This is a genomic window from Yersinia nurmii, assembly GCF_001112925.1.
Classification (GTDB): domain Bacteria; phylum Pseudomonadota; class Gammaproteobacteria; order Enterobacterales; family Enterobacteriaceae; genus Yersinia; species Yersinia nurmii.
Map to the genome: position 1 here is coordinate 1 of NZ_CPYD01000005.1, position 57,671 is coordinate 57,671.

Here is a 57,671-nt window from a genome sequence, read left to right on the forward strand (position 1 = left end):
GCGTCTGGACTCTTCATCAAACTCGTTCGATTATTCGAGCTGAAAGCTCTCACCCCTACGGGGCCGTCGCAAGCGACGTTCAAAGCCGATGAAACGAAATACCTCGCTAACTCAGATATCGTGCAAAAATCTTTATTACCTCTGGGTATCATTTTGCTGCTTATTCTCTCAACAACTTCCCACGGCATAGTCTGATAAAAAGGAATTGCAGATAAACCATCGCCGATTCTGTCTGATTCCTAAATGGGTCGTACTCGATAAAAGAAAGCTATCGGGCTAGTGAACATATGAGGGAGAGTAGTGGAATGACTCAAATAGGAAAAACTTATACTGACAGGTTAAATTTATTCGACCTTTAGATATTGATAATAACTATCTTTCAACATCTTTGACGTCAGTGGGGAGGAATTAATATAACCGACACACGATGCTTATCATTTACTTCCTAATAAAAATTATAAGCCGATGAAAACCTGCACTAATTACATTATAGAATCAGTGGCTTAATGTATAAAGACATAATTTCACGCTTTACAATAAACACAACAAGGAAATCATCCACGTCATTATCATACAAATAAAAAATGCCACTAATACAACGAATTGTCATAAAAACCTCAGCTATAAATCACTGTAGGAATTTTCCCACATAAATTGGTTCGCTTATCCTATGTCCAGCTAGATATATTTTCTATATCATTCACTCATCAAGTAATAGACGCAGGGAAATAATCACTGCCGAATTACTTTTAATAAAAGGCACGTGGAAACCTGACGAGTATAACCGAATAACATTCGTAAACATAGTCACTAGCCCACTTCACATATATAAAGTTAAACACTCATTCTTATCTAAATAAGAATGAATGCTAGCCGCATATTTAATTATTGTATTGGAGTTTTAAATGAATAAGATTACTTTGGCTATCGCGTTATTCTCTGCATCCACAACCGTAGCAATGGCGGCGAGTAATAATACAATTACATTCCAAGGGGAAGTCACAGCGCAAACCTGTTCAGTGACAGTCAACGGACTTGACGCAAACCCAATGGTTTTGCTGCCAACGGTATCAAGTACAGATTTAGATGCTTCTGGTAAAACAGCAGGTAAGACAACCTTTACTCTAGGTGTTGCCGGTTGTGCTTCAGAGGTTACTGATATTGACATCAAAACTGTGTTTGTCGGTAGCCAAGTCACTACCGCGGGTAACCTAAAGAATACAGGCACCGCAACCAACGTTGAACTTCAATTACTGAAAGACTCAACTACAACAACCGGTATCGATCTAAATAGCGGTGTAGCACAAGATGGCATCGTGTTAAAAGCGGGTGATACATCAGCAGAACATGATTTTGCCGTTCAATACTACGCAACAGGAAAAACCACCCCAGGCTCAGTCATTGCCTCTGTCCAATATGCGGTTTCTTACCTGTAAAAATATCAGCATGACCGTATAGGATATACTTTAATTAATTGGTGCGGCAGGTACGCTGCAAGTAAGTAAAATCTCCCGAGGAACTTAGGAATAGGTTACTCGGGTGTATGTATGCAGCATATCTCTGACCACACTCGGCGACCAGGGATATAGTTATTTCGACCGCATTTAGAGGATATCCTCATGGCAATTAATATACCTAGCTACCGTTATCTGTTTATCACTCTTTTACTTTTTATAGGCATGTCTTTTGCCCAGGCTAGCGTAGTCATGAACGGTAGCCGGATAATTTATTCGGCAGGGGAAAAAGAGCACAGCGTACAATTAACCAATAATGATAGTTTCCCTAATGCCATTCAGGTTTGGCTAGACAGCGGCGATGCCCAGTCAACACCAGACACAGGTAAGGCTCCTTTTATCGTTACCCCACCATTCTTTCGCATTGAAGCTAATGCAGGACAAACATTACGCTTGAAATATACGGGCAGTGGTCTGCCGACAGACAGAGAGTCGGTGTTCTACCTGAACTTTTTACAGGTGCCCCCCGTCAATAAAGCCGAAAAAAACAACAAAATGTTAGTGCTGATGCGTAATCGCATTAAAGTATTTTATCGGCCAGAAAATATTGCAGGCCGCGTGGATCAGGTACCCAGCGCACTTACTTTTAGCCTTCGCCAACGTGGCAAGGATGTCGTTGTCACAGGAAAGAATCCCACTGGTTTCTATGCCACTATTGCCAGCGCGGAAGTCGTTGGAGGTGGGAAAAAACTTAAAATGAAATCAGAAATGATTGCGCCTATGTCTCAAGCTGAGTGGGTTATTCCGAATTCATCGGCCCCCTCAAATGCTACCGTAAATTTTCTACTCGTGAATGATTTCGGTGGGCAAGATACAGGCAGTTATAAAATTTAGTAGCACCTTTCCGGCGAAGGAATATTTATGGGGTTTGTACGTGTCAGTCTAAAAAAGAAGTTCTCCGGCCGTCAAAAAGCATTAACTTTGTGTATTTCTTTAATCTTATATACTGATGCTTCTTTAGCTCAGGAAGAGCCGCAAGGCCTAGAGTTTGACGAATCTCTTTTTCTAGGGACAAAATTCGCTTCAGGGTTGAATCAACTGAATAAAGAGAATGCCATAACCGCCGGAAATTACGATGCTGTAGATATTCTGATTAATAACAGGCCATTTAAACGTACTACCGTTAAATTTATTAAGGATGCTGATTCGTCAGAGGTCTACCCTTGCCTGAATGATGAACTCTTAACTGCCGCTGGCGTTGAACTCACCGCTAAAGGCGATCCCCTTTCCCAACAATCCAACGCACCTGAAATAGAATCACCCCCTGCGGATTCTGCGATTCCGCTGGCAGAACAATGTGTTCCGCTGGCCGAGCGAGTCAAAGGCGCGTCATTTCACTTTGATCAGGCAAAACTGCGATTAGAGCTATCAATTCCACAAGCCCTATTAAAAAAACGGCCTCGGGGTTATATCGAGCGGAGCGAATGGGAAGAAGGTGAAAATCTCGCATTCGTTAATTACAGCTCCAACTTTTATCGCAGTGATACAAAATCCCAACAGCAAAATAGCACTTCTGATTATGCTTTTATGGGATTAAAAAGCGGGCTTAATTTAGGATTGTGGCAAATACGCCAGCAATCCAACCTGCGCTATTCCAATAACAGCAACGGTAGCGATAGCCAATGGAATAACATTCGTACTTATTTACAACGCCCTATTCCCCAATTGGATAGTCAATTAACGCTGGGTGAAACTTTCACTGACAGTACGTTATTCGGCACCATGTCATTTCGTGGAGCAAAAATAGCCACCGATCAACGCATGTGGCCGGAATCAATGCGCGGCTTTGCTCCAGAAGTCCGTGGGGTTGCCAGTACCAATGCGCGAGTCATTATTCGCCAGAATGGCCGTGAAATTTATGAAACCAACGTCGCCCCCGGCCCGTTTGTTATTAATGACTTATACAGCACCACCAGCCAGGGCGATCTCAACGTTGAGATCATAGAAGCTAACGGTAGCCGTTCAACATTTACTGTGCCATTCAGCGCCGTACCTGATTCAATGCGCCCTGGCATAAGCCGTTATAGTGCAGTCGCCGGGGAATCACGCGACTTTACCAACATTGATAACTATTTCGCTGATTTTACTTATGAACGCGGCCTCACAAATCAGCTAACGGGTAACTCCGGTCTTCGTTTAGCGAAAGACTATACCGCGCTGCTGGCCGGAGGAGTCATTGGCACTTCAGTCGGCGCTTTCGGCCTCAATACTACCTACTCTCACGCTAAGGTCGAAAACGACCAAACCCAGAATGGCTGGCGTATGCAGGCAACTTATAGCCAGACATTCAGCGAAACCGGAACGACCTTTTCATTGGCGGGATACCGCTATTCAACCAAAGGTTATCGCGATTTAAACGATGTGTTTGGCGTTCGTTCCGTGCAAAAGAATGGTGGAATATGGGATTCATCAACCTATAAACAACGCAGTCAGTTTACCACCACAGTCAATCAGAATATGGGGCGTTTTGGTCAGCTTTATGCCTCTGCCTCAACCAGCGATTATTATAATGATACGCAGAGGGATACCCAGTTACAGCTGGGTTATTCAAATAACTATAGAGATATCAGCTATAACCTAGCTATTAGCCGGCAGCGTAGCGTTTATACCTCGACGCTGTATGGTTGGGAAACCGAAGAGAGTAATAATACGACGACGACACGCTATGGCAATACCGAGAACATCGCGACATTAACGCTGTCTATTCCGCTAAATATAGGCAGCAGAAGCCAATATCTATCGATGTCTGCCAACCGCAATCCGAAAAGCGGCAATAGCTACCAAACATCGCTATCAGGCACTGTCGGTGAGCGGAATTCCTTTAACTATTCGGTTAATGCTGGCTATGACGATAACAAAATCGGCAATAACTCAAATAGTTGGGGAGCTAATGTGCAACAACAATTCCCTAATGCGACCGTCAACGGCAGCTATTCGCGCGGCAATAATTACACCCAATATGGTGCCGGTGCGCGCGGTGCTGCCGTTATTCATGGCAAAGGCGTAACATTTGGGCCTTATTTGGGTGAAACATTCGGTTTAATTGAAGCGGATGGCGCCCAAGGGGCAAGAGTTCGCAACGCGCAAGGTTCCCGGATTGATAACAATGGCTTTGCTCTGGTGCCGGCGTTAACGCCTTATAATTACAATACGATAGGTTTAGATACCAAAGGCATTAATCGTAATACCGAACTGAAAGAAAATCAGGGTCGCGTGGTTCCTTACGCCGGTGCCGCAGTGAAAGTTAAATTCGAGACACTGACCGGCTATGCGATATTAATTCAGACTCAAACCGCCGAGGGTGAAGGGTTACCGCTGGGTGCCGACGTGTATAACAGTCAAGATGAAATTGTCGGTATGGTGGGTCAGGGAAACCAGATCTATGTCCGTGTGAAAGACAAAAAAGGTTTGCTGCATGTCCGCTGGGGTGAAAACAGCGGTGAGCAATGTGAGTTACCTTATACTTTCGATGATCAGGATACCGAGCAAGATATTATCCATATAACAGGCAGTTGCCGCCGTTAACAATTATGAGAAAAATAATGTTAAGACCAACGAAGCAGTTAATACCTTGCGAAGTATCACGGCCAATGTCCACTGCCTGTTATCGTCGCCCGCGCATTCTGGCTGGTGTAATAATACTGATCGGGCTAAGCAGTAGTTCTGCCTGGTCAGCCTGCTCTAAAATTACCTCGCAAAATCAGCTAGGTGCCGGTGATGGGACGGCGGGATCCTGGGCGGGCTCTCTGGACAACAATAACGGTTCGCTGGGTTTGCCGGGTATAATTGACCTCAGTACCAATGCGAATTTCCAGCCGGATGGCACATTATTAGCAGCAGCAACATCAAACTTTACCACTTTTGCCCTGAATACTGGCTATGATCCCGAACGAGTACTATTCCGCTGTGATGCAGCCGACGTTGATCAGATCTTCGAAATGTATGCCACAAACGGTGATAACGATTATGCGGGTAAAAATGAGGACGGCACCATTGCTGGCAACGTTCCCTCTGGCTTTGCCACCTATGTACGTAACGTTGTTATCCGAATTACCAATTTATCAACTGGAGAGTATTATTCTAGATTATGGAAAGGCCGTCGCCTGACCGACCTTGATACGGACAGCAGCGGTCGCATTCTGGTTAAAGCGAAGAACTTCAGCAATATCTATACCGAACTGTTTCGCATTGATTATGCCCGAAGTGGCACCAATAACTCGGCCTCTTATACCTATGCCTACACTCAGCCCAACGCCTATATTGCCTTTAAAGGGCCGGGTATCAATGGGCCAATTGAAGGCACCGATTCAGTATCAAACTGGCCCGGCTGGTATGGAACCTGGCCTGCGTCAATCGGCCTGTACAATTATGTTACCTTCCGCCGAACGACGATTTGTGCGGTGACCAATTTTACTCCAACGGTGATATTACCCAGAATTTCTGTGGCAGAGCTGAATAGCGGCGGCACCAGTTCGGCGGAGTTTAACGTGGATTTCCAATGCCAGACTGGCATCACCTCTGGAGTGACTTCTGGCGCAGTTGCGATGGGTTTTTTGGTTCCCGCAGCAAACGCAGCACAAGCTCAAGCATTGGGATTAATGAATGGCAGTGGTGGGATCAGCCATTTGGTATCAGATAATTATGGTGCATCCGGAACGGCCAGCGGCGTCGGTATTCGTATTTATCGCAACAACAACCCAATTAATCTGCTATCTAAAAACGTGACATTAACCGGTAATAGCGGTGGCTGGTATGGCATCTTCGACGGCGCGCAGCAAACCACCGGCAGTGTCACCGGCGGAAATAGCTACACTGAAAACTTTCGGGCTGAGTTAGGCAAGATCAGCGGGCAAACTGTTACTCCTGGAGCGGTGAATGCACATGCACAAGTGGTTATCCGTGTTCAATAATATGCCATTCAAACACCTAACTAGCGGTATCACCAGCTTACTTTTGCTACTAATCGTGGCTCCTAGCACACCCGCAGTGGCCAGCGTGATAGCAGAGAGAACGCGCGTGATCTTTAGTGAAGGTCATACTGAAGAGTCACTGCAATTGGTTAACAGCAATAGCTATCCGGTGGCGGTGCAGGTCTGGGTGGATAATGGCGATTTAATGGCAACGCCGGAGAAAGCTATTTCTCCCGTATTAGTGCTTCCGCCGCTGTTTCGTCTACAACCTCAGGCGCAGCGCAGCCTGCGACTCATTTTATCTGGCGTCAGTAAGTTGCCAACAGATAGAGAGTCCGCATTTTGGCTCAATGTTTATGAAATTCCGCCCAAAACTGTCACTAAAGTCGATAACGAGTCTTTCGTGACATTGGCCTTACGTATGCAATACAAAGTATTTTATCGCCCTAAGAATATACCTGCGCCGGGAGACACGCTGAGTAAAGCATTAACCTTCACTTTAGAGCGCGACGGCGATACCGCAGTGGTCAAAGTTGATAATCCGACGCCTTATTATGCGTCGTTAGCGTCCCTGACATTAGGCTCAGCGGAAAGCCTGCCGGATATGGTTTCCCCATTTTCAACGCTCAATTTTCCTCTCAACCGCGCTCCGGCGGCTGGCAGTACTCGCCTGACTTTTGCCTTGATTGATGATTTAGGAAACAGTAAGGGTTTTAGCGCCAATCTAAAATAAAGTGTTTTTCTGTTGCAAAAGCGCGGTTGGGTTCTTTCCCTCCGCCATTTGCCTCTCTCCCCGCACCGCAATACCACACAGACTCATTCCGTAAGACCTTTGTATATCAGAGCGACCCAATTGTTCTATTTATAGAACGTAAAGAGCTATTTTTGCGTCTACACCGTTTTTTGTGGTGAATATATAGTAATTAAGTGAAACAGTTTTACTGAAACCTAACTGATTCGGTCGCACCTAAACCCAACAAAGGAGAATACGATATCTATCCCAGCTAATTTCAACGGTCAACATGTCAACGATTTCGTGATGCTGTGGATCGATCACCAAAGCGGCCTCTTCCAGACCGTAGCCGATATGCCAATGCCGGAACTATGCGCTCGGGTCGCTGGCGACGCTGTGCAACATGCCGGTGATTACCACGGCTTCCGTTCCACAAGGTCCGAATGGCCCGTTGATTCCAGAAACTCATGCACATGCGCCGCACGCCCAATACGTGGCACGTTAAGGTGAAATCAATGCCTGGAACAACGAGGATTTTGTTAAAGCGGTAAAAGCAACCGGACGCCTCCCCTGATTATCGCAGGCACTAGTACCCGTGTTTGTATGGCTTTCCCGTCCATTAGCGCCGTTGCCAAAGGGTATAGAGTGTTCGCAGTCATCAGTGCATCAGACACTTACAGCAAGATGGCGCAGGAAATTACGCTTGCCCGAATCGTTCCGGCAGGCGTAGTACCAATGGATACCGCCGCCGTTGACGCAGAGCTTCAGAGAACCTGGAATCGCGCGGACGCCGAAGTATGGGCGGAGGTTTATACTCAAATATTCCCAGCCTATCAATTGCTGATTGAAAGCTATAGCAAAGCTCAGGAAGTGATGAAAAATAACGAGAAACTGGATTCTCAGCGTTAATCTATAAGTCATCCTGAGGTAATCCAATGATCTGCGCGGCTTCAGTCTCCACTAGCATAGCGCTACACTTGGTGTAGTAAGCCTGCCCCAATTCGGTAACAGCAAAAATACGGGTTGAACGTAGGATAAACCACACGCCCAAACGTTCCTCTAGCATACCAATGCGCCTGCTAAGTTTGGATTTGGGCATATCCAGAGCGCGAACAGCCTGAGAAAATCCACCGTGCTCCACGACCTGGACGTAGTAATACGGGTCATCAAGATCTTGACGTAGAGAAAAGGCGTTGAGAATACAATGTATTGAAGAAAAAATAACGCATAGCACACATACTGATATTTGATTTATTGGTTCTGTTAAAGAATGCTGCGCACCTGTTTCCCCCCTATTTCCTATGCCTCTATTCCTTATTTATTGGGAAAAGAATATAGGTGGAGCACAGCATTCTAGTTAGGTCATCAGGAAGATTGGGGTTTCGATTTATCCTCTACTTCACCCGTGTGCTTTCCTTCATCGGTTCCTTTCCAGCCATGGCGCTGGATGAGGGAAAGATGAGCGCGTTCTTCGGCAAGGCTTTCCGTCAGCATTTCGCTGGTTCGCTTATATACCGCAGCGCGGGACTGGGTATCGCTCTCCCCTTCCGCCATTTCCTGTACCATCTGGAGATTAAATCTGCGGAACAGATCCGCGCGCTCTCGCGCTTCATAACGGCCTAGGCCGAGTTTCTCCAACGCCAGGCGCCCGATTTTCAATGCACCTTCAAAGGTTTCACGCTCCGGTTGAGCAACGCCCGCGTGTTTAAGCTGAATGTAATGCTCTACGTCCCGCGCTCTGGCGATGATTGGCAAGTTTGGAAAATGCTCTTTCGCCATTTCCGTGAGCTGCATACTGGTTGCCGGATCGTCTATGGCATTGATCAACACTTCCGCTTTGGCCGCCCCCGCTGATTCCAGCAAATCCATACGTGTCGCATCCCCATAAAACACTTTCATCCCGAATTTCCGCAAGGTTTCGATATGCTCAGGATCGTGATCGAGTACCACGACCTTCACGCCGCTGGAAAGCAGCAAACGGCCGGCTATCTGCCCGAAACGACCAAATCCGGCAATAATGACTCGCGTCTGTTCTTCATCAATTTCATCGGCTTCGCGCTCCGGCCCGTGGTCAGATTTCTCCATTCGCGCCAACAGCACCAGCAAAATCGGCGTAATCGCCATTGAAAGCGCCACGGCCAGAGTCAGGGATTTCACCCAGTCTGGCTCTAGCACATTCGCCATTTGCGCCGCACCGAAAACAACAAAGGCAAATTCACTCCCCTGTCCCAAAAATACGGCGAACCAATAGCGCTGCTTACGAGGTACATTAAGCGGACGCGCAATGAACCACAGAACCGTCGTTTTGATGATCAGGAAGCCCGCCAGCAAAACAATAATTCGCAGCGGATTATCGATCAGCGTGCCAAAGTCGATCGACATCCCGACACCGATAAAAAATAACCCCAATAACAAACCTTTAAAGGGTTCAATATCACTCTCAAGCGCGTGTCGATACTCAGAGCTCGCCAGCAACACCCCGGCGAGAAAAGCGCCCATCGCCATAGATAGTCCGACTTCTTCCAGTAAGAGACCAAAGCCAAATACCAAAAATAGCGCTACGGCACTGAAAACCTCGCGTAAACCAGAGCGAGCAACAAAACGCAGGGCCGGACGCGTAACATAGCGCCCCAACAGAATGACTAACGTCAGCGTTCCGGCCACTTTCAGAGCAGAAAACGCGAAAGCGGTCAGAGTGGTGGATGATTCACTGGCAGCTAAAAGTGGGATCATCGCAACCAGAGGAATCGCCGCTATATCCTGAAATAACAATACGGAGAAAGCGCTGCGCCCCATCTGCGAAGCCATTAAATTTCGTTCATTCATTGCCTGTATCGCAATTGCCGTTGAGGAGAGCGCCAACGTTAACCCAATTAAACACGCAATTTGCCAACGCAGACCCAGCAACATGCAGAATAACCCGATAAGTGCGCCGCAGGCCGCCATCTGTAATGCTCCACCGCCAAACACGGATGCGCGCAAATTCCACAGTCGCTGCGGATCGAGTTCCAGACCAATAATAAACAGCATCAATACCACGCCTATTTCGGCAAAATGGAGAATACTGTCAACATCAGTAACCAGCCGTAATCCCCACGGCCCAATAATACATCCGGCGATCAGATAGCCTAATACCGAGCCCAATCCGAAACGCACCGCAATCGGTACGATCAACGCCGCTGCACCAAGATAAATCAGTGCCTGTATGAGCATATGGCTATCCATAAAACGTCTCCTTCCATTCCATCAGACGGTGTTTGTAATGACGCGCCTGAGCCTGAAGCGTTTCATCATCACAAATAAAAGTATTGTGCATGGCGAAAGGCGGTAACCATTTCAGACCGCAATACAGTGCCGTAGCCTGAAACGGCTGAGCAAGCGCCTCAAAGCCGGGATGACTCCCCATGTCAAAATGGTTTTCGCCACCGCCGGTAGTGACCGCCCACAACAAATTTTTTCCACGTAACGCCGTACCACCGTGACCATAAGCCCAGCCATGAGCCAAGACTTTGTCCATCCATAGCTTAAGCAGTGGCGGCATGCTGTACCACTGCATCGGATGCTGCCAGATAATGAGATCGGCACGAGATAAAGCGGCCTGTTCGGCGGCAACATCAATATTGAAATCGGGATAGAGTTGATAAAGAGAGCGAATTTCTACACCTTCGAGAGTCCCTGCCTGCTCTATCATGCGTTTGTTCGCATGAGAATGCTGCGGATAAGGATGAGCATATATAATTAAAATCATGTCTTTTCCAAAAAATATTAACGCACTTAATTATTACTATTAAGATAGCCTGTTTTACCAAAACGCTTTATTCGATATTAATATCCATTTATATCAAACAATTACATTATTGACTTTACCCTTTATCAACAATGGCATAACTGCGAGACTCCTAGCTTATAAGTGCTCACGTAATCAATTATAGGTATATGCCGTCTTGAATCCCTTCCCTTAGCAAGTGAATCTCTGTGATATAGCATTCTTTAGCGATACATCCTTAGCCTGTTGCACATTTCCTGCGTTCTATCAGGAGACCTGAACGCCTCTTGTTTAGCGAGGCTTAACAGTTAATCTCTACTCAATAGACCCGGTGCATTAATATGAAGCAGGAATGTTAATTGCCCAATTTATTAGTTAGTAAATTAAACCAATATTAAACAGTAAAGCTAATTCTTACTCATAACAATCACAAGAAAATTGGGAAAATGAGAAAAATCTGATGAAAACAAATAGGGATGTACAACGAAAATGCAAAGATAAATTTTCTAACTAACTGGTTTAATGATGAAAATCAATTTTAAAAAAAAGAAAACTATAATACCCAAGACTACAATAACAAAAGAACAGAAAAAACTACCAATCACACGTTTTGTTACTTCGTTCAAAAAATAAAGCTCAAGTATAATTTAGCATGTTAATTAATCACCTCATGAATTATCATTCTTATCTAATAAATAACTCACTCATATGGAGAATGATGATAATGAAGGTCTTGTTTATCGATGGAGCACAAAAGTCATTGCATTATGATAATAAGAAGATCGTACTGACAGAAAAGGAATTTTTGATGCTACAGTTCCTGCTCAATCGCAGGAAAAGTAATAGTATTCCTATAAATGAAATCGTCACTCACGTTTGGAAAGGTAGAGAGAGTATTATCGGTAAAGGTAACGTCTCGCAGCTGGCCTACCGTTTAAGGAGTAAACTATCAACCATAGGTGAGGTCATTCAGATATCTATCTCAATGAACAATGGCGGAAATTGCAAAGTCCAACGAAACATCGTAACAATTATTGCAAGTAATAATGGGATCATGTGCTTCCTGGTCAAATGTCTACTGAACATTAAGGAAAACAACTCAATATAATTAGGATTAGCCTTAATATAAGCAAACCAGAAACTCTGACAGCATAATAAAATAGAATATAATCCGAAATAATTCAGCATCACAAACTGGATAAAATTAAAGAATCGTAAATAACTTGAACAGAGCAGAAGCAACAATTTATTATTTATAAAAAATTAAATCATTGAGTATCAATCGATAATGAAAAAAAACAGCACTCAACTTATCCAAACGGATCGAGTAAACACAGCAAATTAATTACCTCACCCTCTATGGACTTAATTATTACTTAGTTCATACGAGAGATGAAATTAACTACCATAGTTGCGAGTTAAGATGATTAATTACACTGTTTTTTATGATAATACAGAGCGAATAGGTATTATCAGCTAGCCATTAACACTGGCAAATGAATGGAGATAACCATATGTCACTAAAGTCCCCGGCAGAAACACAGATTATTACATGGATAATTATCGGCATTTTTTCTGCCTGGGGAGGTTTAGTACGATACCTAATGGACAGACAAAACACTCGCAGTAAATGGAGTTGGATGGGTGTCATCAGCCAAATAACGATATCAAGCTTCACCGGTTTATTAGGCGGATTATTAAGTTTTGAAAGCGGCGCCAGCCATTACATGACATTCATATTTTCTGGTTTATTCGGCACAATGGGCAGCACGGCTTTGAGCTACTTATGGCGCCGTTTCTCTCATTCGTCAGGGAGGTAACATGGCTTATTTTATACGGAACCATACCAACCGACAGAACTAACCCATAGTGAGTCCCCAATACGTCTAAGTTGTTACTCGGTATTTTAACTTTCACAAAGAGCTACTCATGACATTTTTACTCCCAACGATATACAACATCGTAATAGTATTGTTCGTCTTGCTCATCAGCGTACTTCTGGTTCGCTATCAGCAGAGAACTTGTAACCAGGCTCAACGGGATAATCAACAGCTAAAAGCGCAGAATGATTTATTGAATGCCCGGTTATTACAGCTGAAAAGCCAGGCTGAAGATTTAGCCTCGGATATAACCAGACAAACGCAATATAAAACACAAGCGGAAAAGAAAAATGCACTGTTACGGGAACAATCACATGCTATTCGGATGAAAACCCCCTAAGCTGCTCGGATTATCCTAACACAGCTATTCGGCTAACATGCGCTCCCACAGAGTCAGAATCACTCTCCGATAAAAATTATCCCGCATAATCTCTAAGAGAGAGCCACCTGTATGATATTGAACGCAGGAAGATTATCCAGACTAAAATCGCCCCAACATTTAACCAAGTTCCAAGTAGTCTTCATTAATGAATGAGGTATACTTTCAGAAACACACCTCTGTTACTGACTTTATTCAACGTCATTAACCGCTTCTCCTCCTTTCCTTGTATTGTCCCTGCCGCAGTCTGAAAACAGCACCATAAATTTAGCTCATCGAATCAAGACACTGTTATTTAACCAATTAAATAAATTATAAGTTAATAAATATGAGAAAATAAGCACCGCATTGAAAATATAAAAGAAAATAAACATCGCCGTCATCACTTAGCAAACAAAATACGAATGGGTTAATTAAGATAAAAAAAGAGAAGTAACGATATCATCAATTATAACCCGGTATTGATTTCTTAATCAGTGAATTATTGAATAGTCTTTTCATACCAACAAATCGGTTGGTATAAAAAAGGATAAAAAATATGAACAAGGTAACCATCACGATTAATACAGAATCAAATACAGTTGAAGTAGAAAACCCAACTGAAATTTATAAAACTGAAACAGCGGCTCTAATCTCCGCCCCCTTCAGAGCAAGGGTCGCAGCCGAGGTTGCTCCAAACTCCAGCACTGAGGTCTTCTATCAAAGCACGCCCATTATTCCAGAAAGCCGCAGGAATATAATTATCACTAATGATGGCGCAGCAAACCTTATTACTGCCGAGTATTATTGGTCGCATAGTTTTACGAGCCAATGGTTCCTTTATACATCCGTTGAGGTGAGTGTCGGTGAATCTAAGTTACTACAGTCGCCATCGAACTCACTATATTACAGCAAAGTGGTATTGGTAAATAAAACCAGCCGAAAAGCGTACGTTACTGCGGAGGAGAAATAAAACCAGCGTTGAATAGACGGATTGTACATCTTCTATCGCAGGAAAATAAAAACAGCCTAAAGAATCTCATCTCCACGTAAGTGAAGAACCAGAGTTTTACAACAAAATCTGAATTTCGGTTCAAACCGGAGTGAGACTCTTTATGGCTAAAAAATAAGATTTGAATACTCAATCTGATTTTCATAAGTCATTAAATAAAAGGTAAGTTAAATGAATAACCTTACAGAGTATAACAATACCGCTAGTCTGATTCCTTACCATGTTTATGCTACCTCGGCCTACGAGTTTGACTGGGATTCTTCAGCTATCCTCAAGCAAGCGATAATTAAAGGTATCTCTTTCATTCCTTACGTTGGAGATTATCTGTCCTCAATTATCGATTTCTTCTGGAAAGATCAAGAGCGCGATATTTGGCAGGAAATTCTGAGCCGGGTGCAACAGCTTATTGAGGAAAATGTCCTTAAAGCGATTCAGGGTATCTTATTGGGCGATATCGCAGAGCTTAAAGGCAAGATTGCATCCGTCATCTCCGCGCTACAGGATCATCCCGGGACGCCAGAAGCGAAAAGCTTATATATGAGTGTCTCTGTGCATTTAGACAGCGTACAGCGCAAGTTCACTACCTTTGATCACAAAACCAATTACCATATTCTTTCCATGTATTCGACGACTGCTCTGATGCAAATCATGTACTGGACTATGGGTATCGAGCGTAAAGATGAGATTGGATTAAACAACAATGAGGTTGGGCAACTTCAGCGAAACATTGATCAGCTGGTAAAGCATGTTGAAGATTATATCCAGGGTATTTACGATGCAGAGCTAGATATTCAATACAACGACTCTTCCCCCAATACAGTGGCAAATAATGTCATGTACGCCCACGGTTATTGCAGAGTACATGGTCTGGAATATACAGAGATCATTCAAAACGTTCAAAAAAATGGCAGTAACACGGAAGGTCTGTATTTAAAAACGCTGTGTTACTCCACCTTCTTTGGCTGGCCAACCAGTCAGGCTCGAATTTTAGCGTTAAAAGATGAAATTAATATGCCGGAACCATTCAAACCAAGCCTAGTGAATAGTCGCATAAACCAGATTAAATCGCTAAAAGGCTATATCCAGCGAATTGGCGGAGCTTTGCGAGTCGGCGGATTCGAAATTATCTTTGCAAACGGTAATAGATACCAACAGGGTACGGTTACCGGTGAATCCAGCTCAATTGAGCTTAATGGAAGTCTGATTAATACTCTGGAAACTTGGGGGAATGGAGCTATCGATGAGGCTAAGTTTACCTTAAGCGATGGACGAACCTTTACTGTCGGACAGCGCTATTCAACTAACTACCGAAAATTCGCCCTTGATGGTCACTATATTTCTGGCATTTTTGTTTCCAGCGATCGAAAAGAACTGGCCGGTCAGGCCGCGAACATTTGTGTTTCCTATCACCAAAAACAATAAATTCATGAATATAGAGATTACTTTGTCTCTATTTAATACTAATAATAAAAAGGAAATAAAAAATGAATAAAATACCTCTGGCTTTATTTTTATCTGTTTTTTGCATTTCATCCTATGCAAAAAATGATGTGAGTTCAATCTCAAGAACCAGTATTCCACCTGAAAAGAACATGCAGAAATCACTCAATAAGAGTGAAACTTACACATATATAAAGTGCGCCTACCGGAAAAACAAAGATAAAGAATTTGACGCCACCTCATCCTGGGAATGGGGCCGTGCAGGTAATTCATCCAATGATTATGCAACCGTTAGTGGCCATTGGTATTCCAGCGCTATTTTAGCCAATATGTTTTATACGAAATCAACCCATCAGGAAATCAAAGACGTTTGTATTAATACATTAAATAAGAAAGATATTAGCTTTACCGACCTTATCCCTTATGCGTCAGATTATACTTTGTCTTATTACTATTCATTCTGGAATGAAGGAGACAAAATTCCGACAATTGATATTGGTAAAACTAAACTAGACAGAATGGTTGTCTTTGGTGACAGTCTATCAGATACGATCAATGTCTATAATGGATCCTACGGAACTGTGCCTAACAGTAATACTTGGTATTTAGGGCACTTCTCAAATGGATTGGTTTGGCATGAGTATCTGAGCAAGAAACACATTAAAGTCCCTAGCTACACTTGGGCAACAGGTAACGCGGAGAGCGGCAGCGGTCTTCTATTCTCAGGATTTGGGCAACAGCTGGACTCCTTTGAGTCCTATATAAAAAAATCTGATGGGTATAATATCGGTAAAACTCTTTTTCTGGCTTTATTTGGTGGCAATGATTTCATTACAGGTAGCAAGTCACCTGATGACATCATTAATAACTATAAAAATGATTTAGTCCGACTGAAGAATCTAGGCGCGAAGCAGATTGCGGTATTCAGTTTACCCGATTTTTCTACTGTCCCTGCGGTTAAAGGCTGGAGTCAATCTGAAAAAGATAAGTTGAAAAATAAATCTATCGAGTTCAACGCTAAGCTAAACACATTAATAAACTCACTGAAATCGACATATCCTGATGTTAAATGGATTATGCCAAATCTAAATGCGGCATTTGAAAATATCATCAAAAACCCTGAAAAATTTGGCTATGTTAACTCGAAAGACACCTGCTTAAATTTAAGAGACTCAAGTCTCGATTATATTGCCGGTGCTTCACCACGAGCCGAATGTAAGAATAGCAATGGCGCTTTTGTTTTCTGGGATAATATGCACCCGACCACGAAAACACATGAAAATATCAGTGACATTTTGGCGAATGAAATCAAACTGGCGCTGTAATGCCTTAGTCTGTATCCGATAATCGTCATGCAAAGTACGCGTATATCTACGGCTGTAGGTATACGCTTTTTTACAGCCATTATTTCTCGCCGCTGTTCTTTCTCATCGTTACTGTTTCCCATTGCGATTTTTTCTCTGCGACTTTTTAACCGTCATTTGCTTTTATTAGCCTTGCTAATATTTCGCTCTCTCAATGCAAAGACGCAGCGCAATCTGCCTTGGATCTTATCCACTCAACGAGCAATCTATTAGATCAAAAGTTGGGGTTATTTCACAATGCACATCGGTCGGCCAGAAATCGGTTCGCGGTGAATTTGTGCGTCAATTTGAAAGGTTTCCGCCAATAACTCCGGCGTCACCTCCTCCTCCGGTGCACCCTGAGCAATAACGTTACCTTGTCTCATCATCATCATCAAATTGTCGCAATAGCGGCTAGCCTGACTCAGGTCGTGCAATACTGCGACTAGGGTTTTCCCCTGTTGATTTTGCCGGCGGAGCAACGCCATTAGTTCTACCTGATGATTAATATCGAGATAAGTGGTTGGCTCATCGAGCAATAACAGCGGCGTCCCCTGCGCCAATACCATCGTCAGAAATGCTCACTGGCGCTGCCTTCCAGAAAGCTCGCTGACCAATTTATCTGCCAAATCAATGAGCTGAGTGTCGCGCATTGCCTGCTCAACTTTGCGTTTGTCATCGACGCTTAACCGCCCCATAGATTTAACCACGGGCTGCGGCCATAGCCGACCAGTTCGCATACCCGGATACCTTCTGGTGCAACGTGCTGTTGCGGTAGCAATGCGAGTTTACGAGCCAGTTCTCGGCTGGATAATGCGGAAATAGGATAGCTATCAAGCCATATGCTGCCAAATAATGGCGTGAGCAAACGAGAAAAACACGTCAATAAAGTTGATTTCCCACCGCCATTTGGGCCAAGCAATGCGCTTATTTTGCCCCTGGCAAAGTAAGCGATAAGTCGCTAAGAATCGTGTTTTCACCGTAGCCAGCGCGCAGGTTCTCAATCAAGAACTGCATCAGCGGTTTCTCATTAAAAACCAGAAAAAATAAGGAGCGCCAATCACCGCGGTTAATACGCCGGCTGGCAGTTCAAGGGGAGGATGTAGCGTTCTGGCCAGCAGATCGGCCCATAGGAGGATAAGCGCACCAACCAACATTGCGGCGGAAATCAGCAGCAAATGACGCCTACCTACAAGTTTTCGGGTCAAATGAGGGGCAACCATCCAATCGGGCCACATACAGCCACGCTGATAGCCGCCAGCGCTACTGCCAGTATTAATACCAGAGATTGTACGCGCCGTACTGAAATGCCCAGCGCTGACGCACTATTCTCTCCCAGCGCCATCACCTCCAGATCGCGACAAAACTACAGGCTAAGCGGCAACAATATTACCAGCCAAGGAACAATAACCAGGACAAATGACCAGCCTCTTCCCCACAAACTGTCGGTCAACCAAACGCTATTCCACACGGTTCATCAACGTATTAAAAGAGTAATTCAAGCAAACTCACGATGTTCGCTCCGCATGAAGATTGAAGTGAACTGGCTGAGGCTATGGCTCCGTTCTGGAGGGAAATAATGGCTATAAAATAATGCCCCGAGTTAGCGAACGGTACCTTACTAAGTTGGGTGTCCAACTTTTGAGGTACTGTCCATTGGGTACAGGGGCATTCTATTAACATTCAGCTGAAATCAGGATTATTGAGATGCATTCTGAACGATGATCGTCGCAGCATAGCGTTTGAGGATTATCTTACATAGCCAATAAAAAACACTGGCCGCAACCAATGAATTAATGGTCGGTACGCCCCACTCGGTAAACAAGCCAACCAGACTGCCTGCAATACTTGCCAAAATAGCCGTCCAACCGATAACCGGCGTTTCATCCGGCAATTTGCCTGCTTTTCTGCTGTCATCCAAAACTTTTCTGTGGGTGCGCAGAATATAATAATCGACCAGCATCACGCCTATAATTGGTGGAAATACTACGCCAAGTACGGTCAGGAAATCCACGAATCGGTCTAAGATACCCAGTACAGAAAGTAACGTACCTAATAAGCCAATGACGACGGTTGTCGCCGTATATTTTAGTTTCTTGCCGGTAATTCCCTCAACCGCATTCACTACACCTAATGAGGATGAATACAGGTTGATATCGTTAACTCGTAGTGTGGAGAAAACAACCACTAATAAACCAATGCCGCCAGCAGTCTGCGACATGATGGTGACCACGTCCGCTGAACTCAAACTGCGGGCAATCAGAATAGCTAATCCGTTAACAATGAACTCACCAGCTATAATGGTAAAAATGGTGATACCGAAAACATGCTGCTTATTTTTACTGTAACGTGTCAAATCTGGTGTAATTAAGCTGGCGACAATAGCTCCACCAACCACGATAGTAATACCGGTGCTGATAGATAATGGCTCGCCTCCCGGAACCAGTTTAATGATTTCGCTCAGGCTTTGCCCTGAAAGCACATTATAAGAAATAAAGAACACCAAGAGAATAAACAAAGGAACCGCTATTCTCGCAGTAATTCTTAACGCTTTAAAACCAAAAGCTACCAGAATAGTCAGGAATGTACCTGATAGCGCAGCTGACCAGGCAAAACCTAATTTATCGCCTAAAGCAAAGTTAAGAGATTTGGCGAAAATCGCATTTTGTATACCAAACCAGCCAAGCAAACTTACAGCAATCACTAACCCGATCAGTACTGAACCTATGCGACCAAAACCACACCATCGAGCTAACAGGCTGCCTGAGATACCTTCTCTCATACCGGATACGCCTAAGCCGAAAGTCACCACACCAAATATCAAGCTACCGACAAAAATAGCAATAAAGGCATCAATCAGGCTCATGGAGTTACCCAATACGGCACCAAGCATAAACTGATCCAATGCCGTCAACATACCCATATGAACCACGGCTACGCTTAAAAAGGATACTCTTTTATCCTCTGGCACCCGGCTTAATGGGTAGTCCTCAATTTTAATCACAATGTCATTTCCTTGAATAAGATCAGATAAACTGAATGCCTTTCTCTATCAGTCGCTCTGGAATGTAGTTATCAAGCTGCAAAGGCTTACAAAACTCCTCGAATTGCCGAAGCGTATGTACATCTGCTTTTTGATAAATGCTATATATTCTATTTTCTATTGTCTTCGCGCTGACATTATATATCTTAGCTATTTCCTTATTGGCGTAACGTTGTAGCATAAGAAAAATAATATCCAGCTCCGCCTTAGTAAACATCAAGGTATCAACTTCCGTAGTCAAAACACTTGGCTTTTGATGATTAATATATTTCAGCGGAGATAAACTACTCAGAGGTTTGGCATTCCAAATAACCCCAGCAATTATTCCGTCGTCATTATAAATTGGCAATTTCTCACTAATAAACGGCGTGAGACTATCTTTACCATACCAATAATGAGTCTCTATCACCGCAACCCGATCCTTTACCCCTTCAGTCCTTTTATCATGCTCTTTAAACTCAGGGGCACACTCTGCCCATGCCGCAGGAAACTCTTCATCCAGTTTTCCCTCTATATCAAAATTTAGTGGTGTATTGGTATAGAGATATGCAGCCTTGTTCATATATACATGGCGTGACTCAGAGTCTTTAATTCCCCATGGTTCGCTTAGATGTTCCATCATCGTAATGAGGCCCTTTAAATAAGATTCATTACTTTTATTGAATGAACTCACTTCAACCTCATATTTTATGGCGAATTAAAGGTTTTTTGCTAAATAGTATCGAGTGTGTTTATGGGCGTATTCTCCTAATTCTCCATATACCCGATAGCCTAATTTTTCATAAAATTCCTGAGCCTGAAAACTGAAGGTATCAACATAGGCCATATGACAGCCTCGGTTAATGGCTTCTGCCTCTGCTTTTAGCATCAACTCTCTGCCGTAACCTTGCTTACGGAAATCATCACTCACCCAAAGATATTGTACCTCCAGGCCGCCCCACCAGGTTCTGGCTACCAGTCCGGCAACAATTTTATTGTCTTCGTCGGTAATTGTTAGGAACAACGGGTGAATATCGACTTTGTCATATTTGTCATTATGCGCCCATAAGCTATCAATAACATATTCTTCATCTTGCGGATTAGGTACATCCGTTATATTTAATTTCATATCTTCCACATACCACTCAATGCTAATAATATTACATGTTAAGTAAATGCTTATCCAGAATAGGATTTGTTAACACTTTTCCCGTTTAATTACAAGGGTGTATCTCACCCTTTGCCGTAGCAGTAAAAATCACTTATGTTTGTAAGAACAGGGCGCGTACTTAGCTAAACCCAGACGATAAACATAATAGTCCTGTACGTTGAATAAGTCATATTGTGCCTCACCAGGGCACCATCAGGGAAACTTCATTTACGCTAGCAAGCTCCTCTGGAAGAGCAAGATTACTTGCCATAGGGGAGCCAGTAATACATGTAGATATACCGACAGCCAAAGTTGACTTCCTAAGCTAGTTTCTACTTCCCAGTTAATTATTTACCACCCGATCTCATCAGAATGACTAAATATAACTACGCAAATGCTGATAATAAAATGCCAAAATCAGGCAATAAAAAAGTCAGCCCATTTAGTAGCTGACTTTTTAACAGACTTCTTATGATTAATTTATATCGGGATGCTGTGCGATAAGGTTCTTTCTTTTTTTCTCCAGCTCAGCAATTTCCTGATCGATATCTTCAATACTTTGCTCAATATTATCATGGTGCTCTTGCAGGATTTCCTTAGCTTCTGCTCGGTCTGAGGCTGCTGGCGTAGCGCCTTTCAGCGGTTTATTCGCCGTTTCCTTCATAAATATCCCTGTAACCAAACCTATAACCGCTACCACCATCAAATAATACGCTGGCATAAAGAGATTCTGAGTGGATTCAACCAGCCACGCGGCAATGGTTGGAGTCAACCCCGCAATCATTACCGATATATTAAAAGCGATAGCCAATGCACTGTAACGAATGTGCGTAGGGAACATTGCAGGTAAAGTTGAAGCCATTACGCCGATAAAGCAGTTCAACAATACGGCCAGAATCAACAATCCACAGAATATCAGGCCAATCACGCCGCTGTTAATCAGGATGAAGCATGGAATTGCCAAAACAAAAAGGCCAATACTTCCGCATACGATAAAAGGTTTGCGGCCAAATCTGTCGCTCATCAATCCCATAATTGGCTGAACAAACAACATACCTAACATGATAGCGATGATGATGAGTACACCGTGATCTTCCGAATAATGCAGGCTATGAGACAAATAGCTCGGCATATAGGTTAAAAGCATGTAGTAAGTAACGTTAGTGGCAATAACCATACCAACGCATATGATCAGATTTTTCCATTGTTTCGTTAGAATTTCACGGAAAGAAACTTTTGGCGGTTGAGTAATATTATTGCGCGCATCGCTATCCATTTGCTCGACATGCTGTTGGAAGGTTGGCGTTTCTTCCAGAGCGTGGCGCAGATAAATACCAATCAAACCTAGTGGAGCTGCAATAAAGAACGGAATACGCCATCCCCACTCAAGGAAATTAGCTTCACCGACAATGCTGGAAATCAGAACAACCACTCCGGCACCTAATATAAAACCGGCAATGGAACCGAAATCTAACCAACTCGCGAGGAAACCGCGCTTTCTATCCGGAGAATATTCAGCAACAAAAATAGCCGCACCGGTATATTCACCACCGACAGAAAAGCCTTGGGCCAATTTAGCCAATAACAGCAGTATCGGTGCCCAAATTCCGATGGATGCATAGGACGGAATTAAGCCAATACAGAAAGTACTGACCGACATAATAATAATGGTGACGGACAAAACTTTTTGCCGGCCAAATTTATCGCCGAGGGCACCAAAGAATATGCCGCCAAGTGGGCGAACCAAAAAAGGTACGGAAAAGGTCGCTAATGCGGCGATCATTTGAATTCCGGGATCGGCTCCGGGGAAGAATACCTGCCCCAGTGCGAAGGCGACAAAACCGTAAACACCAAAATCAAACCATTCCATGGCATTGCCTAACGCAGCCGCGGTAATTGCCTTTTTCAGCTTGGTGTCATCAATGATAGTTATATCATTGATTTGCATAGGTTTTACCTTTCTTTTGCGTAATCCCATTATTTACTCCCTTGTATTCATTTTCATTCCACTGTGTAAAGCCAGAAAGAGTTAATTGCTTTAGCAGTCATCAAAAAAATTTATGTAACTATATAAGTAATAACCTATGTAATTACGTGATGCAATGAAGAATCAGGTGGAAATAGGCGCTGAATGGCTATTTTTGCTGACAAAAACTGACGAAGTTATTATGAAAAAAAACCTTATTTTTCTCAATGTTACTGATATTTTTTCCTTTAAAACTTACAGAGTTAGCTGAAATTGACAAAAAATGACGAAGACTTAACGCTCACGAAGAAAAGGAGGGAATCATCGGCGCGTTCAAAAAAATAATAAATTTCATTTGACAGAGCAAATAACTCTTCTTGCGGAATAAATAACCAACAAATTATTTTGATACATTCTGGTCAGCTGAAGCCATTATAGATAAATAGTGGCTAATAATTATCTTATTAGCGATAAATAAGGCGATTACACTTTAGTAGAATCGTGAAGCCCTTTATTTATAGTTTCGCTTCCTTTTTCAGCAGCGCTCTCTTGCGCTCAACACCCCAACGATAGCCAGACAACGCGCCATCCTGACGAACGACCCGATGGCAAGGAATCGCCACAGCCAGCATATTAGCGGCACAGGCTCCGGCAACGGCGCGTACCGCCTTTGGTAAACCAATTTTATCGGCAATTTGGCTATAACTTGCCGTGGTACCTAACGGGATTTCTCGCAGAACTTGCCAAACTCGCTGCTGAAAAGCCGTTCCGCGAATATCCAATGGTAAATCCAGGCCAATTTCTGGCGTTTCAATAAACCCCACCACCTGAGCCATCAGGATTTCAAAAGCTTCATCCCCGCCAATTAAAATCGCGTGAGGAAACTTATCTTGCAGCTCTTGCACTAACTTTTGCGCACTCTCTCCCATCCAAATCGCGCAAATTCCCCGTTCACTTTTCGCCACGAGAATATCGCCCAGTGAACACAGGCCAACGGCAAAATAAATAGTAGTACCGGTTCCACCACGACGGAATGCCTTAGGCGTCATGCCAAGCATGGCATTAGATTTATGGTAGAAACGTGCATTCGATTGATAGCCCGCTTCGAAAATAGCGTCGGTAATAGAATCCGTTTGCGCCAATTGCTGACGCATCCGCTGATTACGTAAAGCTTCAGCGTAGCCTTTTGGCGTCAGGCCAATTGCCGTTTTAAATCGTCGGTGAAAATGATATGCGCTCTGCCCCACATAATCAGCCAGTTCATTTAACGTTGGAATATGATCGGACTTTTCAATATAGCGGCAGGCTTTGGCAATTATTTCGTGCTGCTGATCTGCCTGAACACCACCGCAACGTTTACACGGGCGAAATCCTGCTACTTCAGCCGCTAACGTATTCGCGAAAAACACCACGTTTTCCCGCCGAGGCTGACGGGATGGGCAAGACGGTAAACAATAAATGCCGGTGGTTTTTACCCCATATATAAAAGTGCCATCGGCGTCTTTATTTCGCTGGACAATGGCCAGCCAACGCGCCCGATCGCTCTTGAAATTTTGTCTAGCATTCATAATCGTTAACCCTCGACGAATGGAATCGTTAAGGCGTTACCGTTTGAAATTTCGGTCCCGCCAGTGCTAGCCAGATTAATTCAGAGAAAACGGTCAAACACTCCGCTTCTTGCTTTTTCATTCAAGTTTGGAGTGAAAAGACTTTAATATTTCAATCCCGCGAGCGGAATTATCTTTCAGTCATCCTTGGATAAAGCCCAAAGATACAAAGAGGCGGTGGTGCCATAGGGTGAGTAACGTTTTCTATAACGTTCAAAGCGCGCTTTAGTCAGTTCTTTATGACGATATAAATTCATCATTCCGCGGCGAATAGCCAAATCTCCCCAACTCACGACATCTGGACGCGCCAGTGAAGAAATTAGCAGCATCTCTGCGGTCCATATGCCAATGCCGTTTAATCCGGAAAGAGTACGTATGATTTCTTCATCGCTTCGGCTATGAATGTTCGTCAGATCCAGCTCTCCGACCAGCACCGACTCTGCTGCCCCTTTAATATATTGGGCTTTTTTCATTGTCATGCCACAGCGCTGTATTTCTTCATCAGGCAATAACAGAATGCGTTCAGGCGTAATATTTCCGGCTAATATCTGCAAGCGCGTATTAACGGTTTGCGCCGCTTTTACCGATATTTGTTGTTCAACAATATATTGCACTAATCCGGCAAACAAATCGGGATTGGTTGGGCGTTGTAACATGCCAAAGCGTTCAATGGCCGCAGCCATCTTTTTATCGCGTTTTTTGAGATGCTGAATCTCGGTTTCGCCATAAACAAAAAACATGCCAGCCCCTCAGTGAATCAGCTTCGCTACGAATATCCATCCTTGATACTGTATTTTTATCATGATGAATAGAGCCAATCTGGAAAATATTGACTCTGAGCGAGGTAGGATTTTATTTATCTGTCAGTGAATGAATGAGGTTCACACCAGAGTGGTTTTCGCTGCCAGTCTCGGCAAACGCTTTTCATCCAGCTTACCGTTTGGGGTGAGCGGCATTTCACTGAGCAAATGTAGCTGACTGGGAATCAGATATTCCGGCAGTCTGTGGGCCAAATCACAGAGAATACGACAAGGCTCCGGCGCGCAGACCGGATAACACTGACATAGAGTCGCAAATGCCAACAGTTTTTCCTCAGAACCCAATCGCTGAACAACCACTTTGACCTGCTGTAATAACGGGCACACGCGGATCAACTGTGATTCCACTTCGGCAATATCGATCAGATAGCCGCCGATTCGGACCTCTTCTTCTATACGCCCTAAAAATTGATAATGCCCGCAAGGCAGTTTTCTGAACTTATCGCCGGTACGGTACAAGCGTAACCTTTGGCCCGGTATTGGCTGCCATTCGATAAATCGCTGGGCGGTTAGCTGCGGTTGGTTAAGGTATCCCCGCGCCAGCCCGAGGCCAGAGAGATAAAGCTCCCCCGCTTCCCCCGGCAAGCATTCGGCACCGTCTCGGTCCAAAATCCAGGCCTGATTTCCAGTAACCGGTTGACCAACATGAACTTGCTGGCCAAGGGAAATTCGCCCATAAAGAGCCGTTACCGTACATTCCGCCGGGCCGTACAGATTATAAAGCGCTACGCGATCTGCCCAGCGTTCGGCCAGATTTTGTGGGCAATCCTCGCCCCCGATAGCAATCAGCGGCGGTAACCCTTCGGCCTGAACATCAAGACGAGCTAACAATGCGGTAGGTAAAAATAAGTGGCTGCTGCGGCTGTTGACAATAGCCGCGGTTTCCCCGCTGCCAAGAGCCAACTCTCCTCCGCAGATTAACGGTAACAAAGCGGCCATATTACCCGCGTCAAACGCCAGAGATAAGGCGTTATACACCCGGCTGTTGGCGGTAACCTCCAACCCTTTAGCATGATCTTTCAATAAATTAGCCAAAGCGCCATGTTCGATCATTACCCCTTTCGGCACGCCTGTGGAACCGGAGGTATAGATAATTAAAGCCAACTGCTGGGGACGACGAACCACCTGTGGCGGTTGGCTGCCCGACCAGCGTTGAATACCGCGAAGAAATCCGGAAGAAGTTATATCGAAATAGCGGGCACAGGGCCACAGCGCCAGTGAATCACCGCTGCCAACGCCAAGAATCACGCTTAGCCCAGCGTCGGCGACCATATGGCTAAGTCGCCCAAGCGGGTAATCCATATCCAGCGGCACGTAGCAGGCTCCGGCTTTCCACACCGCCAGCAGTGCCACCAGAAAATAGGGATCGCTACCGGTGAGCACACCGATCCTTGAATGCTCACCTATTCCCTGTTTATTCAGCCAGTTAGCAATACGATTCGCATCTCTTTCCAGCTGAAAATAGCTTATGATTCCCTGTTGGGCATTCCTTGCCGCAATACGATCTGGTGTTAATCGATTCCAGATCTCGATCAGGTCAGTGACCGTTTCTTCCATCGGATAATCCATCAGGCCGCCAGAGTTGCGCCACCATCCACGACCATATCCTGCAACGTAATATGGCTAGCTAAATCTGAAGCCAAAAACGCCACCGTTTGAGCAATTTCCGCAGGCGTAGCGATTTTCCCCAGCGGGATTCCGAGCTTGTACTGCTGAGGAAAGCCGGCGATGGTGCGCTGCTCGGCGTCTGGCGTTTGCCACATTCCGCGTTGCATTGGGGTATCAGTCGATCCTGGCGAAACCAGATTGCAGCGCACGCCATAAGGCGCTAACTCCAGCCCAACGCAATGGCTGAAACTGGTTAGCGCCGCTTTAGAGGCACAGTAAGCGGCCATTTGCATACGCGGCACATGAGCCGCATTTGAGCCAATGCTGACTATCGCGCCGGATCGCTGCCGCTTGAACACCGGAATAAGCTGTTTTAACAGATAAAAAGCGCCAGAAACGTTGACGTCAAAACACTGCTGCCAGTCATCCAGACTCAAGGCTTCAGCTTCTCCCATACGCAAAATACCCGCCGCGTTCACCAACACATCGATGCCGGACACAACCTCAAGCCGTTGCTCACAAACGTCCGCCACCTGCACTGGCTGGCTAATATCCAGCACTGCCGTAGTGAAAGGATATTCTTCATTGGGAAAGTTTTTATCCAAGCCAAATACTTCCGCGCCCAGCGCCGTGAATAATTTAGCCGTTTCAAAACCGATGCCCTGACCCGCACCGGTCACCCACACACGTTTACCGGTGAAATCCATTTGTGCCATTGTGCCAGCCATTATTTCGCCCCAGCCGCCCGATGTTTCTCAAACAGTGCCCACCAGCCGTTTAAGCTTGGAGATTTCGCCAGATCGACAAAACTTAGCTCAATGCCTTGCTGACGCCATTCGGTCACCAGCGCCATGATATGAACGGAATTCAGGCCGTAATCGATCAAATTTTCATCTTCATCAAAGTCTTCGGCATTTTCGTCAATCAGCGCCAGGAGCTGTGCTTTTAAGCTTTCTTTGCTGAATCTATTATCACTTTGGTTTGCTTCACCCAGCAGTTCCTCAGTGAAAATCACACGTCCGCTACGCGTCGCCACGTATTTCAGCGCCATCAGATGCTCTTCCAGCGAGAAATCAGCCACCGCGTCCGCCACCATAAACGGCTTAATATCTTTCATAAAAGCGTCCGTTGCAGTAATCATGCAGCCAATGTGGCCGTAGATACCGCAGATCACCAACTGGTCACGCCCCATTTCCTTCATCATTTGCTCTAACGGCGAGCGATGGAATGCGCTATAGCGCCATTTCACCAAAATCTCGTCGTCTTCATCCGGCGTTAACGCACTCACTACCCGCTGCTTGGCCGGATGATCATTTAAACCCGCGCCCCACATGTCATTCAGCAGCGCCCGATCTTCCGGGCTTTGATTATTAGGTTGGGCGGTATAAATCACCGGTACGCCCTGACGTTTACAGTAGCGACGAATGTCGGCAATATTGTCGATCACACGATTAATCATTGGGTTATTATCACCGTAGAAGCTGACAAAGTAGTCCTGCATATCGTGAATCAGCAGCACGGCTTTGGTCGGATCGAACTGCCAGCCCACTTTATTTGCCGGAACATGTTCTGCCTGTGGCAGCTGATAAGCAGAAAGAGTTGGAATCGCCATGAAAAAATCCTTATTCACTGATGCTGATTTGGGTCTGAATGGTTTGTCGCAGTAGTCGTTTGTCGATCTTCCCGACCGGTGTAACCGGTAGGCTATCGACCATTTCAAATCGGTCCGGCAGCTTGAATTCCGCCACGCCGATGCCACGCAGATATTTGCGTAAGTGGAGCGGTTTGAGGCTGGCATCGCGAGTTACCACAAAAGCACAGCTTTTTTCACCCAGCATTTCATCAGGCATCGACACCAGCGCAGCGTGGATGATGCTCTCGTGGGTTAACAGCAGATTTTCGACCTCTTCGGCGGCAATTTTTTCGCCCCCGCGATTGATTTGATCCTTCTCACGCCCAACAACGCATAGGTAGCCATCTTCGGTCATCTTTACTAAATCGCCAGAGTGATAAAATCCTTCATCATCAAAGGCTTTCGCATTGTGTTCTGGGCTACGGTAATAGCCACGGAAAGTATATGGCCCGCGAGTGACTAACTCTCCCGCTTCTCCCAGAGCAACTGGCTGACCGGCACTGTCCAGCACCCTAACTTCATCATCGGCGCTGATAGGGCAGCCCTGCGTGGTGAAAATACGCTCGTCGCTATCGTCCAGACGAGTGTAATTCACCAAGCCTTCGGCCATTCCCAGTACTTGCTGCAACTGACAGCCCAGTACCTGCGGAATCCGCCGTGCCAGAGACTCACTCAGTTTGGAGCCGCCGACCTGCAACAGTTTCAGGCTGGCGAGATCCTCTGAGCCAAAATGCTCGGCAGCCTGCAGCCACAGAGATACAGCCGGCGGAACCAATGAGGTCATGGTGATTTGATGACGTTTAATCAGCGGGAAACAGCTCATAGCGCTTGGTTCTGGAGCTAAAACTACGCAGCCACCGCCATAAAAAATACCCAATGCGCCGGGCGAACTGAGCGGATAGTTATGCGCCGCAGGCAGCGCACACAGATAGCGGGTATTTTCATCATTTTGACAAATATCTACGCTGCCTCTGACGCTGTAGTAATAATCATTGTGAGTTCGCGGAATCAGTTTCGGCGTCCCGGTACTGCCACCGGAAAGTTGGAAAAAGGCGACTTCATCCGCTGCAGTCGGTGAGAAATCAGGCAACTCGCCGTCTAATTCTTCATACAGCATGGCCGGCAACAATGGCGCATAATCATTCGCACCATCAATAACCACGAATTCAAGAGAAGGCACTGACTGCTGCAATTGCTGCGTAAAGGCCGCGTCACCAAACAAAGCGTGGCTGGCGGAGGCAATCAACAGGCGCGGCTGAATTTGTTCAGCGTAAGCATTCAGCTCCAACCGATTGTGGCTAAATAAGGCATTTACCGGTGCCACGCCGATTTTCAACAGCGCGAAATACACCAAATAAAACTCGGCAACGTTGGGTAATTGCACCAAAGCCGTATCACCATGCCCCAGTCCCTGACCGGTTAATCTGGCGGCCAGTCGATCCGAAGCACGATTCATTTCGGCATAGCTGAACTGGCGTTCACCACAAATCACCGCCATTGCCTGTGGACGCCATTGGCACTGTCTGGACAGCACATCCGTCAGCGGTAAATCAATCCAATAGCCTTTTTCGCGATATTGACGCGCAAACTCCGCAGGCCAACGGGTAAACTCGATACTCATGGCAAGCGTCCCTGTGATTGAATTCCCAATGCATTCAGCATGGTGCCTAACTTAGCTTCGGTTTCGGCCCACTCTAGCGCTGGCTGTGAGGCCATCACGATTCCGGCCCCAGCAAACAGGCGCGCCTGAGTGTCATGCAGCGTTGCGCAGCGAATCGCTACCGCCCACTCACCGTTGCCGTCTTCATCACACCAGCCGACGATACCGCTGAATAATCCGCGTTCGAAAGGCTCTAACTGGTTGATTAACCGACGAGCTGATTCCGTTGGGAACCCACAGAGCGCTGGCGTTGGATGTAATAGGCAAGCCAGTTCCAACACCGAGGTTTGGGCACTTTCCAGCTCGCCGCTGATAGCAGTAGAAAGGTGCCACAGTGCGGCGGTGCTAATCAGGGAAGGCTGAGTCGGGATATTTAACGAGCGGCAATACGGCGTCAGTAAGCGGCGAATTTCATCGATAACCAAGCGATGCTCATACTGATCCTTTCCGGAATTCATTAAGGCTTGAGAAACCACACGATCGCCTTCTGCCGTTGCTTGACGTTTTGCCGAACCGGCTAAGGGGTTGGTATAAACCCGATCGCCGTCCTTACGTACCAGCAGTTCCGGACTAGCGCCCAGCAACACACCGCCTTTACTCAGAGGAATGTGGAAATGAAACGCACCTGGATTTTGGCGTAATAAGTGATTGATAACTCGATTAGGATTGATCGGTGTCTCAGTTTCAATCTCTAAAATTCGCGACAATACCGCCTTATGGATTGCCCCTCGACGAAAGGTTTCAACCGCCTGAGAAACCGCCTGTTTAAAGCCGTCCTCATTAGGCAGACTACGCCACTTAGCGACAGAAACCTGGTCTTCTGATGTATCTGGTGCAGCAGAAACCAGTTCCTGACGATCGAGAAATTGATAGGATTGAGGAATGAATAACTGGGTAGGCTGGCTAATATCGAAGGGAATAGCGCCGACAACGATAGGACGTTGCAGACCATCGGCGCGCGCTTTGATAAATGCCTTCTGGATCGATTCTTGTAGCGTACCGGGGTATTCCGCACCGCCTTGTGCTCGTTGAGTGATTCGTTCCGCCACCCCCTGTGTTTTTATACTCCGATATGCTGAAGTGAATAAAAACGCTGAGGAAGTCGCTGAAAAAAGTGGGTTATCCAAACGCTCTTCAGTGCCACTGTGTGCCACAAAAACCTCCACCACGATGTAAATAGTAATGGTAATAATAATTACTATCATTCCCTTTTAAGCGTGGTAAATTACGACGAAGCAGTTACATTGTCAATGTATGTAAATGTCCCACTAATCATTTTTGATTATATGGACAAGCCAGAAAAATAGGAGATTCAACTAAGCCATGTCCCTTTTTTTTCATAGCATTACGCCGAAAGCCCGCCGCGTAGCCTTTCCGGTCTTTTTTTGCTTGCTGGCTCTTTTGGGCTTGAGCGGATGTAAACCGGCGGATGAAACGACCCAGATTTCCCCTACGCCGCCGCCAGCCAGCGAAACCAATGGTCAATGGCCACGCACGGTTCATACCGCCAGAGGCGATGTGCAGCTTGAGAAAGAACCGCAACGCATTGTTTCTACAAGCATTACTATGACTGGTACTTTGTTGGCAATCAATGCGCCGGTTATTGGTACGGGCGCAACCGTTCCTAACACCACGGTTGCTGACGATCTGGGCTTCTTTACTCAATGGTCAAAAGAGGCAAAAGCCCGCAATCTGGTGCCTATGTACCAAACTGAGCCGAATGCAGAAGCGGTGGCCGGTATGAATCCTGATTTGATTATCATTTCAGCTACCGGCGGTGATTCAGCCTTGAAGCTGTACGAGCAGCTTTCAGCCATTGCTCCAACTCTGGTAATTAATTACGACGATAAAAGCTGGCAGGAACTGGCGCTAACGCTGGGTCATGCTACCGGCCACAAAGCCGATGCCGAACGAGTAATTAGCGACTTTGCCAAACGTCTGGATCAGGTAAAAAACAGTATTACGCTACCGCCACAACCGGTTTCAGCCTTTGTGTATCAGGCTGGGGGGCAAACCGCCAACCTATGGACTGCAAACTCGGCGCAGGGAAAGTTATTATTGGAGCTGGGCTTTACGCTAGCCACTGTCCCTGAATCTGTACTAGGTAATACCAGTATGGGACATCGTAAAGATATCATTCAGTTAGGCGGCGAAAAGCTGGCGGAAGGGCTAACCGGCAATACCTTCCTGCTATTCTCTGGCGATAGGCCCGCGATAGAGGCGTTGGAAGCGAATAAGTTTCTCTCCCACTTACCGCCACTCCAGCAGAACCGCGTTTATGCGATGGGTAACGATACTTTCCGCCTGGATTACTACAGCGCCAGCAATATGTTGCAGCGAATTGAGGGGCTGTTTAAGAGAGGTTCGGTTTGATTTTGATCTTAAGAGCGTATTTAAGCTGCTGAAGGTTGGAATTGGATACAGGCCTCAAAGCGTAACAGTTCGGTTTCTCCTCACCTACCGTGAAAGCTTTCAAGCAGGGTTGGCAGTCACCACAGCCCTGCTCCCGTGCTTAGCGCGAGGCCTACGAGCTTGCTCAGGATGCCATGCTATCTTGGCCCTGTGGCTCAAGGTGCGCTTCCTGATTACGCTTTATTAAAATCAAAACCATTTGTTACGAATCACAATTTGTCTTTCGCCTTCGATATAGCTTTTGATCTTGAAGAACACATATCAGCCTGCCGAGTGAAGAACAGAGCATAGGGCAAGCCGCTATGGACGGCGGATTGAGGCGCCATGAACAGGGATGCGAACAAAGCCATCCCGTCAGCTGGTGTAATGAACGAGGTGTCCTGCAAAGCAGACGGGCGGCTTTGTGCGGAGTGTTAAAACTCGCACCTTCGAGCCTTGACTCGGTTGAGGCTGCGAACGTGAGGCATTCACCAAGTGAATACCCCGATTCCCCGCCCCGCGACCGCTTTCAGAAGGCAAACAAACAAGAATTAATTCTCTTTCGCTTCCTCTACGTTCAGCGTCACTTCCTCTAGCTCGGCGCTCCCCATCGAAGCCTGGCGCAAAGGCCGAACGCAAACCGCAATAACCGCCCCTAAACCCGCAGCAGCGACTCCATAGGATAACGCAGCTAAAGCCGGTGTCATCAAACGCGCCAGCAAACCTAATCCCAGTGCGCCCAAAGACTCGCCGGTAACAAACTGCACATTCCACAGGCTATTAACTCGCCCCAGCAATGCGTCCGGTGTATGACTCTGAACCAAAGTATATTGCAGCAATCCGCTGATCGAACTCAGATAGCCATACAACACCAGTCCCGGTAATGCCAAATAGAAATTATTGGTCAAACCCAGCGTTGCGATAGACAAAAAGGCAGCAATAGACGCATACATCAACACCAAACCGGGGCGGCGAACCTCTGCTACCCAACCGCTAGTAAAAGCTCCGATAGTTGCCCCTAACGGCACAACCGAATACATAATGCCAATCTGCGAAGCACCAACGTGATAAGTATTTTCTGCCAGCGCAGGGAACAGCACGCGAATCGCTCCGACCATGCTAACCAACGTCCCCAACAACACGACCGAGCCAACCACTTTATTACTCAATACGAAGGAAATACCACTGGCCAACGCGCGCAACGGATGTTCATGCTGCGTCACCGTCGGTTTCATTTGCGGTAAACGCAACAGCGGCAGCAGCGTCAGCATCGTACCCGCAGCCGCAATACCGTAGTTCCAACCCACACCGCCGTAAACAATAATCAGACCGCCAATAGCCGGTGAAAGAATTGCCCCCAAACGTACGGTCAGCATGCTCAAACCGCCCGCCGCCGCCAGATTTTCACGTCCAACCAGCGATGGCGTAGCCGCCATTAACGCCGTCATGCCCAAAGCGCCGAAAAAACCGTCCCAAGTTGCCAGCACGTACAGCACCCACAGCGAAGGCGTGGCGGCAAAAGCGTTGATACTCAGACCAACAAAACCCAAACCACAGGTAAAACGAGCGAATAAAATCAAACGACGTCGATCGAGACGATCGGCCAACACACCGCCCAGCAGCAGGCCAATAAACATGCCCAAGCCATCTAACGTGACGGCTAACCCTACCTGCAAGGTAGAGCCGGTCATCGCCTGGATTTGTACCGGCACCGCAACGGTAAGCATCCCCAAGCCTAATACCGAGATCAGGCGAGCAATAAATACCGCCCGAAAATTTGCATTATTCTTTAACAGGCTGAAATCCAAGAGAATGGGTGACTTTGCCATGATTATCTAATCCATTAATGTCGACAGAAATGCTGCCGGACATGGCCCTATTGACCGAAAAAAGTGTATTGTCACGCGGATACTGGCAGAATTTTGCTGATGTAATCCAATAATGACTCGTGCTAACATAGCGCAAATAAATAATAATGATAATCAAAACGATAACAATAATCATTTTATTAAAGAAGAATCGTTATGTCCCTTGATAAGACACTCAATATACCCGTTGCGACGACCCAATCGGGCCGCTTCTCTAACGACAGTCGTCGTGTATTCGGTTTATTTTTTTGCCTCACTCTGCTGCTGATTATCATGGCCTGTAGCCTGATGTTCGGTGCCAAAGCCATTCCTCTGGACGTGGTATGGCGCAGCCTGCTGGGGGAACACAGTGGACAAGACAGTACCCTGATTTTGGAGTCCCGTTTGCCTCGCACGCTGATTGGGGTATTGGCCGGAGCGGCTTTGGGGTTGGCAGGCGCAATTATACAGGCACTCACTCGCAACCCGCTGGCCGATCCCGGTATTCTCGGCGTCAATGCCGGAGCCAGTTTTGCCGTTATTATCGGCATTACCGTTTTTGGGGCCAACGCCATCAGCGGCTATATGATTTTTGCATTTGTCGGCGCAATGCTTACCACACTGTTGGTGTATTGGGTCGGGACCTTGGGAGCCGGCGGGGTGAATCCGTTGCGCCTGACTTTGTCTGGCGTCGCTATTGGCGCGGTTCTCACCGGAATTTCCTCCGGCATCTCTCTGACTCACCCGATGGTTTACGACAGCGTCCGATTCTGGCAAGCAGGCTCGTTGGATATTCGCAATATGTCAGTGGTTACCGCAGTCACGTTACCCATCGTAATCGGCATCCTAATCACCCTATTACTGGCGCGTCCGCTGAACGCCATGCATATGGGAGAAGATCTGGCGGCAGCTTTAGGTGCACATATTGGCCGTACTCAATTCTGGTCAGTCGTCGCCGTAACTCTGCTGTGCGGCGCGGCTACCGCAGCCGTCGGTCCTATCGCCTTTGTTGGCCTGATGGTGCCGCATATCGCCCGTTGGCTGGTCGGCCCTAATCAATGCTGGATTCTGCCTTTTACGCTAGTGATGACCCCTATTTTGCTGCTGTTCTCCGATATTGTCGGTCGTTTTCTGGTTCCCGGTGAGCTGCGAGTTTCCATTGTTACCGCCTTTATCGGCGCGCCGCTGTTAATAGGATTAGTACGCCGTAACGCAAGGATGACCGCTCTGTGAAATCAATCACTCAACCTTGGATTATCGGTCATAGTGCTGGTCGGATAAATCTGCGCGTGCGTCCGCGCAGTTTGTTGACCTGTGCCCTGTTGCTGCTGGTTTGCCTGATATTAGGCGCGCTAGCGTTAACTCTCGGCACACTTAGACTCTCTACCGATCAGGTAGTTAGCGCTCTTATTGGGCAGGCCAACGGTTTTATCAATACTATCGTCACTCAGTGGCGACTACCGCGAGCGGCTATGGCGCTTATTTTCGGTGCAGCGCTAGGCGTCAGCGGTGCGTTGTTCCAATCGATGATCCGCAACCCTTTGGGTAGCCCGGATATTATTGGTTTTAACTCCGGTGCTTATACTGGCGCGCTGGTGGCTATTATTCTGTTCAATGGCAGCTATTTTGAAATTGCCAGCAGCGCCTTAGGCGGTGGTTTGCTTGCCGCCGCGGCTGTGTATTTACTGGCTTACCGTCAGGGAATACAAGGATTCAGGCTAATTATCGTCGGGATTGCGGTCGGTGCGATGCTGACGGCATTTAATACTTGGCTAACGATTACCGCCTCGTTGGAAGCGGCTCTCAGCGCAGCAGCCTGGGGAGCCGGTTCGCTGAACGGCATCACTTGGGCCAAAGCCGCACCGTCGAGCCTATTCATTTTATTGGCTATGATGCTGGTGGCGTTGCTTAGCCGCCGTATCCCACTGCTAGAAATGGGTGACGATGCCGCCGGAGCCTTGGGTATTCCCGTTGAAAAAACTCGGCTCGGGCTAATGGCAATTGGGGTTATTTTGATGGCAGCGGTCACCGCTGCCGCCGGGCCGATTTCATTTATTGCCCTCGCCGCCCCACAGATTGCCCGCCGCCTGACCGGTACGCCTTCGGTCACGCTTATTCCTTCAGCGTTGATGGGGGCGTTGCTGTTGGCCGCCGCCGATTTGTGCGCCCAGCATCTGTTTTCACCTAATCAGCTACCGGTGGGCGTGGTTACCATCAGCATCGGCGGGCTGTACCTTATTTGGCTTCTAATTCGCGAGTCCCGCCGATCATGAGTAATCTGCATGCTAACCCTGTCAACACCGCCGAAAATCGCCTGCAAGCCAAAGCCGTAACCTTAGGTTACGAAGGGAAGATCATCAGTGAAAACCTGAACGTTTCTATCCCTGACGGCGAATTCACCGTCATTGTTGGTCCAAACGCCTGCGGCAAATCGACCCTATTGCGGGCGCTAAGCCGCTTACTCAAACCTCAGGCTGGCGAGGTGATTCTCGACGGGAAAAATATCGCCCGCTATGACACTAAACATGTAGCTCGCCACCTCGGGCTACTGCCGCAAACCTCACTGGCACCAGACGGCATCACAGTCATGGATTTGGTCGCCCGAGGTCGTTATCCGCACCAAAAACTGCTCCAGCAATGGACACAGACGGACAAACTCGCGGTACTCGAAGCTATGCAGGCCACCGGCGTTAGCGAGCTAGCCGATCGCACCGTTGATGCACTGTCCGGCGGACAGCGTCAGCGGGTCTGGATCGCTATGGTACTGGCACAACAAACTCCGCTGCTGCTCTTGGATGAGCCAACAACTTATCTGGATATTGCTCATCAGATTGAATTACTGGAGTTATTCGGCGATCTAAACCGCGAACGCCAGCACACGCTGGTGGCTGTATTGCACGATTTGAACCACGCCTGCCGCTACGCCACCCATATTATTGCCATGCGCGATGGTCAGGTGGTGACCGAAGGCGCACCGCGCGAGGTAATTACCGCTGAGTTGGTGGAAAAAGTGTTCGGGATGCCTTGTATGATCATTGACGATCCGGTTTCCCATACCCCACTGGTCATACCTAAAAGGCGGATGAAGCATAAAGGGTAGATAGGTTCATTTTGCGGTGAAACGACATAATTAGGGGCTAAATTGATTTCTATGGGAAATATATTTATCCCCATAGGCTATTTATACAAATTTTGAGCATACGTCGCGCATATCATTGATGGAAACCGCTTCATTCACGTTCATCATCAATGAGGAAGAACCTATGCCCCATATAACATCAAACTCCTTAAGTAGCCGAATTACGTTTTTTAACCAACTGAATAATAAACCCGAGACAGAAAGCCGCCCCAGCAAAATGGGAAAATTCTCTCAGCGTTTTACCGGCGTGCGGAATAACGCTGCACCTCATTTTTTTACCCACCCAAAAGCTACCAGTGATCAAACTGATGGCTCTTTCCGTTCCAGCCTAAATACGCGCCACTCGGCTAACGGTGAAGCCCCGACAGCCCCCGTGTCCAAAAAAGTCTCTATTCTGGATGTCATGAAGCTCAAAATGGAAGCTGAAGGGCAACAATTTGAAAGTTTTATCGACAAACTTAAGTCGGTAAAAGTGACCGATGCCCCACCTCCGATTAAACGTCAGGAGCTTGCCCCTGTGGCCCCGATAGCGGCACCTATTGCGCCAGTGAATGTTAGCTTCCAAAACGGTGTGATTCCACCGCCTCCGCCGCCTCCGATGTTCTCCGCTCCCGTGAAAACCAAATATATCCCAACAGAGATAAAGCCGGCCAGTAAGGAAGATATTGCAGCGCTGGCGGCTAAGCAGTTCGCTAAAGTGGCGAAGAAATCAGAACCAAAACACCAGATGCCAGCAGATTTTATGGCCGCATTGCTCGCAAAATTGCCCAAGAAGATTGAATAGCCAGTGGCTGAGAACCACCAGATAAAAGCGGTGACTCACTGATAAACCGTCTGGTTAAGATATTAGTTATCTAAAATATTCAGGCCAGCATATTCGCTGGCCTGATGTTTATGAGTTACGGTGGCTAGCCACGCTTAGTTTCCCAAACTGCCGATGTCACTTAACAATTGGTTGAGCAAGGGGCCTAGCACTTTGAGCGTTTCCGGCGACATCATGGTGATATGGGAACAATCAAGCTCAAAAGTACGCAGATTCTTCACATACGGAGCCCAGATCTCTGCCGGTGTTTCACCTTCAGGCTGAGTTTGCGTCGCCACAAACAGCGTGGTTTCGCCGTGATAAACCGCCGTGGTGGCCGCAGATAACAGGCCAACCGAATCGTCATAGTTGGCCTGAATCTGATCGAACATTTTACGCTTTTCTTCCAACTCATCGCCGGTAGCCGCCATAAATAGTTCACGCTCACGCTCTACTTCAGCCAATGCTTCGGCTTCAATTGGCGCATTCCAGTCCTGAGTTTCAGGCGGGTAAGTATCGAGTAAACCGAGGAATGCTACTTCTTCGCCCTGTTCCTGCAATTTTACCGCCATACCCTGAGCAATGGTGCCACCCAATGAATAGCCCATTAAATGATAAGGGCCCATAGGCTGGATGCGGCGTAGCGTTGCCAGATGCTGTTCGCACATTTCATCCATGTTGGCACATTCGGCGATAGCGCCGCCGGGACGCGGCGATTGCAGCCCCATAACTGGCCATTTACCTGACAGATAACGCGGTAACTGGCTGAACTGCCAGGCAAAACCTGAAGCCGGATGCACACAGAACAATGATGCACCAGAGCCTTGTCGCAATATCATCACTTCGCCAAAACCGATTTCATTCTGGTTTTGTGACTGTGGCTGACTCAGCGCCGCCGCCAGGCTAGCAACCGTAGAAGCAACCATTACCTGACCCACAGCTACCGGTTGTTTCAATTCACGACGCAAATCTGCCGCCAACCGCATGGCTAACAGAGAATGGCCACCGGCGGCAAAGAAATCGGTATCCGCGCCCACGGAATCTACCCCAAGCAGATTGGCAAACATTTCCGCAATTCGGGTTTCCAATCCTTCAGCCGGAGCACGCCCACCATCATCTAACTGGTTAGCCGGCGCTGGCAAGGCTTTGCGATCCAGCTTTCCGTTGGCGCTGAGTGGGAAGGTCTCCAGACTCACGATAACCACCGGCACCATATGCGCAGGTAAACGCTCACTTAACGCTTTACGCAGGGCTTCGGTATCTACTTCCATCTGTCCGACAGCCGGAACGATATAGCCCACCAACTGTCGGCTGTCGGCGCCGGCCAGAGCGCCTTCAGCCCCCACCAGCGTCCGGGCTACCACCACCGCTTGCTGTACCTGCGGTAATTCCAACAGCGCAGATTCGATCTCACCCAGTTCGATACGTTGACCGCGAATTTTCAACTGATCGTCGCTACGCCCCAGATATTCCACCTCGCCGTTAGCCAACCAGCGGGCAATATCGCCTGTGCGATACATTCGCTGACCACAATCAAAAGGATCGGCAACGAAGCGGCTGGCGGTCAGGTCTGGACGCGCATAGTATCCCTGCGCCAACTGCACCCCGCACAGATAAAGGTCGCCCGCCACGCCCACAGGAACCGGTCGCAATAGATGATCGAGAATCCGCAGCTGAGTATTCCATACCGGTTTACCGATCGGCACACTGTTGCCTGTGATACGCGCCAGATCCGCGCCGTAGGCCGGTTGATAAGTAACGTCCACCGCCGCTTCCGTTGGCCCGTACAGATTATGTAACGGCGCAGAGAAACATTGTTGATACAGCTCTGACAGCTCACGGGAAAGCGCTTCACCACTGCAGAATACCCGACGCAGGCTGGTACAGGTTCGTCCCTGCCCGCTCAGAGCGCTGACAAAAGCAGCCAGCATGGAAGGCACAAAGTGAGCGGTAGTCACGCCGTAATCTTCTACGATCGCCCGCAGCGCGTCCGGATCGCGATGAGCCTCTGGCGGAGCCATAACCAATCTGGCTCCCGTAATCATCGGCCAGAAGAATTCCCACACCGATACGTCGAAGCTACAAGGGGTTTTCTGCAATACCACGTCATCACTGCCTAATGGATACTCATTTTGCATCCACAACAGTCGGTTAACGATGGCACCGTGAGAAACCACGACGCCTTTTGGCCGACCGGTCGATCCCGAGGTATAAATCAGATAGGCCGGATGATCGGTGGTAATAGACGGCGCGACAAAATCCTGCGCCGCAGGCCAAGGTTGAGTTAATCGATCCAATAATAACAACGCCCCCTGACCGGCGAAACGCTCAGCCAGATCGCTAAAAGTGATGATCAGGCGAGGCTGGGCATCCTGGATCATGTACGCCAAACGATCGTCAGGGTAACCGGTATCCAACGGCAAATAAGCCGCACCGGCTTCCAGTATCGCCATCAGCGATAAACTGAGATCCACCGAGCGTGGTAAGGCTACTGCTACTCGATCGCCGGCGCGCACGCCCTGCCGCTGTAGATGAGCGGCCAACGCCGTCACTCTTTCACGAACCTGTTGATAATTCAGCTGCTGATGGATGTCCAATAGCGCCAGATCCAGCGGCGTTTCCTGCGCCTGCTGCGCCATCAGGTCACACAGCGTCACCGCCGGTAGCGTTATGCCGGTATTATTGATTTCGGCTAGCAGGGCTTTCTCATCCGGTGTTTGCAGATCCAGTGCTGACAACGGTAATTCCGGCTGATAAACCAGATATTCCAGCAACCTAACCAAACGTTGTGCCACCCGCTGTGGATCTTGCACCACATCGCGATATTCCAACTGCAACTGCAGTTTTTCCCCCGGTAGCGCCAGTAACGCCAACGGATAATGGGTATAACCACGGTTATTTAGACCTGCACATCGCAGACCGTGGAATTCTTGTTGATGTAACTTGCTGTTTTCCGGATAGTTCTCTACTACTAACAGCGTATCAAACAGCGTGTTCGCTCCGGCCAGACGCTGAATTTCCCCCAACCCTAGTCCATCATGCTCCAACAGCTGAATTTGCTGCTGTTGCAATGCGTTAAGCTGCGCGAGTAATGGCAGATTCGGCTGTAATTTAACTCTGACCGGAATGGTATTGCTGAACAAACCTATGTGTTGCTCAATACCTTCCACTTCCGCATAGCGACCGGACACCGGCGAACCGAATACCACATCGTTGCGACCACTCAGTGCGCCCAGTAAAGTCCCCCAAACCCCTTGTAACAGGGTGTTCAGCGTCAAACCTTCCCGACGCAGCAAAGTGACCAACCCCGCTGTCAGCTCGCGGCCTAACTCCACCGCCAGCTCCCGTACAGGACCTGCTGAGTTAGCTTCAGGGTAAAGAATCGATGGCGTTGCGCCCAGCATCGCCTGTTGCCAGATCTGACGATCCTGCTGTAGATCTCGCTGCGTCATTTGATTGATTAGCGATCCATAGCTAACCTTCAGTGGCGCCAACGGAAGATTACCGTAAGTATGCAGTAGATCGTGTAGCATGATCGAAGATGACCAGCCGTCACCGATCAGGTGATGAGCAACGAGGATCAGTACGTGACGATCGGTGGCATAACGCACCAGTACCGCTTCCAATAATGGACGCGGGCTGGCGGCGATCAAATCTTTCGCTAACAAGCTGCGCTCCAGATTATAGAACTCCACGACCTGCCGATCCGCCGTCATTTCTGACAGATCCAGTACTCGCCACGGCACATTCATGTGAGTAGTATCGATCCTCGGCAGAATTTGCAGCGGCTCACTGTACAATTCAGTGTCAAAGATCGCCGCCAATTGTGGGTAGCGAACCAGTAGCAGCTCCAACGCGCCGCGCAGACGGTCAACATCCAGCGGCCCTTCCAGCTCAAAACGGCTCATAGCATTGTAGTTATTTGCCTCACGGCCTAACTGGGCGTGGAACAGCAAACCTTGTTGCAACGGCAATACTGGCAGCACCGCGCTGACAGAACCATATTTCTCCGTGACTGCGGCCATGACCGTGTCTGGCAGTTTAACTTCTGCCGTCGGTTTACCCGGTGCAGTTTCGCCCACAGGCTGCAATGCCAGCGCCATTCGCGCCGGAGTGCGTTGAGAGAAAATATCTCGCGGACGCAACTGATAACCTTGCCGACGCAGCGCCGTACCCAACGCCATAGCGGAAATACTATCGCCGCCCAGTGCGAAGAAATCATCATCCGCGCCAACTTGTTCCAACCCCAGCAGATCGGCCGTGGCCCGACAAATCAGAGCTTCTTGCGGGGTTTGCGGTGCACGACTAATTTGCTGCACCGCGCGTTCCGGCGCAGGCAGCGCCTGACGATCGATTTTACCGTTTACCGTCAGCGGCAACTCATTTAACACCACCAACACCGCTGGCACCATATAGTCTGGCAGGGTCGCGGCAAGCTGTTCCAGTAACTGGCTGGAAAGCTGCGGATTGGCATTCAGATCCGCATCTGGCACCGAGCAATAGCCAATCAAACGGTGGGTAACACCAATAGCTTCAGCCATCACCACCGCCGTGCTGACCTGCGGCAATGCCACCAGCGCATTTTCCACCTCACCTAATTCGACGCGGAAGCCACGCACTTTAATCTGATGGTCAATACGACCAACGAAATCAAGCTGTCCCTCCGGCGTCCAGCGCATTAAATCGCCGCTGCGGTACATCACCTCTCCCTCACGGAAGGGATTCGCGACAAAGCGCGCCGCCGTTAGATCCGGGCGACGCAGATAGCCGCGCGCCAAACCGGCACCGGCGATATACAACTCACCCATCACACCAACCGGCACTTTCTCTAGCTTACTGTTCAGCAGATACACTTCGGTATTAGCGACTGGTCGGCCAATGACTGGCTGATCGGAAACTCGCGTACTGGTACCCAAGGTATCGATGGTGTATTCCGATGGCCCATAATAGTTATGAACGTTTAATTCAGGGTGTTGCTTAAGCAGATTCCACAGGCGCGGCGTCGCCGCTTCTCCACCGATCATAATGAAGGCCGGACGATGACGCCCGTTTTCCAGCAAACCGCTGTCGATCATTTGAGAGAAGAATGACGGCGTGATATCCATTGTATCTATGGGCACCTCATCCATCATTTGTACCAATGAATAAGCGTCGCGGCGCATTTCTTCGTCGAAGATATACAGCTCACAGCCGATCATCATCCAGAACAAAGGTTCCCAGGAAGAATCGAAGGAGAATGACGCAGTGTGCCCGGCGCGCATCCGGCGGCTATGCTGCTGAGCAAATTCCGCCATTGCCGGGCCGTACAAATTATCGGCATGCGCCACCAGCAGATTTAGCAGGCCGCCATGGGTGCTCATCACCCCTTTTGGTCGCCCAGTGGAACCTGAGGTGTAAATAATATAAGCCAGATGTGCACCGCGGAGCGCTTCCCGTCGTTCGGCGTCAACGACAGGTTGAGTCGGTAATGCCGCACATTCACTGCGGAAAACCTCGTCATCCAAGCTTAACGTCGCAGCGAGTTGCGGCAATTGTTCACGGATCCTGTTATGGGTTAATAACAGGCAAGGACGCGCGTCGTCGCACATCAACTCCAGTCGATCCAGCGGATAATCGAGATCAAGCGGCATATAGGCCGCGCCACTCGCCAGCACCCCTAAAATAGCCACCAGAGAATCTACCGAACGTGGCAAACCTATCGCTACCACATCGTCAGCCCCGACGCCGCGAGCAATCAACGCCCGCGCCAATTGCGCCACTCGAACCGAAAGTTGCTGATAACTAAGACGATGCTCGCCGCAGGCTACCGCGCAATCATCCGGCTGCTGGGTAACGCGAGAATGGAAAATATCCAGTACCGAAACCGCACCGGCAGGCATAGAAATCGCCGGCCCGTTGGCCCATTGATCGATAACCGCCAGTTCCTGTGGATCGAGCAATGACAGTTGCCCGATCGCGACATCTGGCTGGCGAGCGATCTGTTGGATCAAATATTGAATACGCTGAGCGTGTAAACGCAGGCTGGCCATGTCGTAGCGCGCCGGATTGGCGGTTAATTCCACGCTAAGCTGACCTTCCTCCAGATACAAGTTGAACTCCAGATCCTCCACCGGCCCAGAAGCCATTTGATGAGTGATCCCATCAATACCGGCAAAATTCAGCTGATATTCAAACAGTTTGAAGTTAATGGTTGGGCCATACAAATCCTGCCCCGCGCCAACCATTCCGAGATCGCGCCGCAGTTGGTCGGCTTCGTAACGCTGATGGCGTCGCAGAGTTTTCAGCTCCAGAGCCAGATTACGCGCGACATCGGCCAGGGTGAGGTCGTCGCGCATTTTCGCCTGTAGCGGCAGTACGTTGACCACCGGCCCCAGCGCGCCAATAGCCACAGAACCCATTCGGCGCATGAATGGAAAACCGATGGAAAGATGCTGTTGCCCGCTCATGCGATACAAATAGCTCATCACCAAGGCGATCGCCATATCCGCCACAGATAGACGCTGCGATTTTACCGCTTCAATAATGGTCGAAAATTGGGCGATGTCAGTGGAGAAGTGATAGCGCAGCGGCAACGGAGAGAGACTCTGTTCGCTGTTGTTTTTTCCCGAGGAAGACAGACAAACCGGCACCGGCAGCTCCGCCGCGTGCTGTAACCAGAACTGACGATCTTTAGCCTCCGCTTCCGATCCTTGATAGGCCAGATATTCGGCAACCACTTCGCTAAAAGCGGTAAACGGATTTCCACCTGCGGGCAATCCTGACGCTAGCGCGGTATAGATCTCAGCGATACGTCGCGTTAAAGCGGTAAAACTGAATCCATCCACCATTAAATGATGATAACGCTGATACCACAACCAGCGTTCTTCGCCTTCAGGCTGCTCTTTCGCCGGACTCACTCGGAATAACAAATGGCGATAACCCGGAACATTCGCGGATTCAGGACGATCTGACCCCAAAAGATCCGCTTCCATCAAAACCTGGGCGGCGAGAGTAGCATCGTTTCGATCTCGCCAATCCAAGACTTCAGCGGGCGCGATCTGTTCGGGATCAATGGCCTGAGGAATCCACTGTACCGGTCCATTATCACCACTGCCAAAGCGGGCATGGACAATATCGGCCTCAGCCAGTCCCTGACGGAGCGCGGCTTGAAAATGTGCCACATCGAGATGACCACGGAGTTCGATATAATGCGCGACGGCGTAAGCGTTATTCTGGACCGCGATCTGATCGGCAAACCAGATACCTGGCTGAGCAGCAACCAGCGGTAATTCGCGTTCGTTTGCGGCAGAAAAAGTTAGGGTTGAAGCCTCTGACACGGCAAAAATTCCTTATTTGGCAAGTATCAAGAATCCGGTTATTCCGGCGTCTTTCCATCGGTCATGCTGGGCTATCTCATTCGGCGCAGCCTGTCAGCAGTTACGCATCTACAGCGCGAAAAACCCCGCCTGAAAAAGCATTTTTAAGGGTTTAGGCGCTGGCAGATGCAACATGACAAGAGATAGGTTTTTATTCCGGCTGAGCGTTAATCAGGCTCTGAGGGCGCATATCCGTCCAGTTCATTTCCAGATAGCGTACGCAGGCTTCCCTTACCGCCGGACCAAATACCGGTTCCCAACCGGCGGGAATCGCAGTGATTTCAGGCCACAGGCTGTACTGGCGCTGAGCATTGATCAGCACAAAAAAGGGAATGCTTTCATCATCAAAAGGGTTCACTTGGGCTTCATTCATCATATTAATTACTGTCATTTTTAAGATTGAGTAAATAATGCAGACCATCGATTAATCCACCCCGCCAACACACGGCATCATGCCCGCCAGAATAAAAACGGCTGTTAACGCGATGAGGGGATTGCTCTAATGCACGCTGCATTTCCTGATTAACCTGATAAATCACGTCTTCCCTGCGCCCTGCCTCCATAAATATATCCAGTTGATGATCGGCCCCCACACCTTGTTGAACTTGCTGAATCAGCCAACCGGCAACTTCAGCGTTGCCGTCGGGCATCAGCACGGCATCATCAATACGCGGCCACCAAAATGAACCTGACTGACTGAGTACGCAGCCAAAGCGCTGCGGCCAATGTAGCCCGGCGTACAGCGCGGCTAAGCCGCCATAACTTTGCCCTGCAACCAGAGTACGTGAGGCCAAGTCACTAAAAGGCTGATACTGCGCCACCTGCGGCAAAAGTTCGGCTAGAATCGCCAGCCAGAACTCCCGATGACAAGGCAATTCTTCCCCGCGATGCTGCTGATCGATAACATCAATCAGCACATAAACGGCGGGAGGAAGCTGACCACTCTCGGTTTGTCGATCCAATACGCCAAATATCGGTTGCCCCTGCGCCCAATATTGCCCATCCAGCAAAATAGCCAACGGACGATCCTGTGGTTGATCGGTTTCCCCTGTGGAATAGATCCAAATATTGCGACTATTACCGAGCAACTTGCTGTTCCAGACGATCTTATGCAGACGCGCCGAATCGACTGGCGGCGGATTGCCAGCATCGACGTCTTTCCAGGCAGGTTGTGGAAGTGAAGCGGGAAGATGTACTGCCGAGAGAGGTGTGCCACGGTTGCTGTAATGTGGTCGAATCCGATTAAGCGGGTCGCTTTCTGCCAGATCCAGTAAAGAAATCCACCAGTTACGCTGCGCCATGCGCCGCTGCTCATGACTCCCTTCCGGCAGTTGCAAACACTGGCTGGCGCTTACCGGAATCACGCTATAGCTACCGCGAAAATCAGGCTCAACCTCAGCCTGCCAATACCACACATCGGAATTACCGAGGCGCTTTAGGCATTCAGGCGTAAAACTGTGGTGGTCAGTGACACCGTTAACATCAATATAAACTCGGCTGAGAGAAGACTGCTGAGCATTTCCCTGTGGGTCTCGCCATAAAAACGTCAGTTTTACCCGATCTGTATCTCTAGGTTCTACCAAGGGAGTGCCCCATTGCGCGACCTGTTGCCACCAGGCCTCACTGCCAACTTGAGGATCGCTTAATAAGCTCTGGCTATCCGGATAACTGTTCACTGCATTCACAACCTTCCCTCGCTGTTTCAACTTTCTGTATCAGTCCTGAAAACCATTAGGCAGGCTAAAGATTGATTCATATATATTTAGGGACACAAGTAAATACAAATAATATTGAGAACTATTTGTGTTTGCAATAACATAGTTAGCATTCGCTCTAATGCATCAATTTAAGTTTGCTCGCCCCATAGGCAAACTGGCGGCGTTTACCACAAAAATAAAGCGGTCATACCGTCGATGTATTGATTTTGGCTGGATTGGATGGCCTTAGAGACACTGCGTTAAGGTTTGGCAGGAATGCGCGAACATACCCAGCCGAGCCTGACAATACGTAATACCGGGTGACCTTAAGCCCCGATTGCGCAAACACGCTTTTATTTTTATTTATTGTGTTCTAGGTAAGGGATAAATCATGTTCGATCTTTCTGGCAAATTGATGCCAAGGAAACTACCGCTTCACGTCAGCTCTACCTCTAAAACTTTACTATTTACCTCTGCACTTATTCTTATCCCGTCTATCGGCGCTCAGGCCGAAACGAATAAAACGGCCAATGCGGCGAAAGAAGATAAATTAGTGGTGGTTGCGCAGGCGGGCAATGGGGAGGAAAATTCAGGTTTTGTAGCGACCAATAGCTCCACGGGGACGAAAACTGATACCCCGCTGATTAAAACACCTCAGGCCATCTCCGTGATTACCAGTGAGCAAATGGCGGCGCAAGACGCGACCTCAGTCGCTCAGGCATTGCGTTATACCGCTGGCGTTATCTCTGAATATCGCGGCGCTTCCAACCTGAATGACGAAGTGACTATTCGCGGTTTCGGCTCCGTTCCTCGTTTCCTCGATGGTTTGAGCTATAGCTCTATCGGCGGCGTACGTCGCGCCGGCCAAATCGATCCCTGGATGCTGGAACGCGTTGAAGTCGTCCGTGGCCCAGCGTCGGTTTTATATGGTCAGGTTAACCCCGGCGGCCTGATTAATATGGTCAGCAAGCGCCCTACCGCTGAAAGTATCCATAAAGTACAGGCTCGCGCCGGTAATAATAAACTCGCCGAAGCGGCATTTGATTTTGGTGGCACCCTTGATGACGAGGGGAAAGTCCTTTATCGCCTGAATGGCATTGGCCGCACTCAAGATGATGCGGTGCAATCATTTAAACAGGAACGTTTTGCCATTGCTCCGGCAATTACTTTCTTACCAAATGAAGATACCAGCTTCACCTTATTAACCAGCTATCAAAGAGAGCCTGAAGCCGGTTCACGTAACTTCCTTCCGGCCAGAGGATTACTGACCGCGACTCAGTATGGTTATATTCCGCGTGATTTTAACGTTAGCGATCCAGCATTTGATCAATCATGGCGTGAACAAACTTCCGTCGGTTATGCTTTCGAGCATTATATTAATGACACCTTTAAATTCCGTCAGAATCTGCGTTATACACAAATAAAGCAGCATTATAATTATCTGGTATTTTTGGATATGCAGCCTGACAACCGCACCATGAATCGCCGCGCACAAATCGAAAGACAGCAATATGGCGAATTCTCGCTTGATAACCAATTGCAGGCAGATTTCTGGACCGGTGAATTCAACCACACGGTATTAACCGGGCTGGATTACAAACGTACCCGAATTGATAGCCAGTTCCTGATGGATCGCGGTAGCAAATACGATTTGGACTGGGTATCACCGGTTTATGGTCTGAATATTCAGGAAAGCGCGCTGGGGCTCAGCGATGACGATCTGAATAAACTGGATCAGGTTGGCGTTTATCTGCAAGACCAAATCGAATATGGCAACTGGAATCTGTTGCTGTCCGGTCGCTATGACTGGTCGCAAATGAAAGCATTAAGCCGTGTCACCAGCAAACAGACGCAGCAGGATGATAACGCCTTCACCGGTCGCGCAGCGGTGCTGTACGCCTTTGATTCCGGTATTTCTCCTTACGTCAGCTACAGCACTTCCTTCGAGCCTAATACGGGTAAAGGCGCACCGGGCCACGAAGCGCTGAAACCTATTACCGCACGTCAGGTGGAAGCCGGTATCAAATATCAACCGCCGGGTTCGCAAACCTTGCTGACTGCGGCTCTGTATGATTTACGTCAGAAAAACATCAGCCAGCGCGATCAGGTACTGAACTACGACATTCCTATCGGTGAAACCCAATCTCAAGGCTTGGAAACCGAATTAAAAAGCGCTCTGAGCGAAAATATTGATGTCATCGCATCTTATACCTACACCACGGCTAAAGTGCGCGAAACGACCCGCGTTGGCGAGCAAGGTAAAATGCCACCCACTATTCCACACCACGCTGCGGCACTGTGGGGAATGTATACCTTTAACGAAGGCGCACTAAGCGGTTTATCCACCGGTGCTGGCGTGCGTTATATGGGCACCAGTTGGGGTGATAGAAAGAACACATTCAAAGTACCTGCGTCTACCGTGTACGACTGGATGATGCGTTACGAATTAGGTAACGCAGTTCCGACGCTGAAAGGTACCTCACTACAGGTTAACCTGAATAACATCACCGATAAGAAGTACGTGGCAACCTGTTCAACCGATTCCGCCTGCTTCTATGCTCCGGGTCGTACTGCTACCGCAACCGTCAGTTATTCTTGGTAATAGCTGCGTATACACCGCGCCTGTCTGCTGGCAGGCGCTAATTTCCTACTGCCCCCCTCTTATATTTCATACGGACCTTAAAGAAAGGTAAATATTTCCCTACACGCTCCTCCTCCTCTCATCGCCAAAACAATATAACGCTATAAAATATAAAGAGTTAACCTAATAACAACCTTTCCACTCATGTCGTTTAACCTTTCTAAACCTATGGTTTTATCTTTATACTCACCCCATAACCCATTGAGGCAAAACTATGTCAGCGTCCGTAGGAATACCCCAGTTAATGCACCGCATTCGCACCAGTACCCAGCGTATGTGCGGGCTGCTGTTGGTATTTTTCTGGCTGATACTTAATGCTCAACTGGCGGTAGCTGGTCATCATTGCGATTTGATGCTGTCCGGCCAACCGGCGGTTATTCAGCATCAGGAACATACTCAGCACACGATGGATATGTCCCACGGTCAGGCGCAAAATGCGCTGTGTGACAAACACTGCGTGCCGGATTCGATGCAGCCTGACGGCAGCGTTATTGCGCTGGCCGCTCTACTCCCACAGACCGAACTGCGGCTTGCAGCGGTTCAAACCCATGCAGTGATACAAAAAAGCGATTGGTATTCACCCCCTATTGCCGGACCTCCGACGGAGATCGTTTTCTGTCGTTTCAGAGAATAACCCCAGACCTTGATATCCCCTGTATGCCGTCATTCAGCGGCACCTTGCGTTTATTTATTGTCTGGAGTTAATCATGAAAATCCTTATTGCTACCCTTTTCTTAGTGTTACCTACCGCCGTTTTCTCTGCCAATCCACAAGCCCATCAGCATATGCATCAACCGGATGCATCGAGTGCATCTGTAGAAACCCTTTATCAGTCCCAAGGTAAAATTAAGGCCTGGGGCACCGAAGGGGTATCCATCAGTCATCAGGCCATTCCAGCCCTGAACTGGCCGCCGATGACCATGAGTTTTAGCTTACCCACAGCAGGTAATCTGCAACCTTTAACGGTCGGAACAGAAGTCGATTTCAGATTCCGTCAGACCGCGCAGGGTTACGAACTGGTTTCCATCGCTCCGCACCAATCTTAAGCGGGGTTAACATGTCCAGATTCCTCTCTCATCGTTCTCCGGTGCGGCCAGCCCTTGCCTGCTCGCTCACCTTGCTGACGCTGTGCCAGCCGTTGGCGGCCCAGGCTGTCGATATCACGCTGAATCAGGCTATCAGTTCGGCTGAACATTATTCCGCCGAACTGTCCGCCAATCAGCATCAGGTGAATGCGTTGGAAAATATGGCCAGTTCCGCCACTCAACTGCCCGATCCCAAACTCAAATTCGGAATAGAAAATCTGCCGGTCGGCGGCAATAACGGTCACCGTTTTACTCGGGAAGGCATGACCATGCAGCGTATCGGCATCATGCAAGACTATGTAAGCAGCGATAAACGCCAGCGTAAAGCCGATACCCTCAGTGCGGAGGCACGCAAAACCGCGGCGGCCAGCGAAACTATTCGCGCTCGCTTGCAGAAAGATGCGGCCCAATCGTGGCTAGATTTGGCGCTCGCCGAACAGGCCGTAAAAGATGCTCAAAAACTGGTGCTGGAAAGTGAAAAACAGATTGGCGTAAAGCGGGCTGGCGTTATCGGCGGAGCCAGCCCTGCCAGTAGCGTAGTGGATTCCCGACTGAAGCGGATTGCCATGCAGGATCGCCTAACCAACGCCGAGCGAGACGTGCGTCTGGCGCAAGCGCGCTTGACCCAGCTTACCGGTTTGGAAGTGACCAAAACCAGCGGTTCACTGCCCACTTTCACCCGCCTGCCGGCCGATGTTGCAGTTTTGCAGACGGCAGTTTTCCAGCATCCCGAAGTATTACAGGCCAGACGCGAAGCAGAAGTGGCAAAAGCTCGCTCGGCTCAGTCTGCCATTGCAGCCATTCCTGATATTGGCGTCGAGGTTTATTACGCCAAACGTTCCGAGGACTATGACGATATGGCCGGCGTGATGGTTACCGTGGATTTACCGCTGTTTCGCTCCCAAAGACAGGATAAAGACTACGCCGCCGACGTTTCTCGCGCCTTGGAAGCCAATGATCAGCTCACTTTACTGACGCGAGATCATCGGGCGCAGCTCGACACGCTATTGGCACAATATCAGGCTACCCAGCAACGCTGGCAGCGTCAGACTCAGGAAGTGCTGCCGCTGCAAAAACAGCGGCTAGATCTGATCATCGCTCAGTATCAGGCCAATAAAAGCGATCTTTCCTCAGTGATGGATGCCCGTCTGGCGCTATTGGAAAGTGGGCTCAATACTCGCGATGCCGCTCGTGAACTGGCCTCTCTGTGGGTTGCTATTCGCTATTTGATCCCGCAGGAGACAGCACTATGAAAAAACACTTTACTGTGAGTCTGGTCGCCGTCGCTATGCTGGGCGGATTGACCGGTTACTGGTTGGCAAAACCGGCGCAACAGGGCGAAAAAACCACGCCTGATGCCGTAGAACCTGGCCGCAAAGTCTTATATTGGTACGATCCGATGACTCCAGGACAACGTTTTAATCAGCCTGGAAAATCCCCGTTTATGGATATGGAGCTGGTGCCCCGCTACGCCGATCAACAGGCCGATGACGGCGGCGTGATTATCAGCGCCAGACAGCAGCAAAATCTGGGCGTACGCACGGAAAAATCCCAGATGCGCAGCCTGAATTTGCGCTTAACCGCTTATGGCACCGTAGCTACCGATGAGCGCAGCGTTTCAGTTATACCGGCTCGCGCCAACGGCATCATCGAACAGCTTTGGGTACGAGCCAACCAGCAGCAGGTCAGCAAAAATCAGCCATTAGCGTCTCTGTGGATACCGGAATGGAACGCCGCTCAGCAGGAATATCTGGCGATCCGCAAGTTAGGAGATAACCCGCTAACCTCCGCCGCTCGCCAGCGTTTACAGCTGCAATTTATGCCAGATGAAATTATTCGTCAGGTAGAAAAAAGCGGTCAGCCACAAACCCGCTATACCTTACGCGCTCCCGCCGCAGGCTACGTTAACAAGCTGGATATTCGCGCTGGGACGCAGGTTAGCGCCACACAATCGCTGTTTGAACTGGCCAGTCTGGATCCGGTTTGGGTAGTCATTGATTACCCACAGACTCAAGCCAGCCAATTGCAGCTCGGTAGCGCTATTCAGGCGACCTCTGCCAGTTGGCCGGGAGAGATTTTCCATGGGAAAGTCAGTGAACTGCTGCCTAATATGGATTTAACGACCCGCACGCTGAAAGCTCGTGTCGTACTGGATAATCCGCAGCAAAAATTAAAGCCGGGCATGTACCTGAATCTACAAGCATCCTCACGGGAAGCGCTACCGCCGGTGTTAGCAATCCCGCAGGAAGCGCTGTTACTTACTGGTAGCAGCAGCCGGGTGCTGGTCAGCGAAGGAGAGGGGTACTTTAAACCCGTCAATGTCACCGCCGGTCAGTCTCAGGACGGTTGGGTAGAAATCAAACAGGGACTGAGTCTCGGCGAGCACGTGGTTACCTCCGGTCAGTTCCTGATCGACTCCGAAGCCAGCCTGCAAACTGCACTTCCGCAAATGGAGGAGCCTAAATACACCGATAGTAGCAATCAAACAAACGCCGTCGCGCCGGATACCTATAGCGCTTTAGGCCGCGTCAATGCTATTGCCGGGCAAACGATCACGTTGAGCCACGGAACGATTCCTGCGCTGAAATGGGGGCCAATGACGATGGATTTCACTCTGCCGGAAAGCGGTTTGCCTGCGAATATCCGCGTCGGTGCTCAGGTAGATTTTCAATTCACGTTGGACGATAACGGTGCGCACATTCAGCAGATTCGCCCATCAAAATCGGCAGATAACCAGCCAATTCATGGAGGCCACCTATGATTGCCGCCGTGATTCGTTGGTCATTACGCAACCGCTTATTGGTGCTATTGGGAGCCGCTATGATGGCCGGTTGGGGAATCTGGTCGCTACAGCAGACGCCGCTGGATGCTCTGCCGGATCTGTCTGATACCCAAGTGATTATTCGCGTTAGTTATCCGGGTAAAGCGCCGCAGGTGGTGGAAGATCAGGTGACTTACCCCTTGACCACCACCATGCTATCGGTGCCGGGCGCAGAAACCGTACGTGGTTTTTCAATGTTCGGTGATTCCTACGTGTATGTGCTGTTTGCCGAAGGCACCGATCCTTACTGGGCGCGCGCTCGCGTGCTGGAATATCTCAGCCAAGTGCAATCCAGTCTGCCTGCCGAAGCCAAGGCTACGCTGGGGCCTGATGCCACAGGCGTTGGCTGGATCTATGAATATGCGTTGATAGATAAAACCGGTAAACACAGTCTGGCGGATCTGCGAACATTACAAGATTGGACGCTAAAATTTGAGCTGAAAACCGTACCCAACGTCTCCGAAGTCGCCAGCGTGGGCGGAATGGTGCGTCAGTATCAGGTCGTGCTCAATCCTGAACGGATGCGCGCACTGAATCTTTCTCATCAGCAAATCGCCAGTGCCATTCAGGAGAGTAATCAGGAAGGCGGCGGTTCAGTCTTGGAAATGAGCGCAGCGGAATACATGGTGCGCACCTCCGGCTACCTGAAAAATCTGGATGATTTTAATCACATCGTGATTACCGCCCGCGATGGCATTCCGATCCTGTTATCGGATGTCGCCAGCGTGCGAATTGGCCCTGAAATACGCCGTGGCGTGGCCGAATTAAACGGTGAAGGTGAAGTGGCTGGCGGCATTATTGTGATGCGCTACGGCAAAAATGCGCTGGAAACCATCAACGGCGTCAAAGCCAAACTACAACAAATTCAGCGAACGCTGCCCGCAGGCGTGGAAATCGTACCGGTCTACGATCGCTCTCAGTTAATCACCCACGCCATCGATAGTCTGTCTTTCAAACTGCTGGAAGAGTTTCTGGTGGTTGCCGTGATTTGCTCACTATTTCTCTTCCATTTCCGTTCGGCGCTGGTGGCCATTATTAGTCTGCCACTGGGAATTCTCGGTGCGTTTATCGTGATGCATTATCAAGGAGTTAACGCCAACATTATGTCACTGGGAGGTATCGCTATCGCCATTGGCGCTATGGTGGATGCCGCGATCGTAATGATAGAAAACATGCATAAAGTGCTGGAACAATGGCGAAAAGATCATCCGGGACAAAAACCCGTCGGACAGGATTACTGGCTCATTTCCGAGCGGGCGGCGATTGAGGTCGGCCCGGCGCTATTTTGCAGCTTGCTCATTATCACGCTGTCATTTATTCCGGTGTTTTCATTACAGGCGCAGGAAGGCCGAATGTTCTCGCCGCTAGCCTTTACCAAAACCTACGCCATGGCGGTTTCTGCCGGTTTAGCCATCACTTTAGTACCCGTTCTGATGGGCTATTTCATTCGCGGTAATATTCCTGATGAGAATGCCAACCCAATAAATCGCTGGCTAATCGCATTATATGAACCGGTGCTTAGCGCGGTGCTGGCTCGTCCTAAAACTACCCTGACGCTAGCCGCTCTGGCTTTGGCTGCCACGTTGTACCCGCTCAGCCGTTTAGGCAGCGAATTTATGCCTGCGCTGGATGAAGGCGATCTGTTGTATATGCCATCGACTTTACCGGGTATTTCAGTGCAGGAAGCCACGCGACTGCTGCAACAAACTGACCGTCTAATCAAAACCATTCCCGAAGTCGATACGGTATTTGGCAAGGCCGGGCGGGCTGAAACCGCGACCGATCCTGCGCCGTTAACTATGATCGAAACCACTATTCGTTTTAAGCCCAAAGATCAATGGCGGGCAGGCATGACGATGGACAGATTGATCGAAGAATTGGACACCACGGTAAAAGTACCAGGGATTGCCAATCTGTGGGTACCACCTATCCGTAATCGGCTAGATATGCTTTCCACCGGCATTAAAAGTCCAGTTGGGATCAAGGTAAACGGTAAAAATATTCAGCAAATCGAACAGGTTGCCTTACAGATCGAGCAAGTTGTACGGCAAGTGCCAGGTGTCACTTCAGCACTGTCTGAGCGTTTAGCCGGAGGCCGCTACGTTGATATCAATATCGATCGCCAGCGAGCGGCGCGCTATGGCGTTTCGGTGAAAGAACTACAATCTCTGGTTACCAGCGTGATTGGTGGACAGAATATCGGTGAAACCATTGAAGGGCGGGAACGATTCCCTATCAATCTGCGTTATCCGCGTGAGCTGCGCGATTCACTGCAAAAACTGCGCGACCTGCCGGTATTGACCGCTGCGGGTGGGCAAATTGCTCTGTCGGAACTGGCGGATATTCGTATCAGCGAAGGCCCACCCATGCTGAAAAGTGAGAATGCCCGCCTCTCTGATTGGATCTATGTGGATCTACGTGGGCGAGACCTTAAATCTGCGGTGTTGGATATGCAAAAAGCGGTAGATCAGCAGGTTAAATTACCGGAAGGGATCTCTCTCAGTTGGTCAGGACAGTTTGAATATCTGGAACGAGCCACCGCCAAGCTGCAAATTGTTCTGCCAGTCACGCTAATGATCATCTTTGTTCTGCTGTTTGTGACCTTCGGCAAAGTTAGGGATGCCGCACTGATCATGGCGACACTCCCTTTCGCCCTGATCGGCGGTATTTGGCTACTGTATGGATTGGGCTACAACTTCTCGGTTGCCGCTGCGGTGGGCTTTATTGCTCTGGCTGGCGTAGCCGCTGAATTCGGCGTCATTATGGTGCTGTATCTCAATCAGGCAGTGAAAAAACATCAATTACCGGGGCAACCGCTGACTGCGGAACACATGTGCGCCGCCATCCACGAAGGAGCCGTCCTGCGAGTCAGGCCAAAAGCCATGACCGTCGCCACCATTATGGCCGGATTACTGCCAATCATGTGGGGAGGCGGCGCCGGGTCCGAGGTGATGCAGCGTATTGCCGCTCCGATGATCGGCGGCATGATCAGCGCACCGTTATTATCGATGTTAGTCATTCCGGCAGTGTATTTACTGATGCATCGACATAAAGGGTAATCTTTTCGCGCGGGATGCAGGGGCGTCCCGCGCACAAAAGATCGCGGTTTTACCCGTTAAAACCGGCGCGGCAAAGATGGCTGTCTCCATTCAGCGTGATAGACTTAACGCCAGAAGAAATCCCTAACAATCTGTATTCCCTTATCTCTCCCAGAGGATTCATCATGAGCCGTGAGATTAACAAAGACACCCGTTTGTGCATGTCACTGGCCGGACGGCCGGGTAACTTCGGCACCCGATTCCATAATTTCCTGTATCAAGAGCTGGACCTCAACTACATCTACAAAGCGTTTACTACCACCGATATTCAGGCGGCGGTCGGCGGCGTCAGAGCCTTGGGCATTCGCGGCTGCGCGATATCCATGCCGTTCAAAGAAACCTGTATTCCCTTTCTGGATGAATTAGACGTTTCCG

At 48.4% G+C, this 57,671-nt stretch carries 41 protein-coding genes and 4 pseudogenes (1 of these 45 running past the window's edge); 25 read left to right on the forward strand and 20 right to left on the reverse strand.

All coding sequences use genetic code 11. From position 1 onward, the window contains the following. From AD970_RS19960 to AD970_RS07705, 7 genes and pseudogenes are all read left to right on the forward strand, one after another. Positions 1 to 195 (forward strand): hypothetical protein (locus AD970_RS19960; protein WP_049597732.1); only part of this gene is annotated, 195 nt, incomplete at its 5' end. A 710-nt stretch (positions 196 to 905) separates the two neighbouring features. Further along, the gene (locus AD970_RS07680; protein WP_049597733.1) at positions 906 to 1,436 is read left to right on the forward strand and encodes a fimbrial protein; all 531 of its coding nucleotides are present in this window, start codon (positions 906 to 908) and stop codon (positions 1,434 to 1,436) included. A 183-nt stretch (positions 1,437 to 1,619) separates the two neighbouring features. After that, positions 1,620 to 2,348, forward strand: coding sequence for a fimbrial biogenesis chaperone (locus AD970_RS07685; RefSeq protein ID WP_049597734.1), 729 nt, complete (start codon positions 1,620 to 1,622; stop codon positions 2,346 to 2,348). Between the two features lie 27 nt (positions 2,349 to 2,375). Continuing rightward, a complete protein-coding gene (locus tag AD970_RS07690; protein WP_049597735.1) occupies positions 2,376 to 5,039 on the forward strand; it encodes a fimbria/pilus outer membrane usher protein in 2,664 nt (887 codons plus the stop codon). A gap of 65 nt (positions 5,040 to 5,104) precedes the next feature. After that, a complete protein-coding gene (gene stbD, locus AD970_RS07695; protein WP_049597736.1) occupies positions 5,105 to 6,424 on the forward strand; it encodes a fimbrial usher protein StbD in 1,320 nt (439 codons plus the stop codon). After that, positions 6,390 to 7,157, forward strand: a complete 768-nt coding sequence (locus AD970_RS07700; RefSeq protein WP_049597737.1) for a fimbrial biogenesis chaperone — start codon at positions 6,390 to 6,392, stop codon at positions 7,155 to 7,157. The genes stbD and AD970_RS07700 overlap by 35 nt, the downstream gene beginning before the upstream one ends. 258 nt (positions 7,158 to 7,415) lie before the next feature. Further along, a pseudogene (locus AD970_RS07705) lies at positions 7,416 to 8,066 on the forward strand (isochorismatase family protein). Between the two features lie 31 nt (positions 8,067 to 8,097). Here AD970_RS07705 and AD970_RS18775 read toward each other — a convergent pair. The 3 genes and pseudogenes from AD970_RS18775 to kefF all read right to left on the reverse strand — a co-directional run. Further along, positions 8,098 to 8,358 (reverse strand): annotated as a pseudogene (locus AD970_RS18775) (LysR family transcriptional regulator); the annotation flags it as partial. 164 nt (positions 8,359 to 8,522) lie between these two features. After that, a complete protein-coding gene (gene kefC / locus AD970_RS07710; protein ID WP_049597738.1) occupies positions 8,523 to 10,382 on the reverse strand; it encodes a glutathione-regulated potassium-efflux system protein KefC in 1,860 nt (619 codons plus the stop codon). Next, positions 10,375 to 10,905 (reverse strand): glutathione-regulated potassium-efflux system oxidoreductase KefF, encoded by a 531-nt coding sequence (kefF, locus tag AD970_RS07715; protein WP_049597739.1) that lies wholly within the window; start codon positions 10,903 to 10,905, stop codon positions 10,375 to 10,377. Before kefF ends, kefC begins: the two co-directional genes overlap by 8 nt. A gap of 742 nt (positions 10,906 to 11,647) precedes the next feature. On the opposite strand from kefF, the gene AD970_RS07720 reads away from it, so the two are divergent. The 6 genes from AD970_RS07720 to AD970_RS07740 all read left to right on the forward strand — a co-directional run bounded on the left by AD970_RS07720 (position 11,648) and on the right by AD970_RS07740 (position 16,938). Continuing rightward, positions 11,648 to 12,031: a helix-turn-helix domain-containing protein gene (locus AD970_RS07720; RefSeq protein ID WP_162199319.1), complete on the forward strand. Its 384-nt coding sequence runs from the start codon at positions 11,648 to 11,650 to the stop codon at positions 12,029 to 12,031. A gap of 406 nt (positions 12,032 to 12,437) precedes the next feature. Beyond that, positions 12,438 to 12,743 (forward strand): phage holin family protein, encoded by a 306-nt coding sequence (locus AD970_RS18780; protein WP_072080614.1) that lies wholly within the window; start codon positions 12,438 to 12,440, stop codon positions 12,741 to 12,743. Between the two features lie 109 nt (positions 12,744 to 12,852). Next, complete coding sequence (locus tag AD970_RS07725; RefSeq protein ID WP_049597741.1) at positions 12,853 to 13,143, forward strand: hypothetical protein; 291 nt, start codon at positions 12,853 to 12,855, stop codon at positions 13,141 to 13,143. A gap of 577 nt (positions 13,144 to 13,720) precedes the next feature. Beyond that, positions 13,721 to 14,134: a hypothetical protein gene (locus tag AD970_RS18475; protein WP_053215266.1), complete on the forward strand. Its 414-nt coding sequence runs from the start codon at positions 13,721 to 13,723 to the stop codon at positions 14,132 to 14,134. Positions 14,135 to 14,344: 210 nt separating this feature from the next. After that, positions 14,345 to 15,595, forward strand: a complete 1,251-nt coding sequence (locus AD970_RS07735) for an insecticidal delta-endotoxin Cry8Ea1 family protein (RefSeq protein ID WP_049597742.1) — start codon at positions 14,345 to 14,347, stop codon at positions 15,593 to 15,595. A 62-nt stretch (positions 15,596 to 15,657) separates the two neighbouring features. Next, the gene (locus AD970_RS07740; RefSeq protein ID WP_049597743.1) at positions 15,658 to 16,938 is read left to right on the forward strand and encodes an SGNH/GDSL hydrolase family protein; all 1,281 of its coding nucleotides are present in this window, start codon (positions 15,658 to 15,660) and stop codon (positions 16,936 to 16,938) included. 266 nt (positions 16,939 to 17,204) lie between these two features. On the opposite strand, the pseudogene fecE reads toward AD970_RS07740, so the two are convergent. From fecE to AD970_RS07805, 13 genes and pseudogenes are all read right to left on the reverse strand, one after another. Then, positions 17,205 to 17,973 (reverse strand): annotated as a pseudogene (gene fecE / locus AD970_RS07745) (Fe(3+) dicitrate ABC transporter ATP-binding protein FecE). Continuing rightward, positions 17,973 to 18,415 (reverse strand): annotated as a pseudogene (locus tag AD970_RS07750) (iron chelate uptake ABC transporter family permease subunit); the annotation flags it as partial. The pseudogenes AD970_RS07750 and fecE, both read right to left, overlap by 1 nt. A 240-nt stretch (positions 18,416 to 18,655) precedes the next feature. After that, entirely contained in the window at positions 18,656 to 19,960 is a 1,305-nt protein-coding gene (locus AD970_RS07755; protein WP_049597744.1) for a cytosine permease, read from the reverse strand. Positions 19,961 to 19,982: 22 nt separating this feature from the next. Then, positions 19,983 to 20,621 carry a helix-turn-helix transcriptional regulator gene (locus AD970_RS07760; RefSeq protein ID WP_157045481.1) on the reverse strand — a complete coding sequence of 213 codons (639 nt, stop codon included), beginning with the start codon at positions 20,619 to 20,621 and terminating at the stop codon, positions 19,983 to 19,985. 75 nt (positions 20,622 to 20,696) lie between these two features. Next, entirely contained in the window at positions 20,697 to 21,107 is a 411-nt protein-coding gene (locus AD970_RS07765) for a GNAT family N-acetyltransferase (RefSeq protein ID WP_049598093.1), read from the reverse strand. 496 nt (positions 21,108 to 21,603) lie between these two features. Then, positions 21,604 to 23,106 carry a glycine betaine/L-proline transporter ProP gene (gene proP / locus AD970_RS07770; protein WP_049597746.1) on the reverse strand — a complete coding sequence of 501 codons (1,503 nt, stop codon included), beginning with the start codon at positions 23,104 to 23,106 and terminating at the stop codon, positions 21,604 to 21,606. Between the two features lie 503 nt (positions 23,107 to 23,609). Beyond that, on the reverse strand, positions 23,610 to 24,662 hold the full coding sequence (gene ada, locus AD970_RS07775; RefSeq protein WP_049597747.1) for a bifunctional DNA-binding transcriptional regulator/O6-methylguanine-DNA methyltransferase Ada: 1,053 nt from the start codon (positions 24,660 to 24,662) through the stop codon (positions 23,610 to 23,612). Positions 24,663 to 24,838: 176 nt separating this feature from the next. Beyond that, positions 24,839 to 25,441, reverse strand: coding sequence for a DNA-3-methyladenine glycosylase family protein (locus tag AD970_RS07780; protein ID WP_049597748.1), 603 nt, complete (start codon positions 25,439 to 25,441; stop codon positions 24,839 to 24,841). Positions 25,442 to 25,582: 141 nt separating this feature from the next. Continuing rightward, positions 25,583 to 27,088, reverse strand: coding sequence for an amino acid adenylation domain-containing protein (locus AD970_RS07785; RefSeq protein WP_049597749.1), 1,506 nt, complete (start codon positions 27,086 to 27,088; stop codon positions 25,583 to 25,585). Continuing rightward, positions 27,088 to 27,855 carry a 2,3-dihydro-2,3-dihydroxybenzoate dehydrogenase gene (dhbA, locus tag AD970_RS07790; RefSeq protein ID WP_328286832.1) on the reverse strand — a complete coding sequence of 256 codons (768 nt, stop codon included), beginning with the start codon at positions 27,853 to 27,855 and terminating at the stop codon, positions 27,088 to 27,090. The genes AD970_RS07785 and dhbA overlap by 1 nt, the downstream gene beginning before the upstream one ends. Next, a complete protein-coding gene (locus AD970_RS07795) occupies positions 27,855 to 28,739 on the reverse strand; it encodes an isochorismatase (RefSeq protein WP_049597750.1) in 885 nt (294 codons plus the stop codon). The genes dhbA and AD970_RS07795 overlap by 1 nt, the downstream gene beginning before the upstream one ends. A 10-nt stretch (positions 28,740 to 28,749) precedes the next feature. Continuing rightward, a complete protein-coding gene (locus tag AD970_RS07800; protein WP_049597751.1) occupies positions 28,750 to 30,381 on the reverse strand; it encodes a (2,3-dihydroxybenzoyl)adenylate synthase in 1,632 nt (543 codons plus the stop codon). Continuing rightward, complete coding sequence (locus AD970_RS07805; RefSeq protein ID WP_084728135.1) at positions 30,378 to 31,625, reverse strand: isochorismate synthase; 1,248 nt, start codon at positions 31,623 to 31,625, stop codon at positions 30,378 to 30,380. The genes AD970_RS07800 and AD970_RS07805 overlap by 4 nt, the downstream gene beginning before the upstream one ends. Before the next feature lie 118 nt (positions 31,626 to 31,743). Between AD970_RS07805 and fepB the strand changes: the two genes are divergently transcribed. Then, a complete protein-coding gene (gene fepB / locus AD970_RS07810; RefSeq protein ID WP_049597752.1) occupies positions 31,744 to 32,793 on the forward strand; it encodes a Fe2+-enterobactin ABC transporter substrate-binding protein in 1,050 nt (349 codons plus the stop codon). Between the two features lie 569 nt (positions 32,794 to 33,362). Here the strand turns inward: fepB and entS are convergent. Next, the gene (gene entS / locus AD970_RS07815; protein WP_049597753.1) at positions 33,363 to 34,640 is read right to left on the reverse strand and encodes an enterobactin transporter EntS; all 1,278 of its coding nucleotides are present in this window, start codon (positions 34,638 to 34,640) and stop codon (positions 33,363 to 33,365) included. Positions 34,641 to 34,835: 195 nt separating this feature from the next. Here entS and fepD point away from each other — a divergent pair, with 195 nt between their 5' ends. The 4 genes from fepD to AD970_RS07835 all read left to right on the forward strand — a co-directional run bounded on the left by fepD (position 34,836) and on the right by AD970_RS07835 (position 38,581). Beyond that, positions 34,836 to 35,891: a Fe(3+)-siderophore ABC transporter permease gene (gene fepD, locus AD970_RS07820; protein ID WP_072080615.1), complete on the forward strand. Its 1,056-nt coding sequence runs from the start codon at positions 34,836 to 34,838 to the stop codon at positions 35,889 to 35,891. Then, positions 35,888 to 36,931, forward strand: a complete 1,044-nt coding sequence (fepG, locus tag AD970_RS07825) for an iron-enterobactin ABC transporter permease (protein WP_049597754.1) — start codon at positions 35,888 to 35,890, stop codon at positions 36,929 to 36,931. The genes fepD and fepG overlap by 4 nt, the downstream gene beginning before the upstream one ends. Then, positions 36,928 to 37,758: an ABC transporter ATP-binding protein gene (locus tag AD970_RS07830; protein WP_049597755.1), complete on the forward strand. Its 831-nt coding sequence runs from the start codon at positions 36,928 to 36,930 to the stop codon at positions 37,756 to 37,758. Before fepG ends, AD970_RS07830 begins: the two co-directional genes overlap by 4 nt. Before the next feature lie 118 nt (positions 37,759 to 37,876). Next, a complete protein-coding gene (locus AD970_RS07835) occupies positions 37,877 to 38,581 on the forward strand; it encodes a hypothetical protein (protein ID WP_157045483.1) in 705 nt (234 codons plus the stop codon). A 134-nt stretch (positions 38,582 to 38,715) separates the two neighbouring features. Here the strand turns inward: AD970_RS07835 and AD970_RS07840 are convergent, their stop codons facing one another. The 3 genes from AD970_RS07840 to fes all read right to left on the reverse strand — a co-directional run bounded on the left by AD970_RS07840 (position 38,716) and on the right by fes (position 47,639). After that, the gene (locus AD970_RS07840; RefSeq protein WP_049597757.1) at positions 38,716 to 45,915 is read right to left on the reverse strand and encodes a non-ribosomal peptide synthetase; all 7,200 of its coding nucleotides are present in this window, start codon (positions 45,913 to 45,915) and stop codon (positions 38,716 to 38,718) included. Positions 45,916 to 46,105: 190 nt separating this feature from the next. Further along, positions 46,106 to 46,327 carry an MbtH family protein gene (locus AD970_RS07845; RefSeq protein ID WP_049598099.1) on the reverse strand — a complete coding sequence of 74 codons (222 nt, stop codon included), beginning with the start codon at positions 46,325 to 46,327 and terminating at the stop codon, positions 46,106 to 46,108. A 4-nt stretch (positions 46,328 to 46,331) separates the two neighbouring features. Beyond that, on the reverse strand, positions 46,332 to 47,639 hold the full coding sequence (fes, locus tag AD970_RS07850; protein ID WP_049597758.1) for an enterochelin esterase: 1,308 nt from the start codon (positions 47,637 to 47,639) through the stop codon (positions 46,332 to 46,334). A 403-nt stretch (positions 47,640 to 48,042) separates the two neighbouring features. Here fes and AD970_RS07855 point away from each other — a divergent pair, with 403 nt between their 5' ends. The 7 genes from AD970_RS07855 to AD970_RS07885 form a co-directional block, all read left to right on the forward strand. Beyond that, entirely contained in the window at positions 48,043 to 50,253 is a 2,211-nt protein-coding gene (locus tag AD970_RS07855; RefSeq protein ID WP_049597759.1) for a TonB-dependent siderophore receptor, read from the forward strand. A gap of 253 nt (positions 50,254 to 50,506) precedes the next feature. Then, positions 50,507 to 50,926, forward strand: coding sequence for a hypothetical protein (locus tag AD970_RS07860; RefSeq protein ID WP_072080616.1), 420 nt, complete (start codon positions 50,507 to 50,509; stop codon positions 50,924 to 50,926). 73 nt (positions 50,927 to 50,999) lie between these two features. Then, the gene (locus AD970_RS07865) at positions 51,000 to 51,338 is read left to right on the forward strand and encodes a copper-binding protein (RefSeq protein ID WP_049597761.1); all 339 of its coding nucleotides are present in this window, start codon (positions 51,000 to 51,002) and stop codon (positions 51,336 to 51,338) included. 11 nt (positions 51,339 to 51,349) lie between these two features. Then, on the forward strand, positions 51,350 to 52,630 hold the full coding sequence (locus AD970_RS07870; RefSeq protein ID WP_049597762.1) for a TolC family protein: 1,281 nt from the start codon (positions 51,350 to 51,352) through the stop codon (positions 52,628 to 52,630). Further along, complete coding sequence (locus tag AD970_RS07875; RefSeq protein ID WP_049597763.1) at positions 52,627 to 54,138, forward strand: efflux RND transporter periplasmic adaptor subunit; 1,512 nt, start codon at positions 52,627 to 52,629, stop codon at positions 54,136 to 54,138. Before AD970_RS07870 ends, AD970_RS07875 begins: the two co-directional genes overlap by 4 nt. Beyond that, positions 54,135 to 57,257, forward strand: coding sequence for an efflux RND transporter permease subunit (locus AD970_RS07880; protein ID WP_049597764.1), 3,123 nt, complete (start codon positions 54,135 to 54,137; stop codon positions 57,255 to 57,257). The genes AD970_RS07875 and AD970_RS07880 overlap by 4 nt, the downstream gene beginning before the upstream one ends. Before the next feature lie 164 nt (positions 57,258 to 57,421). Continuing rightward, on the forward strand, positions 57,422 to 57,671 hold the beginning of the coding sequence (locus AD970_RS07885; protein WP_049597765.1) for a shikimate 5-dehydrogenase. 569 nt of this gene lie beyond the right edge of the window; 250 of the gene's 819 nt are visible here — the first part of the coding sequence; the start codon lies at positions 57,422 to 57,424; its stop codon lies beyond the right edge, outside the window.

What these genes read in the sequence shown, in the direction of transcription:
- AD970_RS07800 (WP_049597751.1), bottom strand. Translation starts at nt 30,381, where the DNA reads ATGAGTATCGAGTTTACCCGTTGGCCTGCGGAGTTTGCGCGTCAATAT.
- AD970_RS07735 (WP_049597742.1), top strand. Translation starts at nt 14,345, where the DNA reads ATGAATAACCTTACAGAGTATAACAATACCGCTAGTCTGATTCCTTAC.
- AD970_RS07805 (WP_084728135.1), bottom strand. Translation starts at nt 31,625, where the DNA reads ATGATAGTAATTATTATTACCATTACTATTTACATCGTGGTGGAGGTT.
- AD970_RS07880 (WP_049597764.1), top strand. Translation starts at nt 54,135, where the DNA reads ATGATTGCCGCCGTGATTCGTTGGTCATTACGCAACCGCTTATTGGTG.
- AD970_RS07875 (WP_049597763.1), top strand. Translation starts at nt 52,627, where the DNA reads ATGAAAAAACACTTTACTGTGAGTCTGGTCGCCGTCGCTATGCTGGGC.
- kefF (WP_049597739.1), bottom strand. Translation starts at nt 10,905, where the DNA reads ATGATTTTAATTATATATGCTCATCCTTATCCGCAGCATTCTCATGCG.
- AD970_RS07740 (WP_049597743.1), top strand. Translation starts at nt 15,658, where the DNA reads ATGAATAAAATACCTCTGGCTTTATTTTTATCTGTTTTTTGCATTTCA.
- AD970_RS07855 (WP_049597759.1), top strand. Translation starts at nt 48,043, where the DNA reads ATGTTCGATCTTTCTGGCAAATTGATGCCAAGGAAACTACCGCTTCAC.
- fepD (WP_072080615.1), top strand. Translation starts at nt 34,836, where the DNA reads ATGTCCCTTGATAAGACACTCAATATACCCGTTGCGACGACCCAATCG.
- proP (WP_049597746.1), bottom strand. Translation starts at nt 23,106, where the DNA reads ATGGGATTACGCAAAAGAAAGGTAAAACCTATGCAAATCAATGATATA.
- AD970_RS07760 (WP_157045481.1), bottom strand. Translation starts at nt 20,621, where the DNA reads ATGATGGAACATCTAAGCGAACCATGGGGAATTAAAGACTCTGAGTCA.
- AD970_RS07765 (WP_049598093.1), bottom strand. Translation starts at nt 21,107, where the DNA reads ATGAAATTAAATATAACGGATGTACCTAATCCGCAAGATGAAGAATAT.
- AD970_RS07860 (WP_072080616.1), top strand. Translation starts at nt 50,507, where the DNA reads ATGTCAGCGTCCGTAGGAATACCCCAGTTAATGCACCGCATTCGCACC.
- kefC (WP_049597738.1), bottom strand. Translation starts at nt 10,382, where the DNA reads ATGGATAGCCATATGCTCATACAGGCACTGATTTATCTTGGTGCAGCG.
- AD970_RS07865 (WP_049597761.1), top strand. Translation starts at nt 51,000, where the DNA reads ATGAAAATCCTTATTGCTACCCTTTTCTTAGTGTTACCTACCGCCGTT.
- AD970_RS07780 (WP_049597748.1), bottom strand. Translation starts at nt 25,441, where the DNA reads ATGTTTTTTGTTTATGGCGAAACCGAGATTCAGCATCTCAAAAAACGC.
- AD970_RS07690 (WP_049597735.1), top strand. Translation starts at nt 2,376, where the DNA reads ATGGGGTTTGTACGTGTCAGTCTAAAAAAGAAGTTCTCCGGCCGTCAA.
- entS (WP_049597753.1), bottom strand. Translation starts at nt 34,640, where the DNA reads ATGGCAAAGTCACCCATTCTCTTGGATTTCAGCCTGTTAAAGAATAAT.
- AD970_RS07725 (WP_049597741.1), top strand. Translation starts at nt 12,853, where the DNA reads ATGACATTTTTACTCCCAACGATATACAACATCGTAATAGTATTGTTC.
- AD970_RS07720 (WP_162199319.1), top strand. Translation starts at nt 11,648, where the DNA reads ATGAAGGTCTTGTTTATCGATGGAGCACAAAAGTCATTGCATTATGAT.
- AD970_RS07845 (WP_049598099.1), bottom strand. Translation starts at nt 46,327, where the DNA reads ATGAATGAAGCCCAAGTGAACCCTTTTGATGATGAAAGCATTCCCTTT.
- stbD (WP_049597736.1), top strand. Translation starts at nt 5,105, where the DNA reads ATGTCCACTGCCTGTTATCGTCGCCCGCGCATTCTGGCTGGTGTAATA.
- AD970_RS07830 (WP_049597755.1), top strand. Translation starts at nt 36,928, where the DNA reads ATGAGTAATCTGCATGCTAACCCTGTCAACACCGCCGAAAATCGCCTG.
- AD970_RS07680 (WP_049597733.1), top strand. Translation starts at nt 906, where the DNA reads ATGAATAAGATTACTTTGGCTATCGCGTTATTCTCTGCATCCACAACC.
- ada (WP_049597747.1), bottom strand. Translation starts at nt 24,662, where the DNA reads ATGAATGCTAGACAAAATTTCAAGAGCGATCGGGCGCGTTGGCTGGCC.
- dhbA (WP_328286832.1), bottom strand. Translation starts at nt 27,855, where the DNA reads ATGGCTGGCACAATGGCACAAATGGATTTCACCGGTAAACGTGTGTGG.
- AD970_RS07870 (WP_049597762.1), top strand. Translation starts at nt 51,350, where the DNA reads ATGTCCAGATTCCTCTCTCATCGTTCTCCGGTGCGGCCAGCCCTTGCC.
- AD970_RS07685 (WP_049597734.1), top strand. Translation starts at nt 1,620, where the DNA reads ATGGCAATTAATATACCTAGCTACCGTTATCTGTTTATCACTCTTTTA.
- AD970_RS07785 (WP_049597749.1), bottom strand. Translation starts at nt 27,088, where the DNA reads ATGGATTATCCGATGGAAGAAACGGTCACTGACCTGATCGAGATCTGG.
- AD970_RS07700 (WP_049597737.1), top strand. Translation starts at nt 6,390, where the DNA reads ATGCACATGCACAAGTGGTTATCCGTGTTCAATAATATGCCATTCAAA.
- AD970_RS07835 (WP_157045483.1), top strand. Translation starts at nt 37,877, where the DNA reads ATGGAAACCGCTTCATTCACGTTCATCATCAATGAGGAAGAACCTATG.
- AD970_RS18475 (WP_053215266.1), top strand. Translation starts at nt 13,721, where the DNA reads ATGAACAAGGTAACCATCACGATTAATACAGAATCAAATACAGTTGAA.
- AD970_RS07795 (WP_049597750.1), bottom strand. Translation starts at nt 28,739, where the DNA reads ATGGCGATTCCAACTCTTTCTGCTTATCAGCTGCCACAGGCAGAACAT.
- fepB (WP_049597752.1), top strand. Translation starts at nt 31,744, where the DNA reads ATGTCCCTTTTTTTTCATAGCATTACGCCGAAAGCCCGCCGCGTAGCC.
- AD970_RS18780 (WP_072080614.1), top strand. Translation starts at nt 12,438, where the DNA reads ATGTCACTAAAGTCCCCGGCAGAAACACAGATTATTACATGGATAATT.